Source organism: Shewanella saliphila (genome assembly GCF_014648295.1).
Classification (GTDB): Bacteria; Pseudomonadota; Gammaproteobacteria; order Enterobacterales; family Shewanellaceae; genus Shewanella; species Shewanella saliphila.
Map to the genome: position 1 here is coordinate 1 of NZ_BMQV01000020.1, position 57,671 is coordinate 57,671.

Annotated in this window: 52 protein-coding genes (1 of these 52 running past the window's edge); 31 read left to right on the top strand and 21 right to left on the bottom strand. The window is 43.9% G+C overall.

The genetic code is table 11. The features are described from left to right. Nucleotides 1–170: 170 nt before the first annotated feature. Nucleotides 171–1,106, bottom strand: a complete 936-nt coding sequence (gene mdh, locus IEY48_RS10880; protein ID WP_188920192.1) for a malate dehydrogenase — start codon at nt 1,104–1,106, stop codon at nt 171–173. 462 nt (nt 1,107–1,568) lie between these two features. Here mdh and IEY48_RS10885 point away from each other — a divergent pair, with 462 nt between their 5' ends. After that, nucleotides 1,569–2,018 carry a GNAT family N-acetyltransferase gene (locus IEY48_RS10885; RefSeq protein WP_160052575.1) on the top strand — a complete coding sequence of 150 codons (450 nt, stop codon included), beginning with the start codon at nt 1,569–1,571 and terminating at the stop codon, nt 2,016–2,018. A 96-nt stretch (nt 2,019–2,114) separates the two neighbouring features. Here IEY48_RS10885 and IEY48_RS10890 read toward each other — a convergent pair whose 3' ends face one another. After that, a complete protein-coding gene (locus IEY48_RS10890) occupies nt 2,115–3,251 on the bottom strand; it encodes an endonuclease/exonuclease/phosphatase family protein (RefSeq protein ID WP_188920194.1) in 1,137 nt (378 codons plus the stop codon). A 276-nt stretch (nt 3,252–3,527) separates the two neighbouring features. On the opposite strand from IEY48_RS10890, the gene IEY48_RS10895 reads away from it, so the two are divergent. The 3 genes from IEY48_RS10895 to IEY48_RS10905 are packed head-to-tail and all read left to right on the top strand — an operon-like array spanning nt 3,528 to nt 4,990. Next, complete coding sequence (locus IEY48_RS10895; RefSeq protein ID WP_188920196.1) at nt 3,528–4,109, top strand: CIA30 family protein; 582 nt, start codon at nt 3,528–3,530, stop codon at nt 4,107–4,109. A gap of 31 nt (nt 4,110–4,140) precedes the next feature. Beyond that, on the top strand, nt 4,141–4,728 hold the full coding sequence (locus IEY48_RS10900) for an HAD family hydrolase (protein WP_188920198.1): 588 nt from the start codon (nt 4,141–4,143) through the stop codon (nt 4,726–4,728). 46 nt (nt 4,729–4,774) lie between these two features. After that, a complete protein-coding gene (locus tag IEY48_RS10905; protein ID WP_188920200.1) occupies nt 4,775–4,990 on the top strand; it encodes a TIGR02450 family Trp-rich protein in 216 nt (71 codons plus the stop codon). A gap of 71 nt (nt 4,991–5,061) precedes the next feature. Here IEY48_RS10905 and IEY48_RS10910 read toward each other — a convergent pair whose 3' ends face one another. The 4 genes from IEY48_RS10910 to slyA all read right to left on the bottom strand — a co-directional run bounded on the left by IEY48_RS10910 (nt 5,062) and on the right by slyA (nt 8,817). Continuing rightward, a complete protein-coding gene (locus IEY48_RS10910; protein WP_188920202.1) occupies nt 5,062–5,946 on the bottom strand; it encodes a tetratricopeptide repeat protein in 885 nt (294 codons plus the stop codon). Between the two features lie 170 nt (nt 5,947–6,116). Beyond that, the gene (locus IEY48_RS10915; RefSeq protein WP_188920305.1) at nt 6,117–7,145 is read right to left on the bottom strand and encodes a DUF2955 domain-containing protein; all 1,029 of its coding nucleotides are present in this window, start codon (nt 7,143–7,145) and stop codon (nt 6,117–6,119) included. 115 nt (nt 7,146–7,260) lie between these two features. Beyond that, a complete protein-coding gene (locus tag IEY48_RS10920) occupies nt 7,261–8,319 on the bottom strand; it encodes an HlyD family secretion protein (protein ID WP_188920204.1) in 1,059 nt (352 codons plus the stop codon). A gap of 33 nt (nt 8,320–8,352) precedes the next feature. After that, entirely contained in the window at nt 8,353–8,817 is a 465-nt protein-coding gene (slyA, locus tag IEY48_RS10925; protein WP_188920206.1) for a transcriptional regulator SlyA, read from the bottom strand. A gap of 298 nt (nt 8,818–9,115) precedes the next feature. Between slyA and IEY48_RS10930 the strand changes: the two genes are divergently transcribed. The 3 genes from IEY48_RS10930 to IEY48_RS10940 all read left to right on the top strand — a co-directional run bounded on the left by IEY48_RS10930 (nt 9,116) and on the right by IEY48_RS10940 (nt 14,151). Continuing rightward, complete coding sequence (locus IEY48_RS10930; RefSeq protein WP_188920208.1) at nt 9,116–11,398, top strand: nitric-oxide reductase large subunit; 2,283 nt, start codon at nt 9,116–9,118, stop codon at nt 11,396–11,398. 151 nt (nt 11,399–11,549) lie between these two features. Further along, complete coding sequence (norR, locus tag IEY48_RS10935; protein ID WP_188920210.1) at nt 11,550–13,100, top strand: nitric oxide reductase transcriptional regulator NorR; 1,551 nt, start codon at nt 11,550–11,552, stop codon at nt 13,098–13,100. Between the two features lie 133 nt (nt 13,101–13,233). After that, on the top strand, nt 13,234–14,151 hold the full coding sequence (locus IEY48_RS10940; RefSeq protein ID WP_188920307.1) for a L,D-transpeptidase family protein: 918 nt from the start codon (nt 13,234–13,236) through the stop codon (nt 14,149–14,151). A gap of 57 nt (nt 14,152–14,208) precedes the next feature. On the opposite strand, the gene IEY48_RS10945 is transcribed toward IEY48_RS10940, so the two are convergent. Then, nucleotides 14,209–14,988: a bactofilin family protein gene (locus IEY48_RS10945; RefSeq protein WP_268244300.1), complete on the bottom strand. Its 780-nt coding sequence runs from the start codon at nt 14,986–14,988 to the stop codon at nt 14,209–14,211. 293 nt (nt 14,989–15,281) lie between these two features. Between IEY48_RS10945 and zapE the strand changes: the two genes are divergently transcribed. Next, nucleotides 15,282–16,547, top strand: a complete 1,266-nt coding sequence (zapE, locus tag IEY48_RS10950; RefSeq protein ID WP_188920310.1) for a cell division protein ZapE — start codon at nt 15,282–15,284, stop codon at nt 16,545–16,547. Here the strand turns inward: zapE and IEY48_RS10955 are convergent. Beyond that, entirely contained in the window at nt 16,540–16,848 is a 309-nt protein-coding gene (locus tag IEY48_RS10955) for a DUF3081 domain-containing protein (RefSeq protein ID WP_188920212.1), read from the bottom strand. The genes zapE and IEY48_RS10955 overlap by 8 nt on opposite strands. Nucleotides 16,849–17,010: 162 nt before the next feature. Here IEY48_RS10955 and IEY48_RS10960 point away from each other — a divergent pair, with 162 nt between their 5' ends. After that, entirely contained in the window at nt 17,011–17,964 is a 954-nt protein-coding gene (locus tag IEY48_RS10960) for a sodium-dependent bicarbonate transport family permease (protein ID WP_188920214.1), read from the top strand. Nucleotides 17,965–18,020: 56 nt separating this feature from the next. On the opposite strand, the gene IEY48_RS10965 is transcribed toward IEY48_RS10960, so the two are convergent. Both IEY48_RS10965 and glnE read right to left on the bottom strand, forming a co-directional pair. Next, a complete protein-coding gene (locus IEY48_RS10965; RefSeq protein ID WP_188920217.1) occupies nt 18,021–18,932 on the bottom strand; it encodes a GGDEF domain-containing protein in 912 nt (303 codons plus the stop codon). A 74-nt stretch (nt 18,933–19,006) separates the two neighbouring features. Beyond that, entirely contained in the window at nt 19,007–21,862 is a 2,856-nt protein-coding gene (gene glnE / locus IEY48_RS10970; RefSeq protein WP_188920312.1) for a bifunctional [glutamate--ammonia ligase]-adenylyl-L-tyrosine phosphorylase/[glutamate--ammonia-ligase] adenylyltransferase, read from the bottom strand. 158 nt (nt 21,863–22,020) lie between these two features. On the opposite strand from glnE, the gene IEY48_RS10975 reads away from it, so the two are divergent. The 8 genes from IEY48_RS10975 to IEY48_RS11010 all read left to right on the top strand — a co-directional run bounded on the left by IEY48_RS10975 (nt 22,021) and on the right by IEY48_RS11010 (nt 28,808). Further along, a complete protein-coding gene (locus IEY48_RS10975) occupies nt 22,021–22,989 on the top strand; it encodes a hypothetical protein (protein WP_188920219.1) in 969 nt (322 codons plus the stop codon). Nucleotides 22,990–23,002: 13 nt separating this feature from the next. Continuing rightward, nucleotides 23,003–23,902, top strand: coding sequence for a DUF350 domain-containing protein (locus IEY48_RS10980; RefSeq protein WP_188920221.1), 900 nt, complete (start codon nt 23,003–23,005; stop codon nt 23,900–23,902). A gap of 3 nt (nt 23,903–23,905) precedes the next feature. Next, a complete protein-coding gene (locus IEY48_RS10985) occupies nt 23,906–25,666 on the top strand; it encodes a polyamine aminopropyltransferase (RefSeq protein WP_229786410.1) in 1,761 nt (586 codons plus the stop codon). Between the two features lie 79 nt (nt 25,667–25,745). Beyond that, nucleotides 25,746–26,159, top strand: coding sequence for a YjfI family protein (locus tag IEY48_RS10990; protein WP_188920223.1), 414 nt, complete (start codon nt 25,746–25,748; stop codon nt 26,157–26,159). A gap of 10 nt (nt 26,160–26,169) precedes the next feature. Then, a complete protein-coding gene (locus IEY48_RS10995; RefSeq protein ID WP_188920225.1) occupies nt 26,170–26,859 on the top strand; it encodes a PspA/IM30 family protein in 690 nt (229 codons plus the stop codon). Nucleotides 26,860–26,864: 5 nt separating this feature from the next. Beyond that, a complete protein-coding gene (locus IEY48_RS11000) occupies nt 26,865–27,518 on the top strand; it encodes a hypothetical protein (protein ID WP_188920227.1) in 654 nt (217 codons plus the stop codon). A 23-nt stretch (nt 27,519–27,541) separates the two neighbouring features. After that, nucleotides 27,542–27,877, top strand: coding sequence for a hypothetical protein (locus tag IEY48_RS11005; protein WP_188920229.1), 336 nt, complete (start codon nt 27,542–27,544; stop codon nt 27,875–27,877). Nucleotides 27,878–27,980: 103 nt separating this feature from the next. Next, the gene (locus IEY48_RS11010; RefSeq protein ID WP_188920231.1) at nt 27,981–28,808 is read left to right on the top strand and encodes a potassium channel family protein; all 828 of its coding nucleotides are present in this window, start codon (nt 27,981–27,983) and stop codon (nt 28,806–28,808) included. A 79-nt stretch (nt 28,809–28,887) separates the two neighbouring features. Here the strand turns inward: IEY48_RS11010 and mrcB are convergent, their stop codons facing one another. The 3 genes from mrcB to IEY48_RS11025 form a co-directional block, all read right to left on the bottom strand. Beyond that, a complete protein-coding gene (mrcB, locus tag IEY48_RS11015; protein ID WP_188920233.1) occupies nt 28,888–31,200 on the bottom strand; it encodes a penicillin-binding protein 1B in 2,313 nt (770 codons plus the stop codon). 61 nt (nt 31,201–31,261) lie between these two features. Next, nucleotides 31,262–33,826 carry an ATP-dependent helicase HrpB gene (hrpB, locus tag IEY48_RS11020; RefSeq protein ID WP_229786411.1) on the bottom strand — a complete coding sequence of 855 codons (2,565 nt, stop codon included), beginning with the start codon at nt 33,824–33,826 and terminating at the stop codon, nt 31,262–31,264. A 66-nt stretch (nt 33,827–33,892) separates the two neighbouring features. Next, nucleotides 33,893–36,214: a putative bifunctional diguanylate cyclase/phosphodiesterase gene (locus tag IEY48_RS11025; RefSeq protein WP_188920236.1), complete on the bottom strand. Its 2,322-nt coding sequence runs from the start codon at nt 36,212–36,214 to the stop codon at nt 33,893–33,895. A 185-nt stretch (nt 36,215–36,399) separates the two neighbouring features. On the opposite strand from IEY48_RS11025, the gene IEY48_RS11030 reads away from it, so the two are divergent. Further along, nucleotides 36,400–36,807 carry a 2'-5' RNA ligase family protein gene (locus IEY48_RS11030; RefSeq protein WP_188920238.1) on the top strand — a complete coding sequence of 136 codons (408 nt, stop codon included), beginning with the start codon at nt 36,400–36,402 and terminating at the stop codon, nt 36,805–36,807. 221 nt (nt 36,808–37,028) lie between these two features. On the opposite strand, the gene pepB is transcribed toward IEY48_RS11030, so the two are convergent. Further along, on the bottom strand, nt 37,029–38,303 hold the full coding sequence (pepB, locus tag IEY48_RS11035) for an aminopeptidase PepB (protein ID WP_188920240.1): 1,275 nt from the start codon (nt 38,301–38,303) through the stop codon (nt 37,029–37,031). Nucleotides 38,304–38,461: 158 nt separating this feature from the next. Between pepB and sfsA the strand changes: the two genes are divergently transcribed. The 8 genes from sfsA to IEY48_RS11075 all read left to right on the top strand — a co-directional run bounded on the left by sfsA (nt 38,462) and on the right by IEY48_RS11075 (nt 45,554). After that, nucleotides 38,462–39,166, top strand: coding sequence for a DNA/RNA nuclease SfsA (sfsA, locus tag IEY48_RS11040; RefSeq protein WP_188920242.1), 705 nt, complete (start codon nt 38,462–38,464; stop codon nt 39,164–39,166). A 137-nt stretch (nt 39,167–39,303) separates the two neighbouring features. Continuing rightward, nucleotides 39,304–39,747 carry an RNA polymerase-binding protein DksA gene (dksA, locus tag IEY48_RS11045; RefSeq protein WP_188920244.1) on the top strand — a complete coding sequence of 148 codons (444 nt, stop codon included), beginning with the start codon at nt 39,304–39,306 and terminating at the stop codon, nt 39,745–39,747. 128 nt (nt 39,748–39,875) lie between these two features. Then, a complete protein-coding gene (gluQRS, locus tag IEY48_RS11050; protein ID WP_188920246.1) occupies nt 39,876–40,763 on the top strand; it encodes a tRNA glutamyl-Q(34) synthetase GluQRS in 888 nt (295 codons plus the stop codon). A 235-nt stretch (nt 40,764–40,998) separates the two neighbouring features. Then, nucleotides 40,999–42,309 carry a polynucleotide adenylyltransferase PcnB gene (locus IEY48_RS11055; RefSeq protein WP_229786412.1) on the top strand — a complete coding sequence of 437 codons (1,311 nt, stop codon included), beginning with the start codon at nt 40,999–41,001 and terminating at the stop codon, nt 42,307–42,309. A gap of 2 nt (nt 42,310–42,311) precedes the next feature. After that, a complete protein-coding gene (gene folK / locus IEY48_RS11060; RefSeq protein WP_188920248.1) occupies nt 42,312–42,797 on the top strand; it encodes a 2-amino-4-hydroxy-6-hydroxymethyldihydropteridine diphosphokinase in 486 nt (161 codons plus the stop codon). Nucleotides 42,798–42,862: 65 nt separating this feature from the next. After that, on the top strand, nt 42,863–43,657 hold the full coding sequence (panB, locus tag IEY48_RS11065; RefSeq protein ID WP_188920250.1) for a 3-methyl-2-oxobutanoate hydroxymethyltransferase: 795 nt from the start codon (nt 42,863–42,865) through the stop codon (nt 43,655–43,657). A gap of 75 nt (nt 43,658–43,732) precedes the next feature. After that, nucleotides 43,733–44,587: a pantoate--beta-alanine ligase gene (panC, locus tag IEY48_RS11070; RefSeq protein ID WP_188920252.1), complete on the top strand. Its 855-nt coding sequence runs from the start codon at nt 43,733–43,735 to the stop codon at nt 44,585–44,587. A gap of 448 nt (nt 44,588–45,035) precedes the next feature. Continuing rightward, nucleotides 45,036–45,554, top strand: a complete 519-nt coding sequence (locus IEY48_RS11075; RefSeq protein WP_188920254.1) for a DUF4124 domain-containing protein — start codon at nt 45,036–45,038, stop codon at nt 45,552–45,554. 21 nt (nt 45,555–45,575) lie between these two features. Here IEY48_RS11075 and IEY48_RS11080 read toward each other — a convergent pair whose 3' ends face one another. Beyond that, nucleotides 45,576–45,773, bottom strand: coding sequence for a YheV family putative zinc ribbon protein (locus IEY48_RS11080; RefSeq protein ID WP_188920256.1), 198 nt, complete (start codon nt 45,771–45,773; stop codon nt 45,576–45,578). Between the two features lie 145 nt (nt 45,774–45,918). On the opposite strand from IEY48_RS11080, the gene IEY48_RS11085 reads away from it, so the two are divergent. Together IEY48_RS11085 and IEY48_RS11090 are read left to right on the top strand one after the other, a co-directional pair. Continuing rightward, nucleotides 45,919–47,832 carry an ABC transporter ATP-binding protein gene (locus IEY48_RS11085; RefSeq protein ID WP_188920258.1) on the top strand — a complete coding sequence of 638 codons (1,914 nt, stop codon included), beginning with the start codon at nt 45,919–45,921 and terminating at the stop codon, nt 47,830–47,832. 48 nt (nt 47,833–47,880) lie between these two features. Continuing rightward, nucleotides 47,881–48,342 carry a TIGR02444 family protein gene (locus tag IEY48_RS11090; RefSeq protein ID WP_188920260.1) on the top strand — a complete coding sequence of 154 codons (462 nt, stop codon included), beginning with the start codon at nt 47,881–47,883 and terminating at the stop codon, nt 48,340–48,342. A gap of 83 nt (nt 48,343–48,425) precedes the next feature. On the opposite strand, the gene IEY48_RS11095 is transcribed toward IEY48_RS11090, so the two are convergent. From IEY48_RS11095 to IEY48_RS11115, 5 genes are all read right to left on the bottom strand, one after another. After that, nucleotides 48,426–49,190 carry a hypothetical protein gene (locus IEY48_RS11095; protein WP_188920262.1) on the bottom strand — a complete coding sequence of 255 codons (765 nt, stop codon included), beginning with the start codon at nt 49,188–49,190 and terminating at the stop codon, nt 48,426–48,428. 74 nt (nt 49,191–49,264) lie between these two features. Next, nucleotides 49,265–51,331, bottom strand: coding sequence for an alkyl sulfatase dimerization domain-containing protein (locus IEY48_RS11100; protein WP_188920264.1), 2,067 nt, complete (start codon nt 51,329–51,331; stop codon nt 49,265–49,267). Nucleotides 51,332–51,452: 121 nt separating this feature from the next. Beyond that, nucleotides 51,453–52,349, bottom strand: coding sequence for a LysR family transcriptional regulator (locus tag IEY48_RS11105; RefSeq protein WP_188920266.1), 897 nt, complete (start codon nt 52,347–52,349; stop codon nt 51,453–51,455). 39 nt (nt 52,350–52,388) lie between these two features. Next, nucleotides 52,389–53,978, bottom strand: a complete 1,590-nt coding sequence (locus IEY48_RS11110) for a GMC family oxidoreductase (RefSeq protein ID WP_188920268.1) — start codon at nt 53,976–53,978, stop codon at nt 52,389–52,391. Between the two features lie 26 nt (nt 53,979–54,004). Continuing rightward, nucleotides 54,005–54,517 carry a TAT leader-containing periplasmic protein gene (locus IEY48_RS11115; protein WP_188920270.1) on the bottom strand — a complete coding sequence of 171 codons (513 nt, stop codon included), beginning with the start codon at nt 54,515–54,517 and terminating at the stop codon, nt 54,005–54,007. A gap of 112 nt (nt 54,518–54,629) precedes the next feature. Between IEY48_RS11115 and IEY48_RS11120 the strand changes: the two genes are divergently transcribed. From IEY48_RS11120 to IEY48_RS11130, 3 genes are all read left to right on the top strand, one after another. Continuing rightward, a complete protein-coding gene (locus IEY48_RS11120) occupies nt 54,630–55,640 on the top strand; it encodes a hydrolase (protein WP_188920272.1) in 1,011 nt (336 codons plus the stop codon). A 2-nt stretch (nt 55,641–55,642) separates the two neighbouring features. Next, nucleotides 55,643–55,891: a YheU family protein gene (locus IEY48_RS11125; protein ID WP_188920274.1), complete on the top strand. Its 249-nt coding sequence runs from the start codon at nt 55,643–55,645 to the stop codon at nt 55,889–55,891. 141 nt (nt 55,892–56,032) lie between these two features. Further along, entirely contained in the window at nt 56,033–56,929 is an 897-nt protein-coding gene (locus IEY48_RS11130) for a phosphoribulokinase (protein ID WP_188920275.1), read from the top strand. Between the two features lie 172 nt (nt 56,930–57,101). On the opposite strand, the gene IEY48_RS11135 is transcribed toward IEY48_RS11130, so the two are convergent. Next, a protein-coding gene (locus IEY48_RS11135; RefSeq protein ID WP_188920277.1) for a tetratricopeptide repeat protein crosses the window boundary here: on the bottom strand, nt 57,102–57,671 show its 3' portion. 210 nt of this gene lie beyond the right edge of the window; only the last 570 of its 780 coding nucleotides appear in the window; the start codon falls outside the window, past its right edge; it ends in the stop codon at nt 57,102–57,104.

Here is a 57,671-nt window from a genome sequence, read left to right on the forward strand (position 1 = left end):
CTTCCTTCAGACCCTGCCGTTGGCCAGCAACGCCCTTGCCATTCGGATTATCTTCCCCTCAGTCGGGGTGATTCAGGTTTCTTTCAACCTGACGGGTTTGCCAGCTTCGCTGGGCAAACAAAAAAAACGCGAAGCCATTAGCTTCGCGTTTTAGAGCATCGATTTGTTAATTACTTAACAAATTCAACGCCTAATTTGATGTCACCTTTAAGGGTGTCTAGCATTGCATCGCGAGCGTTAGCTTCAAATGCGCTGATTTCACCGTAAGGTAATACTTTTTCTACGCCGTTTTTGCCAAGTACTACTGGCTGTGCGAAGAATTCAGCGTGCTCACTGCCGCCGTCAACATAGGCACATTCAACCACGTTGGCTTCGCCTTGTAGACCACGTACCAACGATAAACCAAAGCGACATGCTGCTTGGCCCATTGATAATGTTGCGCTACCGCCACCGGCTTTAGCTTCAACAACTTCAGTACCTGCGTTTTGAATGCGAGTTGTCATTGCGGCAACTTCTTCATCAGTGAAAGTTACACCTTCAACCTGAGAAAGTAGTGGCAGAATAGTCACGCCGCTGTGGCCGCCGATAACGTTAACTTTAACGTCAGCAACGTTTAAGCCTTTAAGCTCAGCGATAAAGGTTTCGCTGCGGATAACGTCAAGCGTAGTGATACCGAATAAACGGTTTTTGTCATACACACCAGCATTTTTCAATACTTCAGCAGCAATAGCTACCGTGGTGTTCACTGGGTTAGTAATAATACCCACTAATGCTTTAGGGCAAGTTACAGCCACTTTTTCCATTAGGTTACGGACGATGCCAGCGTTGATGTTGAATAGATCTGAGCGATCCATACCAGGCTTACGCGCGACACCAGCAGACATTAATACGACGTCAGCATCAACTAATGCAGCCGTTGGATCTTCACCCGCAAAACCTTTTACTTCTACGTCTGTTGGGATGTGACTTAAGTCAACAGCAACACCCGGAGTAACAGGAGCGATGTCATATAGAGACAACTTTGAGCCCGCAGGCAGTTGAGTTTTTAACAGTAAAGCTAGCGCCTGGCCGATACCACCAGCAGCACCTAATACAGCAACTTTCATAATTATCTCCATCAATTTATGCAGTTTGTGACATTGATCTAAATTGTCGTGGCGTCACATTACTGCATAGTCACAATAATTTCAATTATACGTTAGTGGACAGTGGTAAATAAGTGAGCGCTAATAAGACTTAAGCTGAAATTTGTGCATGAATTATGCTCAACGTTATCCTCATTATGGAGCGAAATCCCTTATCAATATCACGACTTTTGTTGGCAACTGCGAGTCATTTTATAGGTATAAATATGCACCATCTGTTCGATTTAAGCTTAAAACAAAGGCGCAGACAACCATTAAGCAACACGCTATGTTTACTTTTAACGCCAGTGATACTGAATAACACTTATGAGTATTTATGGAGGGACAGTTACGAATTGATGCGACTTTCGCGTAAACTAACGAATAAATATATTAAGCTGCTGTCGTATCTGCACCTTCAATCCAAATACTTGCGAGAATTTCATGATAATAAGAGCTGGCCAACACGCCGATTTACACGCCTTAGTTAATTTTAATCAAGCCATGGCAATGGAAACCGAAAACCTCACCCTAGATGCCGACAAACTCACTCAAGGGGTTGAAGGGTTGTTAACTCACCCTGAGCGCGGCGTTTATTTAGTCGCTGAAATTGATGGCGAAATTGTCGGTTCGCTGATGGTGACTTACGAGTGGAGCGATTGGCGCGCCAGTAATTATTACTGGATTCAAAGTGTGTATGTTCGTCCGCAAAATCGTCGCCAGGGTATTTATGGCAAGCTCTACCAAGCGGTAAAAGACTTTGCCGCCGCCAATGGTGGCACAGCTAGCTTCAGATTATATGTAGAACATGACAACGCCGTTGCTCAAAAAACCTATGAGTCTCTGGGCATGCAACAAAGCCATTATTTGATGTATGAAGAAAATACCAAGTAAAACGGTTGAAATCCCTACCTAACCACCCGCAAAGTCAGCACTTAGCCGGTGGTTATATTGTATATCTAACCTGAGCTCAGGTTACCTAGATTGAATTTAAGTTCTGACGCTAAAGCGCATCATCACTGGTGCATGGTCGGTACTGTCACTGTCGCGCTCATAATCTGGGCGAACCAGATGTCTGTCGAAGGTTTGATAATCAATAATATGGGCTAAATTTTGCTGTTGAGTCGGGTTAAACTCGCTTGAAACTAAAATGTAATCAAGCACAGATCCAGTGTTGCCATAATAGTGCGTAGCTTGTCTTACAACATGTGGTTCGTCATCAAGCAATGAGGCTGATTCAAACTCATCTTGTGCCAAAGTGGCATTGCATTTAGTTGCCGCAATAAACAACTCATAACTGTCGTACAAGCTGCTTTGGTGTAATTCTGCCATTAATGAGGTTTCGCCGAGTTTGGCTAATTGCGGGTCTTCAATGTCACTGCGAAACACCCGCAGTTGATTATTAAAGGCCGCTAACAACTCGCTGCCCATGGTGTCATTAAAGTCGCCCATTAACATAAACGGTTGCTGGGCTTGCTGGCGCCTCATGAGCATTTGATGGCATAACAATGCTGACTCACTGCCGCGCTGTAAACTTGAGGCCCAACGTCCAAGCACCTGGCGTGCAACAAAATCTGGCCCGCCTTGTAAACCGCTCTCGCTAATATCATCACGGCTTACACCACTGCGTTTTGATTTAAGGTGAATAACATAACAATCGCACGGCCCAAATACCGGTAATTGAATGGTGGCACGAAGCGGTTTGCGGCTAAAGGCAAAAGTATCGGCTAAACCTAATTGCTTAATCCATTGCGGATCGGGGCTGACATTCACTGAATCCACAATCGGATATTTTGAAGCAATGGCCACCACAGGACTGCGATAAACATAATCGCTGATCACTTCAGGCTCATCTAAGGCCACAAAGTACTCATAACCCAATGATTGGGTCAATTTGGCCAAGGCGTCTGGGCTAAACACCTCTTGAAAACCGATAATATCTGGCTGGCTTTGATTAATAAAATCACTTAACCAGGCACACTTTTTTTGCCATTGCTTGTCGCTGTAAATATTTTCAAAATCATAAAACGCATACGGTGGCTCAATAAAATTAAATAAGTTAATACTCACCACATTAAAGCTAAGCTCAGATGCAGTAGGCGATGATGCGTCGTTTACGTTTAACATATGATAATCCTAATAAAACCTAACATTAGGGTACTGACAAGCCTTTGATTTGTCGAATAGCAATCACGTTATTTACATTAAAAGATCGCAATTGATCCTAAACGCTAACCCGTGCGTAATACATTAATAGCAACAGGTTACACAGCTTTTGTATAACATTGCCAACACAATGCAATCATCCTCCGTAAGACCCTTTGGCTTATCTTATCGATAAGCCATTTTTTTACAGTTTATGTTTTGGGTGTTTAATTTTATTTACGAAAGAGGATAATGGTGATGAAACAACAAAAAATAACCACCAGCATTTATACTACCGCCAGTGTATTACTCTTGATGTGCAACCCTGTTTTGAGCGCAAGTGAGGCCAAAATGTTATTACACTTTATCGATTTACATCACTTTCCTCAGTGGAATATCAATAATGACACCGTAATGGGTGGGGTTTCACAAAGCCACATAACCCAGCATCCACAGCAAGCACTACTATTTAGCGGCACAGTGTCATTGGCCAATAATGGCGGTTTTGCATCGACCGAGTCGCGAATTATTAAAGAGATACCTGCTGCATCAGCGATAACTGTCACGCTAAAAGGTGATGGTAAAACTTACCAACTTCGATTAAAAACCCCAGCATTATCTTATGGAGAAGCCTATGTTGCTAACTTCACCACGCAAGCAGATACCATCACTCAGCATCGCTTTACAGCAAGTGATTTTAGCGTGAGTTTTCGTGGTCGTAAGGTCGCTAATGCGCCTGCATTAGCTTTTGTAGATATTGATAGAATGGGTTTTTTAGTTGCACAAAAACAACAAGGTCCATTTGCAATTGAGTTACACTCTGTTGAGTTTGAACGCTAAATTACTCACCAGAGAACATTAAGGCTAGCCATTGAAATTACCCATAAACATTAAAGGCATCATTTTCGACTTAGACGGTACCTTAGTTGAGTCGAGTTTAGACTTTAATTTAATTCGCCAACAAATCGGCTGCCCCGAAGACATCGACCTGCTTAAGTATGTTGATGATCTAAGCTGTCAAAACAGTCAGGCTCATGCCAATGACATTATTATTGAGCATGAATACCAAGATGCAATAACCGCTAAGCCCATCAAAGGTATGGCTGAATTAATTAGTGCCATTGAAGCTGCAAAAATGCCTACGGCGATTGTCACCCGCAACAGTCTTGCCGCCAGCACCATGAAAGTGAAGCAAAATGCCATCGCGATTGATCATGTGCTAACCCGTGAAGACTACCCCGCAAAACCGGCTCCAGATGCATTATTAGCTATCGCTAATCAATGGCAAATAGCCCCTGAGCACATTATGTATGTTGGCGACTATTTATATGACATTCAAGCCGCCAATAATGCCGGAATGGTAGCCTGTCTAATTACCCATGGTGTTGAAAAGCGCTATCAAGACCTTGCCGATGTCGTCATTGATGAGCTCAACCAATTACTGCCATTTATCCAGTAGTTTGGCGCCATTATCCTAGTCTGTAACATTTAAATGTGAGAATTTCATGAATCGAATTCACCCTAAAAAACTACTTCACAGCAAGTGGACCAAAGTTGAGGTGGTTAATAAACTCAAACATTTTAGCGTTATTAAAGTGGAATATGATGAGCAACAAAATGTCATTGAATGCATTATTCGCGCAGAAATGAACGCCGCAGAATTTGCTATTGAATGGCGCGATTTAAAAGACCCGCAGAAGTGGAAAATAGGCTGGCAATAAAAAAGTGACTCGCCATGAGTCACTTTTTTTGCTAAAGCCCAAAAGCCTACTTAGGGATATTTAACTCTAGATTATCTAATATTGAATACCGAACCTTCAATCCTGAAAGGAATCGTCTCTAAACCCCAGTCAGATAGCATAACATCACCTATGCGCAAGCTATCGCCCTCACTGCTACAGCCCCACATTTTAGCGCACGTCTGCCCAGGAATATTTGAACCCGTGCCTTTTGATGTGTCTGGGATCATGTGATTTAATTGGGCAATATGAGAGCCAAACATATCCTCAAAAGTATCCATTGTGACATCCAGGGTTTCCATTTCGCCTTCTGGGAAGGTGACTGCTGCAGTTTGCTCTGCAGAAGCGTTTTGCTCTTGCTTTAAGGTCACAACATCTTGCGCAACCAAGCCATATAATGCCGTCAGTGGTAAGTCTTTCGTGCTCTCATGTAAGTAGAGTGTCTGACCATAATGTCTTGCGGCATAATTATTTTGCTCGTAGGCAAGAGTCAGGTATTTGTCAGCTTTTGCCATGTCTTCATCTACCATACCGCCACCTAAATACAACTTACCAAGTAGGTATGATGATTGAGAATGACCCATTCTTGACGCGTACCCCAAATAGTCAAGGCCTTCTTCAACATCTTTTAAATGGGTATCTTGTAAATACAATACCCCTGCTTTGTATTTAGCATCTAATACGTATTTACCTGCGCGGCGATACCACTTTAACGCCTTGTCTAAGTTTTTATCCGTGCCATATCCTGCATAATAAAGCTCACCTAGCATTGCCATTGCAGATGAGTGACCTCGTTTGGTTAAAATACGATAAGCTTTAAAGTATTCAACACATTCTGATGTTTGACACTCTGGTAGCTGACTTGCTTCACTTTTTGTTGGAGCAAAAATCAAAAAGCTGGCCAAGAGGCTAAAAATAATTATTTTATGTTGCATCATGCTAATTCCATTTAATGAATGTTTTTATACTATTAGCGCTGAAGCTTAACTTGTCTATAGTAAGAATGGATTAAAAAATAAACAGAACAAACGACCGTTTAACATATATTCAACATAATACTAGTACCACTAGGGCCTGCAGATAATTAAGCGATAGTAATTATTTTCAATCACACGCCAAATCGTGTTGCTTCAAAACGATTTAATAGCCGATGCACGAGATAACACAGTAATAAAGTGGCAACGATGGCGACTAAAATGCTGCTTATACGGTATAAGGCACTAAAAACGAGATCATTATTTGGCGTAAGGTACTGGCCAAATAATATGCCTAAGGTGGTCATGGCGCCAAAACCAACCCCTGAGCCGCTGGCCTCTTTAACGTGCACCTGACAAAATAACATCAAACCTATCCACAAAAGTGGCACGACAAAAAGTAGCATACCAGACCAATCATAAAGCACTGCCTGGCCGACTAAGCCAAAAATCACGCCAAATAAGGTCCCTATCGCACGCTTTCTGGCATAGCCAAGCGCGCCGTTCCAATGCATGGGAAATAACAGTAATAACGTGGTGGCTTGGGCAGACATTGAATCTTGTAAATTAAATATCTGAAACACAATAAATGACGCTGTAGTGATAGAGGCACCCAATAATGCTTCATGGCGCATACGATTAGGCGCTTTTACCACACTGGCCATTGGCGGCCTTGGTGTAACGTCTGGCCATAATGCTGTCATCGCATAGGCGATAATCACCGAGGCAAGTGTCGCCCAAAAGTTGCTGAAAATGAGGTTGTTGATGTCCATGCCCGGATAACTGGCAAAATGCAGCATAATGCTTAAACTAATCACGCCATTGGCACCGAATAAAAATAAACTGCCACGTGACATGACGGCAAACCGATACAAAAACAATAAAAAAACGATAGGCAACATGACTCCAGGATGACCGCCAAATAAGCCACCGAGAATACCAACCTCAAGCCCAGCCATGACCGATGAAGCCAACAGTTGTCGCATGGCATGAGCGTTCATTACCGGAACTAATCCAAGTAATAACATCGGCGTGACGGTAAAAAATACCCCATAATTTAGGTCGAATAATTTACAAATCGCAAACCCCAGTGTGGCACCAGTAGCAATCCGCAAACATTGGCGAAAATCATTGGTAGTTAACGGACTATGACGTAATAACATCGGCATACCTTCAGGATACGTCACGACAAACTCTAGGTTTGCCGCGACTTTAGTGGCGCAATAAGGCGAGTAACAACATCGATATTTTGATCGGGATTAATAACTTGGCTCGGGATTAATATATATAGTGCAGCACGCTAATCAGCTTAATCTGTACTTTGGCTAAAAAACCTAGCACCACATTATTAGGGACTAATTGCACAGTAGCGCGCGCACCGGCGGGTAAGGTATTAACCACTTGATGATCCAGAGCCAAATGCAAACGTAAACGCTGAGCATCACGCACCCAGCGCGCCGACGCCTCTGGCGTGGCTAAACGCCCATTCGCATCAAACTGCCCTGCACTCACACCAGCATCGACATTGCTGACTTTAGCTTGATATAAACGCCCTGGTTGACCGTCAAAAGTAATATAAGCGGTAGATTGTGACTCTATTCCTCTTAAACTTTTTTCTCTAAAGTCGGCAATAATATCCACTTTTTCAGATACCACAGCGAGCAATGGCTGACCAACAGTGGCAAAACTGCCGACTTCTAGTTGTAGATTAGTCACAACCCCATTTTGATCGGCGCGCACCTGGGTGTATGACAGATTTAACTCGGCCTGAGCGAGACGATTTTGAGCTTGGCGCATTTTTAGATTTTCTGCACCATCACGCCCACGACTCACCATCAATTGACTTAGACGCGCATTGGCTGCCATTAAGTTAGCTTCTGCTGTTGAGGCGTCACTTTGTGCTTGATCGGCTAATTGCTGCGACACACCACGGCTTGCGTAAAGCGCATCAAGCCGTTTTGCCTCACTGCGTTTTTGCTGGGCACTACTTTGCTTGGCGTTAACATCGGCTTGAGCGGCTAATATCTCAGCATCAAGCTCAGCATTGTCTTGTTTGGCTTGCTCTAAGGCTAAATTGGCTTGCTCAACAGCCAGTTCATATGGCGCGGAGTCGATACTAAATAACACATCACCTTTAGCGACCACTTGATTGTTTGCCACGGCTATCGAGGCAATTTTACCGCTGACTTGCGGGGTGACTTTGGCCACCATACGTGTTGCCATTGCCTGTGGGGTCATTGGCATCATGGCGTCGGCAAACATAAAGTAGCCAAACACTGATATAAACAGAAATATGGATATTTTAACGAGTCGTGCAAATTGTTGATCTGGGGTCATATACTTTCTCATTACTCACTTTTGACTATGCCATTACGCAGAGCTTTTATCTAATGTGGCCAGTGCGTTCTCGCTGATTTGACTCATAATATTTTCAAAGTCATTGAGTTGTTGTTGGCTAATGCCTGCTAATAAATTACGTCGCACTAACATGATTTTACTTTCCATCTGTTTAAGCATCTCAATCCCATCTGGGGTTAAGCTAACAATGCGTGCCCGTTTATCTTTTTCGCAACAACGCCGCTGCACATAGCCCTGATCTTCTAATTGATTAAGGGTGCGCATTAACGATGGCAATTCAATTTCTAACGCATCTGCAAGCACCTTTTGGCTGACGTTGTCGCCTAAGCGCAGTAATTTCCACAATGCTGTCCAGCGCGGATGAGTTAGGCCTAACGGGATTAATTCTGCATCTGCAGCCGTGCGCCATAAACGGTGCAATCGACCTAAATTTTCAGCAAGAGACAGTTCTTTTAATCTTTCTAATTCTGGAGACATGAGTAACACCCACTTAGTTAGCGTGCTAAGCATTATAACTAGTTAGCATGCTAAGTAAATAACGTTTTGAAATAAGTTACATCATCACAAGCTAAGTCATTAACACATAAAGTGGATGTCAATTTGACACCTCACAGTCTATATGACACTCACCAGGACTGTCTTTTAGACAATTAAAATATCAATGATTAAATTGAAAACCTCATAAATTCAATTGCTTGAATTAAACCAAAAAGTTGGCACGTCTTGTGTAATGTCAGGTCATCTGTATAAAAATGACTTTGCGCTAAGAGGACTTATGAGCAAAAACAAACTCACCGGCATTGCACTATTAATCGTGCTTGTGGCTTCTTTCACTGTATTACTTAGTTTAGGCAGCGGTATATACCGAGAAAAACCGCCGATCCCAACGGCGTTTACCGACACCAGTGGTCAGCCTGTATTTACCCAAAATGATATTGAACAAGGTCAACTCGTTTGGCGTTCAATGGGCGGGCATCAGTTAGGATCGATATGGGGTCATGGCTCATACGTGGCACCCGACTGGACTGCAGACTGGTTACACCGTGAAGCACAAGCTTGGTTATCAATAACCGCAAAGCAGCGTTTTAACCGCGATTTTGCCGAACTTGATACTGAGCAACAAGCAGGGTTAGAAAAAGCCCTTAGAAATGACATTCGTCATAACACGGTAATTGAAGGAGCAGAAGACAAGACCTATGTTGCGCTTTCAACGACCCGTATCGCGGCGATAAACGAAGTCACTCAACATTATCTATCATTATTTGGTGACGACCCTGAGTTAAGCTCACTACGTGAACAATACGCCATGAAAGAAGGCACGATAACCGATGTCGGGCATCGTGAATTATTAAATGCTTTCCTCTTTTGGGGCGCATGGGCCGCGGTAACTGAGCGCCCTGGTTATGATTACACCTACACCAACAACTGGCCGTATGATCCGCAGATAGGCAATTTACCAACGTCAGACAATATTGTTTGGTCAGTGTTAAGTGTAGTGACATTGATTCTTGGTATTGCCATGTTGATTTGGCATCACGCCTGTTGCAAAGAAGAAGCATTGCCAGAACCCGCCAAAGAAGATCCGCTATTTCACACTAAACCAACGGCATCGCAAAAGGCAGTAGGCAAATACTTCATTACCGCTATTGGTCTGTTTTTACTGCAAATATTACTGGGCGGCGTGACCGCGCATTACGCAGTAGAAGGCCAAGAGTTTTACGGTATCGCCATCTCAGAAATCTTACCTTATTCGGTTACGCGTACCTGGCACACTCAACTGGCCGTATTTTGGATTGCCACGGCATGGCTAGGCACTGGCCTTTACATTGCGCCAGCATTATCTGGCTATGAGCCTAAATATCAGCGCCTTGGCGTTAACGTATTGTGGGTGGCTCTAGTCGTTGTCGTGCTGGGCTCAATGGCAGGTGAATGGTTAGGCGTACAACAATATTTTGATCTCGACATGAACTTTTTATTTGGTCACCAGGGCTATGAATACATTGATTTAGGCCGGGTGTGGCAAATCCTATTACTGGGTGGTTTATTGATTTGGTTAGCATTAGTGACCGCATCAATGCGCCCAGCGCTAAAAGTCAGTAGCGACATGCAACCGGTTATTTGGGTGCTGTATGCTTCGTGTGTTGCCATTGGTTTGTTTTACGGTGCTGGCCTATTTATGGGCAAACACTCAAACCTTGCGATTGCGGAGTACTGGCGCTGGTGGGTAGTACATTTATGGGTAGAAGGCTTCTTTGAAACCTTTGCCACTTCAGTTATTGCCTTGATGTTAGTCCGCTTAGGCTTAATCCGTGCTCACAGTGCCAACGGTGCGGTATTGTTCTCTACGGTTATCTTTTTAACCGGTGGCTTAATCGGTACCCTACACCACCTGTATTTTACTGGCACTCAAACCTCAGTCATTGCATGGGGCGCAATATTCTCAGCACTTGAAGTTGTCCCATTAGCACTTATTGGTTTTGAAGCCATGGAGACCTATCGCTTACGTAAAGCCAGCCCCTGGATGGAGCGTTATCACTGGGCAATCATGTTCTTTGTCGCCACCTCATTTTGGAATTTAGTGGGCGCTGGGGTATTAGGATTCTTAATCAACCCACCGATTTCGCTTTACTTTATCCAAGGATTAAACACGACGGCAACTCATGCTCACGCAGCATTCATGGGAGTATACGGAATGTTAGGTATGGGGCTGATGCTGTTCTGTTTACGTGGCTTAACCGGCAACATGCAATGGAACCATAAATACCTGAAAGGGGCATTCTGGACCTTAAATATCGGTTTAGCGGGTATGGTATTTATGTCGCTATTGCCTGTGGGTATTGTGCAGTTCTTTGCCGCTATCGATCACGGTTATTGGTATGCTCGCTCACCAGCGGTGATCCACAGTGAGTTGGTTGAAAATCTAGTGTGGATGAGAATGTTCGGCGACATTATCTTTAGTGTAGGCGGATTATTGATGGCAGCGTTCTTATTTGACCTGATCAAAAAAGCCATTAGCAGCAAGAGCGCTAAAGCGAAGCAAACCGTCGCATTGGCATAACACTCGGTTCGAGTAATAGTAAGATAACTCAACTCACAAAGGGGCCGCTATGATCATAGTGGCCCTTTTGTGATCATAATGGCACCTTAACACTTGTTGTTATATTTACACTTGTCATAATGACAGCACCGCAACATCATTGGAGTTTACCATGGCATTAAGTCAAACCGACTTAACCCGTATTGCGCTTGATATCACCGCAAATTTATCAACTCGCGATCGCTTTTCACGTTTACTCACCACGCTCAGAGATACCCTAGACTGCGATGCCGCGGCGTTATTGTCGTTTCAAGGTCATCAATTTACCCCACTCGCAATTGATGGTCTTAGTGCTGATGTATTGGGCAGGCGTTTTATTGTTAATGAGCACCCAAGACTTGAAGCCATAGCGCGAGCCGGTGATGTGGTGCGCTTTCCTGCCGACAGTCAATTGCCCGACCCTTATGACGGCTTAATTCCTAATGTGGATGGCGATTTAAAAGTGCATGCCTGTGTTGGATTACCCTTGTTTGCCAACGAGCAACTGATTGGGGCATTAACCATCGACGCTCTCGATCCCAATAAGTTTGACCAATTCACCAATAATGAATTACGCAGCATTAGCGCCATTACTGCCGCATCACTCAATAATGCTTTATTGATAGATAAACTCGAAAAGCAAGCGAGTAATTTTACCATTAGCAGCAGTAAACCTACTGGGCAGCTCGATACTGCAACAGAGATTATCGGTCAAGATGATGCATTTTTAGCCCTACTTAATGAAGTGAATGTGGTCGCTGCCACAGAATTAAATGTGCTGATTTTAGGTGAAACAGGTACAGGTAAAGAACTCATAGCAAAAGCGGTACATCAGCATTCTCCTCGTGGCGATAAACCGCTAGTGTATTTAAACTGTGCCGCATTGGCTGAGTCGGTTGCTGAAAGTGAATTATTTGGCCATGTAAAAGGGGCGTTTACCGGCGCCATTAGCCACCGCAGTGGTAAATTTGAAGTGGCAGACAAAGGTACATTATTTTTAGATGAAATTGGTGAGTTACCGCTTAATTTACAAGCTAAATTACTGCGGGTGTTGCAATACGGTGATTTGCAAAAAGTGGGCGATGATCGCAGTTTAAAAGTGGATGTGCGGATTATTGCTGCCACCAATAAAGACTTAAAAAGTGAAGTACTAGCGGGGCGTTTTAGGGCCGATTTATATCATCGTTTAAGTGTGTTCCCCATTGTGGTGCCGGCGCTACGAGAGCGACCTAGAGACATTCATTTATTGGCCGGTTTTTTTATTGAACGCTATCGCCAGCAATTGCTGTTGCCTCATTTAGGATTAAGTCACGATGCCCTAGCGTTACTCAACCATTACGATTGGCCCGGTAACATTCGCGAACTTGAACATGCCATTCATCGCGCGGCAGTATTGGCTAAATCGGCTGGGGTTCACGATGGCATGTGCACCATACAACCGCATCATTTTGAGTTTGCTACATCTATAGAACATGTCGCCGCTGACCAAAAAAAAGTAGCCGTTAAACAATCAGTAACATCTTTTGCGCAAATGAGCTTACGTGATGCAACCGACCAGTTCCAAGGTCAGTTTATTCAACAAGTGCTGGGGCAACACGAAGGAAACTGGGCCGCCACAGCACGTAGTTTACAGCTTGATTCTGGCAACTTACATCGCCTAGCAAAACGCTTAAAATTAAAATGAGTCAACAGCAAAAAATCAGTTGAATTATTAGACGTAATAAGTGAGGATGCGCGCTATTCAATGGTCAAGCTTTGAAAGATATTGTAGTCTGACTTTTATAACGTCTATTTTTAGGAATGATATAACCCTTATGATGAATTCGTTACGCACCGCATTCGTTGCCGCGTCTACCATAATGTTAAGTTTTTCAAGTGCTGCTGTTGAATACCGTTTACCCACTGACGGCAGCAAATTAGTCGGTCAAAACCAATATTATGTGGTACCTGAAGAAGGTAAATTAACACTAGAGCAAATTGCGGCGGAATTTCAGCTAGGGCTAACGAACCTTATTGAGGCAAACCCTGGTGTTGACCCATTCTTACCTAAGCCTGGTAGTACCTTAATCATTCCACACCAGTTAATTCTGCCAGACACTAAGCAAGAAGGCATTGTGATTAACTCTGCTGAAATGCGCCTATATTATTATCCAAAGGGTAAAAATATCGTTGAAGTGTTACCGATTGGTATTGGCCAAATAGGCCGTGATACCCCAGAAAACTGGGTGACTAAAGTACATCGCAAACGAGAGAGACCAACCTGGACACCTACAGCCAATACCCGCCGTATTTACGCAGCCAATGGCATTACGTTACCCGCTGTATGGCCAGCAGGCCCAGATAACCCAATGGGGTTATATGCGCTGTATGTTGGTAACTTGTTTGCGGTTCATGGCACAAACGCCACATTCGGTATTGGTTTACGTGTGAGCTCAGGTTGTATCCGTTTACGCGACGAAGACATTAAACACTTATTTGAAACTGTGCCAGTTGGTACTCGTGTTGAGTTTTTAAATAAACCGATTAAAGCCACAGCAGAGCCTGATGGTAGTCGTTATATTGAAGTGCACGAGCCTTTATCGAAAACTCAAGAAGAGTTTGACTCTAAAGAGCCTGTGTCATTAACCTTGGACAAAGAGTTAACCCGTTTTCTGGCTCATCCAGAAACCGACTCCACTGTGTTAAAACGATTATTAGAAAATCGTAGCGGTATGCCTACTCGTATTAACCCGTAAGTACATCGAAGACGAAAAAAATGGCCTGGTTAACTGAGTTGACCAGGCCATTTTTTATCACGGTTTATTGGATGTTGTCGGCAGTGATAACTCGGCCTCACTGTCTTCAAAGTGTTGCTCATCATCGTGTAAGGTGTCGCCGAGCTCTTGACTGGTTTGCTCTAATGCGTGCAAGTCTTCCATTGCGGTGTTGATATCAGATTGGCCTGCGCCGATTAGCTCTTCTTGTTGTTCTATAAACGCACTTTGCTGCTCAACGTCTTGCAATAATAATGCTGCATTTTGCGCAATGTCGCTCTCTGATGCATCAGTATTCACACTCGCTTGTAACGGCAGTTCTTGGTCATTATTTAATACTGAACTGATAGTAGGCTGCAGTAACACGCCGCCAATAATCACCGCCGCAGCAACGGCAGCATAAGCCAACTTACGAGAAGATGTTTTGGTGTGGCTATCCTGCATTGTTGGCATTTTTATTGTTGATGAAGTCGCTGGTGGCAAAACTGATTCATCAGGGCCTTTACTTCGCATACCCACAAATTGACCACCGTCGTATATTTCCATTTGATGGCTAGACACTTCACCGTCGACCACGCCCGAACTGACAATGATCAGTTTGTTGCAATGCAATTTACCTTTAAAGACGCCTGATACACGCATCTCCTGGCAATAGACCTCACCTTCAACCTCACCACCGACTGCGATATTGATTTGGCTGCTTGAACGAATAGTGCCCATTGTCTTGCCAGCAATCATCGCTGGACCTTGAATGGTCATGTCACCTTCGAGTGACATGTCAGCGCCAATGTAGGTTATCCCCTTATTGTTATTATTCACTTGCTGTCCTTATTAGGGTTTAATACCTATCACATTAATTATCTAACCTGCTCAGATAGTTAATATAATTTGTATAAATTGTTACAGGTAGTGACAAATCTTAAAGTAAATGGGCTACACAATAAAGCTTACTATTCATGCTATAGTACCTAGATCAATAAATAGCCCGAACTGTTATGCCAACGACTGATCCCAAGCATAAGCCTACATACGCAGCAAAAGACCCCCTTAAAAAAGTGAAAAATCATTCGCAAAAACAATCACTAAAACCATCAATCAAACAAAGTTTAGCCATGTATTCATCGGTAGATGCTCTCGCGCCATTAGCAAGTCCTAACTCCCCTACTGTTCAGTCGATGTCGCCATTGCAGGCTTACCAACAAGCGATAGGTGCTGATTCACAACACATTGAAAAAAAGGCAATAACAGCTGACCCAGCACAGCAAGAGGCCTTGTTAGCATTAGAGACTCTATACCAGCAATTTATTCATTCATCTCCCATCGATAAAGGTTTATACCTGTGGGGGGATGTGGGTAGGGGTAAAACTTTTTTAATGGATTTGTTTTGTCAGTGCCTGAGCCAACCCCCTAAGCAGGCGCAAAACACTGTGATGCGACTGCATTTTCATCGTTTTATGGCCATGCTCCACCAGCAGCTTAACCAAACCTCTGGGATCCGCGATCCACTCACCCATATTGCTAAGCAAATAGCTGAGCAGTATCAAATCATCTGTTTCGATGAGTTTTTTGTGTCAGACATTGGTGATGCCATTTTGCTGGCAAGGTTATTTGACACTTTGTTCCAATCAGGAGTCACCTTAGTCGCCACCTCTAATATTCCGGTTGTCGACTTATATAAAAACGGTTTACAGAGAGACAGGTTTTTACCCACTATTGACCTGTTACAACAATACACTCATGAGATCCATCTCAGTGGAGATAAAGATCATCGGCTCAGTCATCAGGCTAGGCCGCAAAGCAGCCCTAAGCCAACATGGCTGAAACTACCATCAGCCCAGACGCCCGAAAACATGTTTGCTCAATTATGTAAGCAAGGAGTTGATGAAAACAGCCCAATTGAACAACATCATTTTGCACAAAAATCCAAACACACATTGCGCATTTGTCAGCGTGACATCGCCATACAAGCACAGCACGCAGACTATGCCTGGTTTGAGTTTTCCGCATTGTGCCAAGGGCCAAGATCGGCATTAGATTACATTGAGCTTGCCGGCCAGTTTAGCCATATTTTACTCAGTGATGTGCCGCTGCTGGGTGGACAAGTACGCAGCTGGATTAGGGCGAGAGGTACTGAAGATGGTGCACAGGCGACGGCGACGGGAGAGCGACAATTGGCGTATGCCAGTGAGGACGATCCCGCTCGGCGCTTTATTAGTTTGATTGACGAAATGTATGATCAAAAAGTTATTTTGATCATACACAGTCAATGGGCATTAGAAGACCTTTACCCCACTGGTGCACTGACATTTGAATTTAGGCGCACTTATAGCCGCCTAATAGAAATGCAACAATGGGCATTAAACGCAGCAATCACATAGCTTTAGCGACCTGATAACTTTCTACGTCGGTAAAACGGCGTAAAAAATTGTCTAATGCATCGTGTGTTGGGTATTCGAATTGGTATTTATTGTGAAAAAACACCGTTAAACTCACTTGAGCGTCAGATAATACAATGGTGTAACCATCATGATCAGTTTGGGCGCTGATGCCACACAAATGGTAGCCATCACCATAAATACTTTTACTGCCTTCCTCATGGCTCGTTACGCGTTTTTCACCGTATTGGGTGACTTTGTTAAACACTTTGAGCGCACGTTGAATATCAATTTCATTTTTCATAATAACCATCCTGTGGACAACACACTCTCTACAATACGCCTGCAATATTAATACTGTCCAATATTGTTATAAATAAAGTTAAAACATTTCCCTTTCGCCATACAACAAGGCAGAATCGCCCTACTCTATTAACCTGCAGAATAACAGACAGAAGCCAAGACGATGCCTGATATTGTGATAGCTTTTTTTGCCCTTGGCTTGATTGCTGGGCTGATAAAGTCAGATTTAAAAGTTCCCAAAGCCACCTACGAAACCTTGTCTATTTTACTGATGCTAACCCTTGGCCTTAAAGGCGGTATGGCATTACACGGTGAAACAGCCAATCTAGCAATATCAGAATTACTAGCGGTCATTGCTTTAGGTTTTATCACCCCACTGAGTTTATACCCGCTTTTACGAAAACTCATTAAATTACCGCAAAAAGAAGCCATTAGCATTGCCGCTCATTATGGTTCTGTAAGTGCGGGTACCTTTGCTGTCGTGATGGCGATGGTTGATCAATCACAATGGCCTTTACGCCCTGAAACCACGTTATATTTAGTGCTGCTTGAGCTGCCCGCCATTATTATCATGTTGTGGTTACACCGTTACCTGCAAGCTAAAACGGCTGGTAATGAAGTGCATTCCTCTGCGGTTAGTATTTTGCATGAAGCACTAACAAGCCGCGGCGTAGTATTACTGTGCGGTGGCGTGGCTATCGGTTGGATGTACGGCACTACGGGTATGGCGCCATTAACGCCGATGTTGCTTGCCGGGTTTAAAACCTTATTAGCGTTATTTTTATTAGAAATGGGCATTAGCACGGCTAAAGTGTGCTTTCCCATTCCATACAAACAATGGCGATTATTAATTTTTGCTGCGGTAGTACCGTTTGTATTGGCGTGGGTGGGGATTGGCTTAGGTATGGCTCTGGATTTACCCTCTGGCAGTATTTTGGTATTAGCAGCCCTCAGTGCCAGTGCATCATACATTGCAGCACCTGCGGCGATTAAAGCCGCGATTCCAGATGCCAATATTGGTCTGGCGATGTTGGCGTCATTAGGAATAACCTTCCCCGTTAACGTGCTAATCGGTTTACCGATTTACCAGTTGTGGATTGAGCAATTGATGATGTAATACCAATCTGCATTGAACAAAAGCCAACGCGATAGTGACGTTGGCTTTTTGTTATCTTAGCCTAGCAATGAGTCTCGCTTATGGTGTTTTGCTTTATCAACAAACATTGCTTTGTCGGCCAAGGTTAAATACTCACAAAGATCTAAATCTTGTTTTGCTTTTCGGCTCACAATACCTTGACTGTAGGCCAGTTGATACGGCTTGTTTGATTGTTGATTATGCTGGGCAATTAATTCGCTAAACCGTTTGAGCACAACATCGACACTGGTTTGGTCTCTTTGGCTTAGCAACACCACAAATTCGTCACCGCCAAAGCGAGCGATAACATCAGACTCCCTAAAACATTCAATTAATAATTTTGCAAATGTGGTGAGTGCAACATCGCCTTCTTCATGACCATACTCATCATTGATGGCTTTAAAATAGTCTAAATCAAAGCCACGACGATTGGTGATGCCGGTTAATGGGTCGAGGGTGTTTTGCTGAATCGATATCAACTCAGCTTCTACGAGTTTGCCTAAATCTTCTAATGCCTGAGCGTCTTGTTTATCAAAGGTTCTGGGATTATTGTCAATAATGCATAAGGTACCGACTCGCATACCATTAGGCATGGTCAACGGAAACCCAGCATAAAAACGAATATTGGGCGTGGCGAGCACTAATGGGTTGTCGAAAAAGCGCGAGTCTTGCAGCGCATCGGGCACAACCATAACATCAGACTGATTAATCGCATGGGCGCAAAATGAGATATCGCGGCTGGTTTCACATACATCGAGGCCTTGCACTGATTTAAACCATTGTCGGTCACTGTCAATTAAACTCACCACACTGATCGATACCGAAAACAACTGTCTAGCTAAGCGAGTAATACGATCAAAGCGCTCTTCTGTTTCAGTATCTAACACGTTCAAACCTCGAAGTGTTTCGAGGCGTGTGTGCTCATTTTCGGGTATCGGAGCAAGCAGCATTAACGCAACCTTTTAGTTGATTTACCTGATCTAAATAAAGCAGTAAAGTGCTGCTATTTCAACTTTAAAACAGATTAAGGCTGTAAAATTTCATTATAAATTTCAATCACGGCGTCTGTTTTTTGCTCCACTGTATGGTGGGGCAACTTACCGGGCAATTGTTGCAATGTCAGTTCATGGTTTTCATCGCGAAGCCAACAGTAGGTTTGCGTTAGGTGTTGTGCATGCATCACGGGTAACAACTCTAGGTCGGCAAGTACTTCAAAAATACGTACGTTATCAGACCAAATGGTCAAGTCATGGTGTTGATGGGCATGAGCAAGCACTAAGTATTGGGCAATAAACTCAATGTCGGCAATGCCGCCAGCGCTTTGCTTAAGATCAAACTGCCCAGGTTCAACGTGCAACAAATGATCGCGCATTTTTATCCGCATATCGCGCACCGCTTTGGCAAGGTCGGCTTGATTGCGTGCTTGTTGTAATATTTGCCCGCGCAAGTCACTAAAACGCCCAGCTAAGGTGTAATCACCAAAAACAAAACGCGCCCTAACTAATGCTTGATGCTCCCAAGTCCAGGCTTCAGTTAACTGATATTGACCAAACTGTTCAATTTCGCTCACTAACAAACCAGAGGACCCCGACGGACGCAAACGCATATCAACTTCGTATAGCTCACCCGAGGTTGTACGAGTTGCAAATAAATGCACAATCCGCTGAGCTAATTTTAAATAAAAGTGGCTGTTATCAATTGATCTTGGCCCATTAGTGCTGCCCGCATCGCTATGGCCATGTAAAAAGACTAAATCTAAATCGGAACCATAACCCAGCTCTAGACCGCCCAATTTGCCATAACCAATGACCGCAAAGCCCATATTGCTTGGGCTAGTTCCTTCTGGCACACCATGTCTTGCCGCAACCTGGTGCCAGGCTTGTAGCACCACTTGCTCAATAATCGCTTCAGCTAAAAAGGTTAAATGATCGCTTACTTGCATAACCGGCAATACCCCGGTGACATCTGCAGCAGCAATTTTTAACTGTTGCGACAACTTAAATTGTCGCAGCGCTTCCATTTGCTGCTCCATGTCATCTTCTGGCACGCGCAGTAAATATTGGCGTAACTCGCTTGGGTAATCATCAATAGAGGTGATGTCATATAGCTGCGATGGGTCAATCAGCTCATCAAGCAGCATCGGGAAGTTAGCCAGTTCTCGCGCAATCCAAGGGCTGGCACAACATAAACTCACTAGCTGTTGCCTGGCGCCTGGGTTTTCGCATAGTAATTCAAGGTAAGTCGTGCGGGTTAAAATTTTATCCAACACGTTAGACACTGGCTTAAATGCGGCACTCGGTATAGATTGATTAAACAATTCTTCAAGCAATTTGGGCATGAGTTTGTCTAAGGTTTCTCGGCCACGAGGACCAATAGAGCGCTTAGACACGGTTTGACGCCAATCACTTAACATCGGCCACAGTGCTTCGTCTTCAATCTGCTGCTCTTGCAGTAGGGCTAATGCGTCTTCATCTTGCTGAATATTCCAAACTAGCGATGACCAATGATCGTTATATTCATGGTTATCACTGCCACCCACGGTGGCATTAAAGTGCTCATGAATGGTGGCCATTGCATTATCGATTTGCTCGCGCAGCTGTGTTTCGTCTTCTAGTTCTAGGGGTACGCACAATCGTTGCCAGTCAAGGTCGTTATTAGGCAGTGTTTGCGTTTGTTTATCGTCAATGGCTTGAAGTAAGTTTTCCACTCGGCGAAGTAAAATGTAACTGTGTTTAAGCTCATCAACGGCTAAATATTCTAACTGCCCCAAACTGTATAAGGTATCAATGGCGCCAAATAAGCTTTGTTGACGTAACGCAGGCTCGCGTCCACCGCGAATTAACTGAAAACTTTGCACCACGAATTCCACTTCACGGATCCCGCCTGCACCCAATTTAATATTGTCGGTTAATTGCCTGCGTCTGACTTCTTGGGCAATTAATTGCTTCATTTTACGTAATGACTCAATTGCCGAGAAGTCGATATAACGGCGATACACAAATGGGCGTAATAAGTCATGCAGCTCATCGCAATAACCACTCCAAGGCCCTAATACGCGGGCTTTCACCATGGCATAACGTTCCCAGTCGCGGCCTTGTTCTTGGTAATAATCTTCTAATCCGCTAAAGCTGACCACCAGCGGGCCACTTTCGCCATATGGGCGCAGGCGCATGTCGACACGAAATACAAAACCATCGACCGTCACTTGATCAAGAATATTGACTAGACGCTGACCCATTTTGATAAAAAATTGTTGGTTAGCTTGCGCGCGGCGACCGCCAACCGTTTCGCCATGTTCAGGAAAAGTAAAAATTAAATCGATGTCAGATGAGAAATTGAGCTCACGGCCACCCAACTTGCCCATGCCTAAAATTAATAATGGTTGCGGCTTCCCTTCAGCACTCGTTGGCGTGCCAAATTGCTTGCACATGTCTTGGTAAACCCAATCGCGAGCAGCAATAACGAGGGCTTCTGCCAACGATGATAAGTCCAGTAATGACTCTTCTACTGGGGTGTAATTTAAAAAGTCGCGCCATGCTAAGCGCACCATTTGTAAATTACGATAACGACGTAACACTGATTTAGCCTGGTCTTCTTGGGTTACACCTTCTAATTGAACATGTAACTCGCTGTCAAATTGGCTTCGGTCAATGTCATCTAATAGGCCATCAAACAGTTGCACTATCCATTCAGGACGACGACATAATTGCTCAGCAATATAATCACTTAAAGCAAACACCGACATTAACTCTTGCTGTTGTTCTTTGGACAACTCGGTTGTCGCTTCAGGCCAAACTTCGCAGAGTCTTAACCAGTAACGATCTGCGGTTTCAACTAGCGCTGCAGATAACACCTTGTTACTTTGGTTTTGCATGGCAATTAATATCCCTAAAGAAAATGAATGTTGGACATATTATGTCGTGAATGCTATATCTAATGATCAGTCTATTGATGCAGATTAATATCATTGACATCAAGATTACTATAACCTGTGTCATATTGAATTAGCACATGAAAAATCTACATTTTGGAGAAAACATGGTAGGTCACCTCCCCCGTGTACTCACATTGATAACCGTGATGATTGTCGCGCTAACGCTCAGTGCTTGTGGCGATGAAAGGCCTGAGCAAATTGCCAAGTACCAGCAATTAACGCAACAGCGTCTGGAATTATTATCAACATCGCTCGATGGCGATCAATTACGTAATGCCAATTTATTGAAGCAGTACACCAGTATTTTAGCTAAGCGTCAGCCTGATTTAGCCCCTTTGTTAAATGAATTAGCCAAAGATGCAGGCACCGAAGGGCCTATGTTTCAGTCGCTAACTCGTCGATATAAGGATTTGAGCAATAGCGCAAATTTTGTTGATTTAGACCAACAACTGGCTGAAGCGCAAAATGTATATCAAGCCGCAGATACCAGCTTATACAACGACATGTTATCGGATCCGGTCAACGTGGTTGCTGATATGTCTCAGGGTCAATTAGCCCGAGTCAACGCCATTAGCCGTGAAGCCGAGGCCTTGGCAAACGGCACGGATGGCACAGAACCTGGCAGTCAATTAGTGGGTAACCCGGCTTATGGTAGCTGGCAAACTGGCTCAAATGGCACGTCTTTTTGGGCTTGGTATGGCATGTATGCGATGTTTTCTAACTTTACCCGCCCCATTTATTACGACAATTGGTCAAGCCGTCGTGGTTACAGTTACTACAACGATGTCGGCCGTTATCGCTATACATCGCCAAAACAGGCCACTTCACAAGCCAAAACATTTGAACAAACTAAAAAGCGTTTTGACAGCCAGGGTAAACGATTTGATAGCCCATATGCTAAAACCCGCACAGGCTCGACTACCTTGTCGCGTCAAAGTACCAGTGCACCAAAACCCAGTAGCACGACTCGCACGGCGAGTTCTAGCAGCAAGTTTCGTTCAAATTATTCTAAAGACAGCAGTTTCCGCAACTCAAGCAGCCGCACTAGTCGCGGTGTTAGCCGTGGTAAATAGGTAAGGACTCCCCATGACATTTTTTCAAGAATATGGCTTAACTCAACCTCTGGCGATCATCCTAGTCATCGACTTAAGTATCGCGATTGTGTTGCTGGCATTGATGCGTTACCTGCAAGGTTGGAGCATTAAAGTTAACAGCAGTGCCGAATTGGCTGAGCGTGATAATTTTGCCTTTGGTATTAGTACCGCAGGTGCCGTTGCTGCATTAGGTATTGTGCTAACGGGTGCGATTACCGGCGAAGCTGCTCCTTCGTATTTAACCGAAGCCATTGGCATGTCGGCTTACGGTTTATTTGGTTTAGTACTCATTAAATTTGGGCGTTTTTTACATGACAAAATCGCCTTAAATGAATTTGCCAAAAATGCCGAAATCTTAAAAGGTAATGTGTCAGTTGCTGTTGTTGATGCTTCTGCAGCCATTGCGACGGCCATTATTATTCGTGCCGTATTGATGTGGGCAGAAGACATCACCGTAAACACCTTTATCGCTATTTTTAGCGCGTTTTTAATCTCGCAGTTAATGCTAGTACTGCTGACTCGCCTACGCGAACAGCGTTATGCCAAACGCAACCAAGATGCCTCAATGCAACAGGCGTTAACCCAAGACCAAACCGCTTTAGCACTGCGTCACAGCGGTTATATGATTGCCATGGCATTAAGCTTTAACGCTGCCAGTCACTTTATTATTTATCAACCGACGGGCTACGTTACCAACATCATTGGCTGGTTTGTGTTCTCGTTAATAATGCTAGTGACCTTGTCATTACTCATTGCTTTAGTGAAAAAGCTGGTTTTAGCCGGCATTAACTTAGCAGAAGAAGTTGAAAAGCAGCACAACATTGGTATTGCCGCGGTCGAAATGGCAATCAGCATTGCTGTCGCACTGATTTTAACGGGGTTAATGGCGTAATTTATGACAACCCCTTTGCTTGATCCTAGCCCCCACACTGCAGCGCAAGGGGGCAAAGAGCAAAGCCTTCCGGTATCTCGCAATGTGTCGTGGTTTGATGATGCCCTATTACTGGGCATTATGGCTGCGCTAGCGGGATGCGGCCTGATTTACGAATACCTATTGTCACACTATGCTGGGCGTATTTTAGGCGCGCTAGAAGCCGCCATTTACACCATGATTGGCTTAATGATTGTGTCCATGGGTGTGGGGGCATTTGCTGCCCGTAAAATCAAATGCGCCTTTACCGGCTTTGCGATGCTCGAGCTCACCGTGGCATTGTGTGGCTCGTTTGCCATTATCATTACCGCAGCGGTAATTGGCTTTGGTCAGCAATTACCCCTCACCATTGCCAATACCCTTGGCTTACCACCCGACCATTTACCTAACGGCGGTTTTATTGCCAGCTTGCAAACCTTAAGCGAATACTTACCTTACGTTTGGGGCGTGTTGCTGGGGTTAATGATTGGTATGGAAATCCCATTAATTGCCCGGGTACGGCAATCGTTATCTGACGCCCATTTACTGCACAATGCTGGCACCATTTATGGTGCCGATTACATTGGTGCGGGTGTCGGTGCTGCCATTTGGGTCGGCTTTATGTTGGCAATTGATATTCAATTAGCCGCCGCATTAACCGCCAGCGTAAACCTATTAGCGGGACTGGTTTTTATTTGGCGTTTTTGGACGCAAATTCGTCATGTAAAATTATTATTAGTCGGCCATATTATTGCCAGTGTAGTGATAGGCTTATTGGCAGTAAAAGGCCCAAGTTGGGAGCAACACTTTAATAATTTGTTATACAAAGACAAAGTGGTTTATGCCAAGGCCACTCGTTTTCAGCAACTTAACTTTACTGAACGGCTGCGCGGCGGTGGGCTCCCCCCCGTGTATAACTTGTACATCAATGGCCGTTTACAGTTTTCTAGCAGCGATGAACACATCTACCATAGCTTTTTAGTGCACCCAACATTGGCCGCCAGTGCACGTCACGACAATGTGTTAATTATTGGCGGGGGCGATGGCCTTGGGCTCAAACAAGTACTCAAATGGCAGCCTAAAGCAGTTACCTTAATGGACCTAGATCAGGACTTATTAACGTTATTTACAACACCACCAGCCGACATGCCGACTCATTTAAGTGAAGCATTATTAACGCTCAATGGCGATGCGCTCAACGATCCTCGACTTACTTTAATGGTCGACGATGCGTTTAACGGTGTTGATAAATTATTGCAAAGCGGCCAACTCTTCGATGCCATCATTGTGGACTTGCCCGATCCAAGCCACCCAGACTTAAATAAACTTTACTCTGATTTGTTTTATCGCAAACTCAACGAGCTGCTCAATGCTGACGGTGTGATCACGGTGCAATCAACCTCGCCTTATCATGCACCTAACGCCTTTATCTCGGTAGGTAAAACCTTAAGCTCAGCCGGTTTTAATGTGAAACAATATCATCACAATGTGCCCAGTTTTGGAGAGTGGGGCTGGAGTATTGCCACTAAGATGGGTAAAAACCCACAACAACGATTAGCCGCCATTGATGAAATCCCGGTGCCAGAGGACTGGCTAACACCTGGGCTTATTCAAGCATCATTTGAGTTTCCGAAACATTTTTACGACGATATAGACAAGATTAAGGTAAACGAAATTGGCTCATTGCAGCTGTATCATTACCACTTAGCTGCATGGTCAGAAAATGAAGTAATTAATCTTTTTTAATTGGATCAGATAGTACTTGACATATTATGTCTGGGTGTTATCTTTACTCACAGACATAATATGTCAATTAAGGACGAATATGAACATCCATACTATTGCGAGTCACCTAAACGGACTATGCGACCAAAGCCAAACAGGCTTTCAGTTTGACTGCTATCCCATTGATGGTGATGTTGAAGTGTTACAAGTTAATGTTGTCGGCCGTGAAGAAATTCCGGTGTTTGTATCAGTAACTGACAACCAAATATTGTGTATCAGTTATCTGTGGGGCGAAAACGAAGTTAACCAAGCCCGCCGCGCTGAAATGTTTGAGACCATGTTAGAGCTCAACATTCCAATGCCATTATCTTCATTTGCCAAAATTGATGATAAGTACGTGGTGTATGGTGCGTTATCTGTGCAATCAAGCATGGAAGAAATTGAACAAGAATTAGCAGTACTGTCAGACAACTGTCTGGAAGTCATCGACGAACTCGTCGAATTTTTAAACTAAGGAGCCAACTATGGGCATTCTAAACAAGATTCTTACAGCGTTTCGTGGTGGTGCAACTGAAGTTGGCCAGACTATCGTTGACGCTAACTCAACCCGTATTTTTGAACAAGAAATCCGTGATGCAGAAAAGCACTTAACTAAAGCTAAGCGCGAGCTAACCGACGTGATGGCGAAAGAAATGCAAGCTAGCCGTGAAATTGATCGTCTAAAGCGCAGCGTTGCTGAACACGAAGGTTATGCGACTCAAGCATTAGACAAAGGCAATGAATCATTAGCCATTGAAGTGGCAGAAAAAATCGCTCAGCTAGACCAAGAGCTTGCAGAGCAACAAACGGCCAACGACAGCTTTAGTGCTCACGCGGTACGTTTAAAAGATTTAGTGAAAAAGACCGAGCGTCAATTGTCTGATTATCAACGTCAATTAACCATGGTTAAGACCACTGAAAGCGTACAAAAAGCCACGGCAACCATTACTGACTCGTTTGCATCGAGTAATTCTAAGTTGCTTAATGCTAAAGATTCTTTAGAGCGCATCAAGGCGCGTCAGCAACAGTTTGATGACCGCTTAAAAGCATCTGAAACCTTAGCAGACGAAAACAGCGATAAGTCTTTACACGCTAAATTGGCTGAAGCAGGTATTGGTGAACAAAAGTCGAACGCCAATGCAGTTTTAGACCGCATTAAAGCACGTAAAGGTTAAGGGTTATGGGATTTCTTAGCGGCCTTTTTGGCAAAAAAGAAGCCCCGAAGCGTCAGCTTGACCACCCAAATAAACTGCTCAAGGGTGATATGTTAACCCTTGATGACAGTTTTGCTTTGCCCGCGCAACTGCGCGGGCAACAGCTAAAGGTTGAAGCCATTCATACCTATGAATACCAGCGCTCGCAGGTTTGTGAATTCTTATTACGTGGCCATAGCGGCACCGCAATCTTTCTGTCTTACATTCAAGAAGACGAGTCTTACCTCAGTATTTCAATCAAAATCAACCGCGCCGATGTGGAGCAGATATTTGACCTTGATGCCTTTGCTGAAATCTTTGAAGAACCCGGTAAAGCAACTCTGGTAACAAACACCTTATCTACAGAGCTTGACGCTGAGTTTGGCCAATGGTTAAGTGATGAATACCATCAAGTTGAATTTGCAGGATTTGGTTATTTCCATCGCCAGGATTATCGTGGTTTAACCCCTCCACAAGACGACAATGGCAACCGAGGTGAAGGTTTTGAAGGCTATAGTCTAGTCAATAATCAAGACACTCATGCTGTTGATATTGAAGTATACGAAGGCGGCGACACCGAAGTTATGTTGACCTTATATCGCCCACTATCCGATATTAGAGACTACTGGCCGGCAAGCTGATACAAGTAGGAGATAACCTTGTTATGAGTTCAGGTAAACCGTTACCGGATAAATGGCTTAAAAACCAACAAGCCGCAAAAGCCACGCAAGTGGCTTTTGATCTAGATGAAAAGTTTCAATACTCCATCCGTAAAGCCGCTTTAGATAAAGGCGTAAGTCCGTCTGATCAAATACGCACCATCCTCGGATTATCGGTCTCTAAACGACCTAAACGCCCTAGACTAACCGTATCGTTAAGTGGTGAAGACTACGTGCTATTGGCACAAAAATATGGCTTAGATAGTGATGCTCAGTTAGAGATCAAAAAACGCGTACTTGATGATCTAGTTCACTTTGTTGATAAAACCTCGTCGACTTAACTCTACTTAAAGCTGATTTAAACAACGCACTAGGCTCGCGCCTTGTGCGTTTTTTGTTATGATAACCACTCGTGCTTAACAATTAATTAAACAGGCTTAATTCATGTTTGAATCTAAACGCTGGACACTTAAAAATATAGATGGTCCCAGTCCATTTGAGTTAGCCATGATGGTGTTGTCATTGGTGTCGGTAGTCATCGTACTGACCATTACTTTTGGCCGTTTAGATACCGAAACCAATAAAGTGCTGCTGTATATCGACAGCAGTATTTGTATGATTTTTTTGAGCAAGTTTTTTTATGGCTTATTCAAAGCCCGCAATAAAACCTACTACCTGCGCCACCACTGGATAGATTTTGTTGCCAGTATTCCTGCCATTGAAGCGCTACGGTTTGCACGTATATTTCAAATTTTACGGGTGATCCGTTTAATCCGCATGAGCCGTTCACTGCTTATTCCGTTACTGCGTCAACGCAAACAAACCACATTAGCCAGCTTATTAGTGGCCATGGTATTAATTTTAGCCACGGCTTCTGTACTCATTTTACTGGTGGAAAGCGCTGAACCTAATGCCAATATTCAAACCGCAGAACAAGCCATTTGGTGGGCGTTAGTGACGATTTCGACTGTGGGTTATGGCGACTTTTATCCGGTGAGTACCATAGGCCATGTGATTGGTGGATTAGTGATAATCAGTGGCGTGAGCTTTTTCGGGGTCATCTCAGGTTATATGGCATCGGTATTTGTCGCACCTGATGAAACCGAGCGTCAAGAAGAGCAAGATGCAAAAGAAGCCCACAAAGAACAAATCAATAGCAAACTAGAAGCGGCGCTTGAACAAATGCAGCAGAATCAATTACAGATGGAACAAAATCAGCAAGAGATGCTTACTGAAATTACCAAGCTAAGGCTACAACTCGATAAGCCCTAGCAACCCCCTTACCGCGCAGCAAATATATAAAAAGCCCAACGTCGACAAGACCTTGGGCTTTTAATGGCATAGCAGTTTGCTAGCCACCCACCAGCTTTTGCCACCAGGATAATGGCTCACCGCAATTCTCTGCAGGGCGATAGCTGGCTTCTAATGCTGGTAAACCCACAATATTGTCGCAATTACCTTGTTTTGCCATGCCGGTGGTACGATCAAAGTAGCCATTAATCACCCCATTGACAGGGATCATTCGCAAACTCATCGGTGGACGTTGTTGTAAGAATGCCTGATAGACCGCCATTGCGCCGCTACTGCCATATAAGCCTGTTTTGCTGTTGTCGTCTTGACCAACCCAAATGGCCGCTACATTTCGCTCGTCAAAGCCTGCAAACCAAGAATCGCGACTGTCATTACTGGTTCCGGTTTTACCCGCTAAACGCACACCTGGGAAGGCCGCGCCTAATCGCTTAGCCGTACCAGAGCGCACCACATGATTCATCGCGTACTGAACTAAATAATCGGTGGCAGGGGCAATGGCCTGTGAGCTCGGGGCCCGGCTAACATCTAATGCCTGGTTTTGACTGTCTAACACCGCAGTGATTGAAGTCAACTTACGATAACGCCCCTCATCAGCCAAGGTTTGATAAACCTGCGCCACCATCAAGGGTGAGCCATTGACAGCGCCTAATAGCATTGATGGGTAAGGCGATACTGACTCACTCCACCCCGCCTTTTGTAAGGTGTTAACCACACTATCAACGCCAACGGCCAAACCGACATTCACTGTGGGCACGTTCATTGAGTCTTTAATCGCTGTGAGTAATGGCACTTGCCCACTGAACTTTTTATCGAAGTTTTTAGGCGACCAGGTGTTACCTTGCTCGTTTTTCAAGGTAATCGGTTTATCGTCAATCGGGGTAGCCAATGAAAACTTATCGCTTTGATTTAATGCCGTGGCATACACAAAGGGTTTAATGAGCGAGCCAATAGGACGTCGAATTTCAACGGCGCGGTTAAACCCCTGATAACCCGGTACCTTATCGCCAACCATTGCCGCAATACCGCCACTGTATTTGTCGGTAACCACCATGCCCACTTGGATATTTTTAGCACGCTTATCCAATGACGCCATAGTCGACGACACTGCCTTTTCAGCCGCCTCTTGGGCCATAGGATCAAGGGTGGTATACACTTTTATCCCAGACTGTTGCAGCAGTGAGTCACCATAACGGTCACGTAGCTCTTGTTTTACCACAGCAAAAAACGCCGGTAATTTTTGATGCACTGACTTTTTAGCACTGCGTAAACCCAGTGGAGACTCTGCTGCAGCTTTGTATTGGGCGACGGTCAGTTTGTCGTTTTCCATCAATAAGCGCAGTACTAAGTCACGACGATCCTGAGCCCGCTCCGGGTAACGCCAAGGGTTGTAGTATGACGGCCCTTTAATGACCGCAACTAAAAAGGCTTGTTGCGACAGGGTCAGCTCACCGACAGGACGCCCAAAATAAAACTGCGAGGCTAAGCCCATACCGTGTACACCACGCGCCTTGTCTTGCCCCATGTACACTTCGTTGAGATATGCTTCTAAAATTTCATCTTTGCTGTAGCGAAAATCAATAATCAGCGCCATTAAGGCTTCACGCACTTTACGCACAATAGAGCGCTCGCTGCTTAAAAAGAAGTTTTTAGCTAACTGTTGGGTTAACGTCGAGCCTCCTTGTACGGTACGACCTGCTGATATATTTACCAGCGCAGCACGGGCAATGGCCAACGGGTTAACACCGTAGTGATCATAAAAACTGCGGTCTTCAACCAAAATAAGGGCATCAACAATACTCGAAGGCATTTCGGCTGTTGGCACAAATAATCTGTCTTCGCCATCGCCAGCAATAATCCGGTCAAGCAATACCGGCTCTAAATGAAACACGGCCAATTCGCGTTTGTCAGACATTCGCTTAACCGAGCTCACACCGTTTGAATCAAAGCTTATCATCACCCGTTGTTCAGCTTGATTACCCTCAGGGTGCAAAAACGGACGACGCCATAATTCAATCTTGGTACTTGAGGCAGAAAACTCACCCACCTGGCGCGGATTAGCCACTTTGCGATAGCCTAATAATTTGAGTTCGGCCATTAATTGTGGGTGGTTAACCGCAGCACCAGGATATAACGCCATTGGGCGGCTAAAGACTTGCGCAGGCAAATGCCATTTTTGCCCCTCAAATTTTTGGGCAATAATTTGGTCTAAATAGATCGCATAAAACGTAACGACAGCAAGGCCAACAAGCGACAGTTTCCACGTAAATGACCACAGTGGACGCCACCATGATGTGGTCGATCTTTTAGCTTTTGACTTTTTAGTGTTAGTCTTTTTAGGCGTTTTTTTTGTCATAAATCTTCATTCGTTTAATGTTGCACAGTAATCGATTCGCCTTAACTCATATGCGGTTTGCTTATAAACCGGGCGTTTTCTTTTTAGTAAATTTAGTGGCGACGGTATTCACTGGGTCATCGGGCCATAAATGGCGAGGATAACGACCACGCATTTCTTTTTTAACCTCTACATACGGCCCTTGCCAAAAACTGGCTAAATCAGCAGTTACCGCAAGCGGACGTTGCGCCGGAGACAATAACTCCATGGTCACGATCATTTTGCCGTGCAATATACTTGGGCTTTGCGCTAAACCTAACGCTTCTTGTAAACGCACACTTAAGACCGCTCGGCCTTGGTCTACCTCACTGTTGTAAAAATCGCCATTGGCGTCGAGTGGCATTTGGTATCTTATTGGTGCTCTGGTACCTGTTGCCATAGGCCAATGTGTTGGCACTAATTGATCAAGTAACGTTTGTTGCTGCCAGCTTAAGCGGTTTTTCACTAACCCATACGCATCGACTTTGGCTAATGCGGCCAGCGAGTTAACCTGTTCAACATATGGCCCTAGCCAATCAGTCAAGGTGGCCATTAAATGGGTGTCAGTCAAACACGGCCAATCATGTTCTGGAGCATAAAATCGCGCTAATTCGACTCGGTATTGTAACTGGATTAATGCCGCGTCACGATTAAGGATTGTTAACCCTTTTAAACGAACTTGTGCTAATAATGCCGCGGTAATGTCAGCACGCTGCGGGGCAATACCAGTATCGACTTTAATAATAATCTGGCCGATTTTAGTGTGTTTTTCGGCAAAAAATCGCCCTTTCGCTTCATCCCAACCACCTTGCACCTCGCGTGTCACTAGATAGCTCAACTCATGGTCAAATAAACGCGCATCAAGCCGGGCGGCTAAATACACTTGCCCAGCATTACGGCCTTGAGTTTCTTGAAAGTCAGCAACCACTAACCAAGGCTCGTGTGCCAGGCTGTCATCTGCGGCAATGACCACGCCAGTACCGTTACTGAGTAAAAAACCATCTTGTCCTCGCGCTTTGGCGATACGGTCGGGGTAAGCGAGTGCTAACAAATAACTGATGTCTCGAGTTGATGCTTGGCTTATGGCATCTTGTAACTGGCCCGATATGGCCAACGATTGCTGCCATTGACGCACTTGCTGTTTAATTTGCCCGTGCAAAGCTTCGGTTAAGTAATGATGAATGTCGGCGCCTTTTTTAGATAAACCGCGCGCTTCAATAATACCCGCCAATATACAGGCTAAGACGCACAATTGCGGCTGAGATTGCTCACTGGCAACCTGTTTAGCCTTGAGCAGCATATGTGCCAAACGCGGATGACAACCTAAGGCATAAGCCTGGCGCCCTAGTGCGGTTAACTTTCGCTGTGGGTCAGTTAACGCTAACTGCTGTAATAACTGCCATGCTACTTGTTCATGAATGGCTGGCGGTGCTGTCAGTAATGACAACTCGGTGAATGTTTTTGCGCCCCAGCTGGCACAATCTAATGCCATTGAGGTGAGCTCGCTGAGGCTAATTTCTGGCTCGTCAACTTTGCGTAAACGCCCATGCTCTTCCTGGCTCCATAAACGCACGCAATAACCTGGCGCCAAACGCCCTGCCCGGCCACTTCGCTGCACAGCAGATGCCTGACTAATACGCTTAAGCCCTAAACGCGTCACGCCAGTTTTGGGATTAAAGCTGGCTTCACGCCGATAACCACTGTCGATAACAATTGTTATCCCTTCAATAGTGAGACTGGACTCAGCCACGTTGGTCGCCAGTACAATTTTACGCTTACCAGGTTCGGTTAACCCAATAGCCCGATCTTGCTCTGCTGGGCTTAAATCACCATACAAAGGGCAAATAAGCCATGTTGGATCTAAACGTTCACGAAGCAAGCGGGCCAACTTATTAATTTCACCTTTACCGGGTAAAAACGCTAATACGCTACCGAGTTGATATTCACTTAAACTGGCATCATTAACGGTGTCGTTAATCACCTTTGCCATATGCATTAACCATTGCTGCTGGGCAGGGCAAGGTTGATAGTGATGCTGCACATCAAAGCTACGCCCTTGACTGCTAATTTGCTGCGCCTCGGGCATTAAGTTGCTCAGTGGCAAACCCGATAACGTGGCCGACATAGCCATTATCGTTAAGTCATCACGTAATGATTGCTGTACCTCAAGTGCGAGCGCAAGACCGAGATCGGTAGGTAAATGGCGTTCATGAATTTCATCAAAGATGATCACTGCAACCCCAGCAAGCTCTGGGTCGTGTTGGATCATCCGAGTTAAAATGCCTTCGGTGACGATTTCGAGTCGGGTATTTTTGCTCACTTTCGTATCGCCCCTAACCCGATAACCCACATCCTGTCCGACAGCTTGTCCTAATTGTTTTGCAATAAATTGCGCCACATTACGCGCAGCAACTCGCCGAGGTTCAAGCATGATGATTTTGCCGTTAATTTCTGGCCAGGCTAACATGGCTAACGGCAAGGCTGTCGATTTGCCCGCGCCTGTTGGCGCTTCAAGAATGAGTTGTGATTGCTCATTAAATGCTGTGCGAATGTCGGCTAACACGGCATGGATTGGCAATGTGGCAGATGAAGGGTGTGATGAGGTCAACGGCATTTACTTTTTTATCGCTATTTACGACGTATTTTATACTAATACGTCGCAAGGATACATGCACTAATCGGTAGCACTCAGCCCTAATGCTTGTCTTTCTTCTGAGCTGACAATACTGATCGCGTCTGTTAACCATGGGGTGCGAATACCATTGGTTAATTCGGCAAGTCGGGTCGGTTTATTAATGGCGTAGCCTTGGGCGTAATCAACGCCGATATTTCTTAAATACTCGCCAATGTCGGTATTTTCAACAAATTCGGCAATCACTTCAAAGTTCATGTCTTTACCTAATTGGCAAATGGCCGCCACAATAGCTTTGTCGCTGCGATTACTGCATAAGTTCACCACAAATTGGCCGTCAATTTTAACGTAATCGACATTGAGACATTTTAAATAAGCAAAACTTGAAAAACCTGAGCCAAAATCATCCAGAGCCAATTTACAGCCAAAAGGTTTAAGCAAATCAATTAAGCCTGTGGCTTGATCTAACTGACTAACCGCTGCGGTTTCAGTAATTTCAAAACACAGTTTATCGACTAACTCAGGCTCAACCATCAAACGCATTTCGAGCCAACTCATGAACTTTTGGTCGGCTAATGACATTGCAGATAAGTTAACGGACACCATAGATAATTCTCGCCAAGTGTCGAGATTGTCACTGCCCCATTTGAGTAAATTGTCGATAACCCAGCTATCGACTCGCGAGGCTAAGTTATAACGCTCTGCGGCGGGTAAAAATATCCCAGGAGACACATAGGTACCATCGCTTTGCACCATACGCAGCAGGATTTCCATGTGAATACCGCTTTCTTTTTTATCAAGCGGCTCAATAAGTTGATAAAACAATTCAAATTGATTTAAGGCTAGCGCACCAGTAATGTCTACCGAGGCCAACATTTGGTTATACATGGTGTGCATTTGTGGGTCGTCTGGATTATAAAAATGCCAACGATTTCGGCCTTCCTCTTTTGCTAAGCGGCAGGCGGCATCCGCTTTACTCATCACACCATAAATATCTGGATCGTCATAATCTACCTGAGCAAGACCAATACTGGCACTGACATTGTGCTTAATGCCTTTCCAAGTAAACTCATGACCAAACAACTGCTGGCATATACGTTTTGCCACCAATTGCGCCGAGGTCGCATCTGAATAGTGCATTAACAAACCAAACTCATCGCCGCCTAAACGCGCAACGACATCACCTTTACGTAGCAATTGTTTGAGTCGAGTAGCCACTTGCTGCAATAACAGATCGCCAGCCTGATGGCCGCTAAGATCGTTAACCACTTGAAATTGATCAAGATCGAGAAACGCAATACAGGCAGGCACATGGTCATCGTCTTTTTGCAGGTCATCAAGCATGTTTTCAAACTGCAAACGGTTAGGTAACCCGGTTAGCACATCGTGGTTAGAGTGAAATGACAGTTCATCAGCTAATCGGTACCGTTCACTCACATCTTCAACAATTAACAGTAATTGTTGCTGGCGATTTAATGCATGACAAAAGCTGAATTTGTACCAATGATTTTTAATGCCATTTTTAATCGGGATCTCACACCAGGCCTGACGCAAAATACCTTCCCTAACGATATGCAGTGTATCGTTAAGTAACGGATGGTCCTCTGGGCGTAAAAGGTCAAATAAATTATCATTAACCTTAATTGATAGTGTGCTCTGCCACACATCATTTAGCAGCACCACATTGTTATGTAAATCAACTAACGAAGATGCCATTGGCAATAATTGAAATAACTCTTGGTATTGCTTATCTTTGCTATCAAGCACCACCGCTAAACGGCGTAATTCCAGTGATGACGCTAACTGATAAGCAGTGTCATCAAGGAGCTTATTGATAAATGCGGCGGGGTCAGGTTGTTGCTCTGCAATCGTTGTTTGATCTGCTACACATAAGGTGGCTAATACAACCTTAACATTACCTACACCGGTCACAGGGCTTATCGCAAGCTGCTGACAATCAATTTTCAGTGACGAAAACGTTTGCAGCAAATGCTCAAGAATTATTGGCTCTGTGGTAGCGGCGGGCTTATTATCGGCTGCGGAATAAATGATGGGATGTACATGAGTAAACAAGGCTTCACACAAGCGAAGATTGTTATTGACGCTTTGATTAAATAATACCTGCACATCTGGCGACTGACCAAAATAGCTTACACATTGCTGCTCTGTCGTATCAATAATATCACTGTCTACGGCAAATACTTTATCAAACTGGCTTGTGATCACAAAGGCAGCATTACAATCTAGTCGACTACAGACGAGTTTTAGTGCCCGATTGAGCAGTTCTAATACCGAGGTATTATTCCCTTCAATAGGTCCATTTGTGAACACACTTTTCAATAGTTGCTGGGTGCTATCTGCCATTCATCAACTCAGTCAAGGTTTGCAATTCAATTTGCTCAGGGATAAAAACGTGCGCTATTTTATCGTGAAGTTTCAATTAAGTGTAGTTTAGACATTCAACAATAACGACATTAGTTTTGTATCATACTGTATTAATAATCTATTCGTGTTTGGGTTTCAACTCATTACTAATAAAGGCAACGCTTATGCATATTACTTCACCGCAACGATTATTTGTCGGTTTTAGTTTAGCGAAACCGCAAATAAAACAAATATCCATGATACAGCTTGAGCTTGCGCCATTTTTAAATACTATTGCTAGGCCGGTTAACCTACACAATTTACACATGACTCTCGGCTTTTTGGGTCAAGTAGATCCGACCAGTTACCTCCAATTACTCGATGAAATTGAAGCCATGCCTAAAATCCAGTTTAGCCAAAATTTAACCTCCTGCGCATTTTGGCCACAGGCTAAATTAGTTTGCTTAGCAGGCCAAGCAGCTGAACCCTTAACGACAATGGCACGCACAATAATTGAAATAGCCAAACACAACAACTTTTATATTAGCCAAAAAAAAATATACACCCCATGTGAGTGTATTTCGTCATGTTAACACGCCGCCAATAGCCAAATTGCGATGCACGACAAAATTACAGCTCGAACCCACACATTTACATTTGTATCAATCGAGTAATCATTCGCACCAAGTTAATTATTCAATTTTAGCCTCTTGGCCTTTAACGCAATAAAAAACCACTGATAATGCAGGTTCATTATCAGTGGTCATATTTAACAGCACGATTTTAGCTGTCTTTTGTTAAAAGGCTTGTGTTGCTAATCTTTTAATAACTCAGCAATAGTCAATACGCCGTGAGTGGTTGCACCCGCGGCCCACAATGCCGAAGCTGAAGACTCAAATGCGCCAGCTAAGTCAACATGTAACCAGTTTGCCTCTGGTGACACAAAACGCCATAAGAAACCTGCGGCATTTGATGCTCCACCAGCGCCGCCCCCTTTTGCAGGACGGCTGTTTGCCGTGTCAGCATAAGCCGATGGGCACATATCTTTGTGCCAAGGGTCTAACGGTAAAGGCCATACGTTTTCAGACACAGCAGCAGCACGCTTTTGCGCAAGTTGTAGCGTGGCTGTTTGCGGCGAGAAAATCGCATTGTAGTTAGAACCCACAGCCATAACTGCGGCGCCAGTCAGAGTGGCGGCATCAATAATTAATGGTGCGCCAGTATCTGATGCGGCCTGTAGTCCATCGGCTAACACTAAACGACCTTCGGCGTCAGTATTAACGATTTCAACCGTGGTGCCGTTTTTATAGGTCAAGACATCGCCTAACTTAAATGCACGGCCACTGACTAAGTTTTCTGCGCAACATAAAAACAGTTTTACTCGTTTATTTAAACCAGCTTTCATCGCCAAGCCTAATGCTGCAGTGACAGTGGCAGCGCCGCCCATATCGCACTTCATGGCGAGCATACCTTCAGATGATTTTAAGCTATAACCACCTGAGTCAAAGGTAATCCCTTTACCGACCAATGCCACTGAAACAGGCGCATCTGCAGCTAGTGGGTTGAAATCAAGCTCAAGTAAAGCAGGTGGACGTTCACTGCCACGACCAACAGCATGAATGCCGACCCATTTTTTTTCTAATAATTCCTGGCCTTCAACAATGTTAAAGCTGATTTTGTCGCCACCAATGTCTTTAAGCCAAGCAGCGGCTTGTGTTGCTAAACTCACTGGAGATAAATCTTCTGGGGTGTCGTTAATTAATTTACGAGCAAATTGTGCCGCTTCAGCGCGCTGAGTTAACGTGGCTTGATCAGCATCACTGCCACACCACAGCACTTGATAACCCGCTTTTGCAGTGGCAAAACCTTGTGCAAATGCCCACTGAGTGTGAACACTCCATAAATCTCCGGCTAACTGCACAGCATTGACACCTTGATTGCGTATTTTTCTTGCTGCCATCTGAACCTGGCGTAATTCTTCCGAGCCAGATAAGTGAATCAAAGCTTGAGCACCTTGATACGTCACATCAGCTTTGCCCCAATGGGCAGCAGGAGCTTCAGTGGTGAGCGTTACCGTCATAATATCCATAATGATTCCTTGTTGTGCGCCAAACGGCGCAAATATCTTAACCTACCGAGCAAACGTTTATACGAGCTAATGGCAGTAGTGTAGACAAAACATAATCGATAAACCAAGCTAAAATTTGTTAGCATTGTTGTAAATGAACCTATGGCATATTGATACGCATGCAATTTGAACCCAAATTAGAAACGGGTGTTTTACTCAAACGTTATAAACGCTTTTTAGCCGACGTAGCTTTACCCGATGGACAAGTCATCACGATTCATTGTCCTAACACGGGTTCGATGAAAAACTGCCTATTCCCTGGTGAGCCGGTTTGGTTTTCAACCTCTGATAACCCCAAACGTAAATACCCTCATACATGGGAGCTAATGCAGACGGATCAACAGCATTTAATTGGTATTAATACTGGGCGCGCGAACGCCCTCGCAGAAGAAGCCATAAAGCAAAATGTCATGACTGAACTTCAAGGCTATGACACGTTAAAGCGCGAAGTAAAATATGGCAGTGAAAATAGCAGAATCGATATCTTGCTCACTAGCCAAACCCTACCAGAGTGCTATATTGAAGTGAAAAGTTGTACTTTGCTAGAAGACCAAGTGGGCTATTTTCCTGATGCCGTTACTACGCGGGGACAAAAGCATCTACGCGAACTTATCCATATGGTCACATTGGGCCACCGAGCAGTATTATTGTTTGTGGTACAGCACAGTGGCATATCGACCGTAAAACCCGCGCGTCATATAGACCCACAATACGCAGACTTACTTGAACAAGCCGTTGCTAAGGGTGTTGAAGTGTTAGCTTATAAAACAGAACTTTCACCACTAGGGAGTCAAATAATTGGACCTTGTAATGTGGTGTTGTGATCAAAAAACACTGAAATACTGAATAAAAATTTGCCTAGCTATAGAGTTTCTGCTATAGATAGCGGCCGTAAAAATAAGACATAGCGGCCGATAAGTTAAGACGCCCTTAAAACGCAAATGATTACAGGAGATGCGTTATGCCTGAAGGCACTAAAACACTTGGCGTACTCGCTATTGCTGGTGTAGCTCCTTACCAGGAGTCAGCTGGTGAAGAGTATATGAATACCAAGCAACGTGGTCACTTTAAACTGATCCTCGAAGCATGGCGTAACCAATTGCGTGAAGAAGTCGACCGTACGTTAACTCACATGCAAGATGAAGCAGCAAACTTTCCTGATCCTGTTGACCGTGCAGCACAAGAAGAAGAATTCAGCTTAGAACTTCGCGCTCGTGACAGAGAACGTAAGCTGATCAAGAAGATTGAAAAGACATTACAGAAAATTGAAGAAGACGATTTCGGTTTCTGTGATTCTTGTGGTATCGAAATTGGTATCCGTCGTCTTGAAGCACGCCCTACTGCCGATCAGTGTATCGATTGTAAGACGCTAGCTGAGATTAAAGAAAAACAAATGGCGGGTTAGTCCGTTATTTATTAGGGCGAGATTATCTCGCCCTTTTGATTGCTTTAATCTAAAAATAAACCGCGTAGTAGCGTAACCACACAATGGATTACGCCTATGCGAATTTATCGACCAAAAAATTCATCCTCATGAGCACACCTCAGTACATTGGACGTTTTGCGCCATCCCCTTCTGGGCCGTTACACTTTGGCTCGCTGATTGCTGCTCTAGGCAGTTACCTTCGGGCACACAGTCAACAAGGCCAATGGCTTGTTCGAATTGAAGATATCGATCCCCCTCGTGAAATCATAGGTGCCAGTGACGACATTTTGCGTACGCTCGACGCCTACGGATTACATTGGCATGGCTCAGTGTTGTATCAACATCAACGTTATGATGCTTATCAACAGCAAATAGATGAGTTAATTCGTCATGACCAAGCCTACTTTTGTCAGTGTACTCGTAAAATCATTCAAGCACATGGTGGCATATATGATGGCCGCTGCGGTTTACGCCAGCCACCCTTAACTCAAGGGGCTATTCGCATACGCAATCAGGCTAACGTTGATCATTTCAACGACTTAGTTCAAGGTGATGTGACAGTAGACAAGCGCTTTGCAGCAGAAGACTTTATCATTAAACGCAGTGATGGTTTATACGCCTACCAATTAGCCGTAGTGCTAGATGACGCTTACCAAGGTATTACTGAGGTCGTTAGGGGTTGTGATTTACTCGAAGCCAGCTGCCGGCAAATGAGTTTATTTTCATTATTAGGCTTAGATGCTCCACAATGGTTACATTTACCATTAGCATGCGTCCAAAAAGGCTTTAAATTATCGAAACAAAACCATGCCCCCGCAATCAACACCAAGCAACCACAAGCCAGTATCAATGCTGCGTTGAGCTTTTTAGGCCAGCCAGAGGTCGATGTAGATGCGATCGAGGTGATGCTTCAACAAGCGGTTGCACAATTTAGCCTAGATGGGATCCCAAAACACAAAGAAATCGTATTAGCAGCAACAAACCTGGCAACATAGTGAATAAATGCAGTAGTGGTTGTGCATTAAGCGGTTTTAGCCCCTTTGCACATATACTCATTGCATCACATTTAATGTATTATACCCGCCAGATTTTTAATCAATTTATTCGAGTATCACGAGGTGTATTATTTTTCGCCGTATTAGCCAATTCTGTAAACAGCTATTTGAAGACAACAAAGTAGCTCCAGTACTTGAAGAGCCCGTTCAAGAAGATGGCTTACGTCTGGATGTTATCTCCAGAGATGGCCACTCAATCTCACGTCGCCAAATTAGTGAAAACGCACTAAAGGTACTTTATCGCCTGAACAAATCTGGCTACAAAGCCTATTTGGTCGGCGGAGGCGTGCGCGATATTCTACTCGGTCTGCAACCAAAAGACTTTGACGTAGTGACCAATGCCACCCCAGAAGACATTAAAAAGCTGTTCAGAAATTGCCGATTAGTCGGACGTAGATTCAGGCTGGCTCACATTGTATTCGGTCGTGATGTTATCGAAGTGGCAACGTTTCGTGGCCACCATGGTGAAACTGACGACAAAATATCTAAGTCAAACGCTGAAGGTCGTTTATTGCGTGACAATGTTTACGGCGAAATAGACGAAGATGCAGAACGTCGTGACTTTACCATCAACGCACTTTATTACGATATCAGTGACTATTCTATTCACAGTTATGGTGGTGGTATTAGCGATCTTAACTCGCGTACTATCAAACTGATTGGCGATCCTGAAACCCGTTATCGTGAAGACCCTGTGCGTATGTTACGTGCCGTTCGCTTTGCAACCAAACTGGATATGCAAATCGACGCCACCACGGCTGAGCCAATCAATGCATTAGCGCCATTATTAAGTGACATACCTGCGGCGCGAATGTACGAAGAAGTGCTAAAACTTTTCTTTGCCGGTAAAGCACAAGCCAACTATCAAATGATGCAAGACTTTGGATTATTTGCACCGTTATTCCCGCAAGTGAGCGCATTAATTAGCGAATCGCCAAAAGGCCATACCGCCAAAATGCTTGACGCCGTGATGCGTAATACTGACTTGCGCGTAAGCCAAGACAAGCCTGTCACACCAGCATTCTTTTATGCGGCTATTTTATGGTATCCATTGAAACAGCGTGCTGATGATATCGCCATTGAAAGCGGGTTAACCCATTACGATGCACACGTAGCCGCTATGGGTGATGTCATGGAGCAACAATGTCGCACCATTAGTATTCCGCGCCGCTTTAGCACACCAGCAAAAGATATTTGGCAGTTGCAGTTACGTCTTGAACGCAGCCAAGGCACTCGCGCCTTTAAACTACTGGAAAACCCTAAGTTTAGAGCCGCGTACGACCTACTGCTATTAAGAGGCGAAGCTGAAGCAGGCAACACAGCTAAAATTGCAGCCTGGTGGCAATCCTTTGTCGAAGCAGATGAAGCTGAACGGGGTGATATTGCCAAAAGTGTCAATAAAAGCAGTAACAGCCGCAACCGTAATGCGCCGCAACGCAAACGCCGTCGTAAACCTGCGGCTAAACCTAAGCCAACAGCTGAGTAGCCATGGCAGTACAAGTTTATGTCGCGTTAGGGGCAAATTTAGCCAAGCCAACACAACAATTAGATGATGCCGTTGATGCGCTAAAATCATTAGCAGAAAACGGCTCATTGATTGTGTCGAGTTATTATGGCTCTGCACCGATGGGAGATGTTGTACAACCTGACTACGTTAATGCCGTCGCAGGTTTTATAACATCATTACCGCCCATCGACTTACTCGACGCACTACAACACATAGAACAACAACAAGGACGTGTAAGACTGCAACATTGGGGGCCACGCACTCTCGATTTGGACTTACTCCTTTACGGGCAACAGCAAATATCATTGCCACGACTCACAGTGCCACATTACGGCATGAAGCAACGTAGCTTTGTATTAATACCCTTAGCAGACATTGCGCCTACTCTCACACTACCCTGCAATACCAACCTTGAAAGCCTTATTAGTGTGACAATGCGCGATGAATTGCAAAAGCTTATCGAGTAGAGTTGATCTTAACCGGCAGCACATTAAGCTCAGCTTTTTAGTATTTCAATTTTTAAGAGTCTACTATGTCAAAAGTCACCAGTTCGACCCTAATCAAGTTCAAAAAAGAAGGCAAAAAGTTCACCGCACTCACAGCCTATGACGCCAGTTTCGCCGGCGCATTTGACAGCGAAGGTGTTGATGTATTGCTCGTGGGCGACTCGCTGGGCATGGTGCTACAAGGACATGACGATACCCTTCCGGTGACGATTGCAGACATCGCATATCATACTGCCTGTGTTAAACGCGGTATTTCACGTTCGCTATTAATAGCTGACATGCCATTTATGAGCTACAGCACTCCAGAACAAACCATGGAAAATGCTGCATTACTGATGCAAGCTGGCGCTAACATGGTAAAAGTTGAAGGCGGCCATTGGTTACTGGAAAGCGTAAAAATGCTCACAGAACGGGGGATTCCTGTATGCGCCCATTTAGGCTTAACGCCGCAGTCAGTGCACGTATTTGGTGGTTTTAAAGTACAAGGACGCGATGCAGAAAATGCTCAACGTATTCTTGATGAAGCCAAAGCGCTGCAAGCCGCTGGAGCGCAATTATTAGTGGTTGAATGTATCCCACCGCAATTAGCGAAAGCCATTACCGAAGCCCTGACCATTCCAGTAATTGGCATTGGCGCAGGCGCAGATACCGACGGACAAATTCTAGTGATGCACGATGTATTAGGTATCTCTAGTGGTTATATTCCACGTTTTTCTAAAAACTATCTCAAGCAAACTGGCGAGATCCGTTCAGCCATTCGAGCCTACATCGACGAAGTAGCTAATGGCACTTTCCCTGCTGAAGAACACACATTTAACTAGCCACAAACTCACCTGCTTGTGCTGCCATAATAATGCCGCACAAGCGCGTTAATTTTAGTAAGGTTCGACAAAAACATGATTACCACCGCTGCCATTTCAACCATTCGCGAACAAGTCAAAGCCTGGCGCATCAAAGGCGAAACCGTGGCTTTTGTGCCTACCATGGGTAACTTACATCAAGGTCATATCACCCTTGTTAAGGAAGCCAAAACCCGTGCAGATCATGTGGTGGTGTCTATTTTTGTCAATCCAATGCAATTTGGCCCTAAAGAAGATTTAGACGGTTATCCTCGCACGCTCGAACAAGACAGCGAAAAACTGGTTGCCGCCGGTGCTGAGCTATTATTTACTCCCACGCCAGAGCTTATTTACCCTAAAGGTTTAGCCCAGCAAACCTTTATCGAAGTTCCCCATATTGGCGATGAACTGTGCGGTGCAAGTCGCCCTGGGCATTTTCGTGGCGTAGCTACCATTGTGGCTAAACTGTTTAATATTGTGCAGCCCGACATGGCGTTGTTTGGACGTAAAGATTTTCAGCAATTAATGATTATCAAAACCATGGTTGAAGACTTATCTATGCCAATTGAAGTGATTGGTGTTGATACCATTCGCGAATCATCTGGCTTAGCAATGAGCTCTCGCAACGGCTATCTCACTGCCGATGAAAAACACCGTGCTGCAACCTTAAAGCGAACTATCGACGGCGTTATAACAGCAGTACAACACGGCCAGGATCACCACCAAGCTATCGCCCAAGCAGAGCAACAACTTAAAGCTGCCGGTTTTACCCCTGATTACTTTGAACTCAGAAGCGCAGACACCCTCCGACAAGCCAGTGAAAATGACAACCACCTCGTAGTCATTGCTGCCGCATACTTAGGTAAAGCGCGTTTGATTGATAATGTGTCATTTTCTCGTCACCCTAAATAATAATCATTGTTAAATAGACGCCCCTTTTCGCTAAGTTAATAAAATAAAAAACAAAGATTATTCATTTTTAGAAAAAATCCATTGTCAAAAAACTGGTTTTATCGATAAAATTGAGCCATATTTAATCAATCCAACGGCATAGAAAAACCATTGTCGTTGGGTGATTACGTGAATACGATTGATATGTAGTCAATATCCGGTAGCGCGAATGGCGAATGTCTTACTTTAGTAAAGTAAAACTATGTTAACCTGCTCAATTATTAAGTTGATTAACATTGCTCCCGCAGACAGTTAAAGTATAAAACGATACCGGCATGAGTAAACACGGTTACAGGGTATGTGAGTCGACACGGTAGTCAGCTAACTAAGCCTATGATGGTGGTATCAATATCGTAAGCACCAAACTCAGGTATTAAGTCAAAAGTACAGCAAAAGGATGTGTGGCCGCATGGCGAAAAGACTGTTATTCATTTTGTTGGCTTTGAGTGCATTTAGCGCTCAAGCTAATACTATTTACAAATGCATGAAAGAAGACAAAGTCGTTTTCAGTCAAACTGTATGCCCGCAAGAATTCCGCCAGCACAAAATTGAATACCAATTAGGTATTACTACCGAAATTGACTCTGACAAACGTGAAATTAAAGAAGATCCGCTAAAAGCCCTACTTAATAAGCAAACCATTTCTAAAGAAAAGCTTTTGCAACTACTTGACGGTGAGATTTATCGCTTAAAGCAAGAAAACAGCTATTTTGAAATTTTACGCGCCAGCGAGATTCAAAAACTAGACCGTAAACGTTATTGGCAAACTAAGCCAAAAGAAGACCCAAGTTACGGTTTAGAACTGCAAGAAATTACCGATCGCTTTAATGATTTAACCAAAAATAATATCAATGTCATCAGGGTATTGAATCAGCATAAAATGAAGATATCTGCTGAAACGCCCCCTGATGAATATATGAGTAATTAAGCCTAATGCCTCACGGCTCCATTAATCGGGTTTAAATACACCAATCATACTGCCGCTGGCTTTTTTCGGCACTTCAATATCGGTTTGTAAGGCACGGTAATCACAATCTGTGCATTCTACCGTTTCAATACCATTTTCTTTAAACAACAAAATACTGTCTTGTGCGCCACATTTAGGGCATTTAGCGCCGGCAACAAAGCGTTTTTTGATTTTGGTCATAATTTTTACTCTTAATGATACCTTCTAATTTATACGCCTATTTTGCCTTATTCATCCACATGAGTCCCGCGATTGTGGGAAATAAATTGCAGATGCGATATCATCTACGCCATTATTCTATTGTTAAATATTCAAGTTGTAATTAATGATCAACATTAGCCAAGCTCAATTAGTTCGCGGCAGCAAAACCCTTCTCGATGAAACCTCACTGACTATCTATCCTGGACACAAAGTGGGCTTGGTCGGTGCCAACGGTACCGGTAAATCATCATTGCTTGCACTAATATTGGGCCATTTACACCTTGATAAAGGCGACTTTAGCTTGCCAGCAGGTTGGCAAATTGCCACCGTAGCCCAGGAAACTCCAGCACTTGACGTATCGGCTCTTGAATACGTGCTTGATGGCGATGTTGAATATCGTCAACTCGAAGCTCAACTCAACCAAGCGCAGCATGACAACGACGGAAACGCGATTGCCCTTATCCACGGTAAAATTGATGCCATAGGCGGTTATGCCATTCGCGCACGCGCTGGAGCATTGCTTGCAGGTTTAGGCTTTGGTGAAGCAGAGCAAAGTAACCCAGTTAAAAGTTTCTCGGGTGGCTGGCGTATGCGCCTTAACTTAGCCCAGGCGCTATTGTGTCGTTCCGATTTATTACTCCTCGATGAGCCAACCAACCACTTAGATTTAGACACCATGTACTGGCTAGAAGGTTGGATTAAATCGTATCAGGGCACGTTAATTCTTATCAGCCACGACCGTGACTTTATTGATGGCATTGTTGATGAAATTGTTCATGTTGAAAACCATAAATTAAACTTCTACAAAGGTAATTACAGCGCCTTTGAACGCGTGCGTGCTGAACGTATGGCGCAACAACAGGTTGCCTTTGAACGCCAACAAAAAGAACGATCGCACATGCAATCGTTTGTTGACCGTTTCCGTTACAAAGCCAGTAAAGCAAAACAAGCACAAAGCCGTTTAAAAGCGCTTGAGCGTATGGCAGAGTTATTACCATCACAGGTTGATAACCCTTTTCAAATGGCATTTAGAGAGCCAGAAGCCCTGCCTAATCCACTTGTTGCAATGGAAGATGTGTCGATTGGTTATGGCGACAAAACTATCCTTAAAAAAGTACAGCTTAATCTGGTGCCTGGTGCTCGTATCGGTTTATTAGGCCGTAATGGCGCGGGTAAATCGACCTTAATTAAGTTGTTATCAGGGCAACTCCACGCTAAAACCGGCAAGTACGAGCCTAACCCTGGGCTCAATATTGGTTACTTTGCCCAGCACCAAATCGAGTTTTTAAGCCTAGACGACTCACCGCTACAGCATTTAGTGCGCTTAGCTCCGGCCAGTACGCGCGAGCAAGAATTACGTAATTTTTTAGGGGGTTTTGGCTTTAATGGCGATATGGCATTAGCCCCAGTAAGACCCTTTTCTGGTGGTGAGAAAGCACGTTTAGTATTGGCATTATTGGTGTGGCAACGCCCTAACCTGCTACTACTCGATGAACCGACCAACCACTTAGACTTAGAGATGCGTCATGCATTAACCATGGCACTACAAAACTTTGAGGGCGCAATGGTCATTGTATCGCATGACCGTCACCTGCTTCGTCTAAGTTGCAGTGATTACTACTTGGTTGACCAAGGTGTAGTGAAGTCATTTGAGGGTGATTTAGACGATTACCATCAATGGTTACTCGATGCAGCCAAAGCCGCTCAAACCAATAATAAGAGCGAGGCTCACGCTGCGGGTGGCGATCAAATTGATAAAAAGCAACAAAAGCGCATTGAAGCAGAGCTAAGGCAAAAAACCTCACCGCTTAAAAAGCAACAAGCCAAATTAGAAACTCAACAACAAAAGATTTCACAACGATTAGCTGAATTAGAGACAGAACTGGCAGATGGCAGCTTATACGAAGCCGAGAACAAAGCCAAAATGACTCAAGTGCTTAACGAGCGTACCAGCCTAACCCAGGAAATGGACGAAAGTGAAATGAACTGGTTAGAGCTACAAGAACAAATTGAAGAAATAGAACAAACGATTCAATAACAGAATGTTGACTGTGGCGTTTATTCGTAAACGCCTTAGGAAAAACCAATGCCAACACCAATAAATCGTCCCACATTTACGCCCAATTTATGGCGCGAGTGCGAACAAGCTTATGCTCAAAATCCTCGCGCTTATATCCTATTACAAGACAGTCACAAGATTAATGTTAACTTATTATTGTTAGCCCAATATCTTGATGAAAAAGCGTATTTGTTAACTCAATCGCAATGGGAAATACTCATCAGTACCACCGCGCAGTGGGAAGAAAGCGTATTGCAGCCATATCGAAAGTTACGTCGTATTGCCAAACAACACTTAGCAGAAGATGAATATCAAAAAATGCTCGATGTTGAATTAATCATGGAGCGCAAGTCGCAACATTTATTATTACAAAGGCTCAATAACTTGGTTGGTGAGACATTCAATTTAAAACATGCTGATAACTCAAATAAACAACATTATTTAAGTTTATTGGGTTTAGACGAGAGTGTTATGGCAACGGTAAACTAAACGCTATACATCGTTTATTACAAGCGAAAACTGCACCCACTACATTGTTTCAAGTGAGTGCAGTTTTTAACCTTATTGAGTACTTAAAATTGATAGTTAAACTCTATTCGGTGGTCACCACTTTTAAAGCTATCGTGTTCAGTCCAATTCGCGTAATAACGAATATTTGATCTTGGTGCCAACTGGTAAGACACAATAAACTCATGGGCAAAGGCAGAAGACTCCCCAGAAAACCCATGATCTTTATAGGTATCTGACCCAGACAAACTCGACATCCACATTGGATTGTAATTCAACCAAATGTTATCTGTAATATCGAGTTTACTGTAAAGACCCACCATACCGAATGTGCCAGGGACCGAATAACCACTGGTCATTTGATCGTCATCTCCAACAACATTATTCCCAAAAGCGGCTCCCACACCAACAAGCGGGTACAACTGCAAAGGACCATATGCAGGAAGCGCTTGGATCAAGCTATATGAAATGGCCCCACTCTCATTGTTAAAGTCATAATTAACATCGAGTTGCGAGCCTCTCCCGTTAGTTAAATCAACGCCAAAATTACGAAAGCGCATACTATCAACACTATTGTTAGCCTCATCTCGCCAACCGAAAGTCTCTCCCATTAAGCCTTTAAACTCGAAAACATTCATGCCCATGGTGGTGTCGCTTCCAGTATCAAAAGACTGACCCAATTTAATATTGACGCCTTTATCGGTTGTCCCGACGCCCATTTGTGTGTAAACCGCCAAAGGATCTGACATATCTTGGATTTCGCTGTTTTCATCAGCTACAACCTGACTCGAAAAAAGCACTGCGATTGCTAAGTAAATATTTTTTTGCATGACTTAATCTCCAACACTAACTGAATAAGAGCACCCACTCCAAACAAGCTGGGTGCTACCTCAAATGACATAAATTACCTTGTGACTATCGGTACTTGCTTGCCATACGGCGATTCGATGTGCTCGATAAGTACCTTAAGAACAGGCTCTTCTGTTGTTAGTGTGTTAAAGAAAAATAAGTCGTAGAACGCTTTACGGGATATGACCTTCGGCAAATTACCCGCGCTATGACCAAGCTCATGCACCATTACCCCAGAGCGAATGCCAAACGTATAATCAACACCATCGAGAATTACGTTAGTCAACAGGGTATCTTCTGGCGTACTACTGAGTTTTTCAGAGTTAAGCCTAGTGCGAAGAATTTTAAATAAGTCGTCCATCTCCATCTCGTCCATGGTATTTTCGGACAGATTTATCATCATATCTGACATCACAAATGCACCATTTTCCAGCTCCATTGCACCAGTGAGTGCCCAGTTTCTCCAACCTGGGGTTGATTGCGAATAGCCCCACTGTTTCATTGCATCTGCTTTAAGCTGTTTCATTTGTTGATCTTCAGGGTTAGCCCGCACAGCCCAGGTCGTAATATCCATCGTCCAGCCGTAATTACCGGCTTTAAATGCTTTTTCAGCAGTCTCATAGATATTGTCTCGCCCGCCTAACGCCTCAACATACAGCTCAGCTCGGTCTTCAAAATTAGGTTTTGCAAACTCCGTTGGGTCGCCCTGATACCAGCCCATATAACCGTTGTAAATATTGCGAACATTTTGCTCTACAGAGCCCCGTAATGGTCGGTGATATTCATGATCGCTGATGTGTTCAGGTAATGTGATATGCAGTTCTATCTCATCACGAGTCATGCCTTTATTCATCAAACGGATCGTTTCATCATATTGATACTGTAAAGAGTCACGCCATACGCTGAACACAGATTCAACATAGTCTTCGCCAGTCACGGGGCGTCCATGATGATTAGTGAAGCTTTTAGCATGATATGAGCGCATACGATCGACACTGTCTTTCCACTCTTCCATATCACGGTATTGCGCCCCTCGAATGGTATAAACATTAGGGATCGTTTCTCCCTGGATAGAATCCCCTAATAACATTTCACCGTTTTCAGGCATGTAGATTGCGATATGATCGCTAGACTCACCCGGCACATGGAAAAGCTCCATTTCAACTCCATCGATGACCATAATTTGTTGGTCATCAAGTGTGATATTGGGCTTTGCCGTAAACGTGGTTCTTGGGTCATAGACTTCTTTTGGCACATAACCAATGCCTTGGCCGACATAACCTTCAGCTCCCACTTCTAATGGAGCACCAAAAGCATACATACCGCGATGAGACATCAATGGCGATAAAAAGCCAGATTCTAAGGCAAACATTTCAAACAGCTTTTCATGTGCAATCACATTGATTTCACCAGCAGTAACTTGCTCTGGCGTGACGTAAGCGCCGGTACCAGACAATTGATCAGGGTGGTGATGAGAGTAAATAATGGTATGGAACGGTAGATCTATCCTCGTTGCTTCACGAAATTTCTCAATGGCGACTTCTGCAATTTCGTTAGAGTAATGAGTGTCAAATGCGATTAAGCCTGTGTCACCCACGACAATGGTTGAATTGGTCATTTCAAAACCGTAGATCTGATATACCCGATCAGAGAGTTTATAAATGGTGGGTTTCATGATGCCATGCATACGCTTTAACTCAGGATGGACTGAATCACTGGCTTGGATATTGCTATTGCGCAGCTTTGCTTCGTCTTTTGATTCAAATATGTTGTAGTCAGCACTCCATATCACTTCAGGCAGATTAACGGTGCTTTTTAAATCATTCAGCACCTTGTAGTTATCTTTAGCATGCGTGCCAGATTTAAAATCAACTTCAACTAAGGCATTTTGTGGTGAGCCAGCAATAAAGACGTCGAGATCTTTTGGGTAGCCTCGAGTGTCATGATTATGCACTTGAGTTGCCGCAATATAACCGGCAATAGAATCATCGTCATGTTTAACTTCTACATGGGAATGACCATTAACCTGGAGTGTTTCACCTAATGTAAAATGATTATGCTGCTGCGCGTTGGCGGTTAAGCTAACCAGACCTATTGCTACGGCTAGTAAATTCTTTTTCATGTTGTTACCTCTACAATTTAATAAACGACTATTCGTTTATTTGTTGAGGCAATAATAAGAATTAGAGGTGATTAAATATATTAATGATAACTAATGTCGATCATTCAATTTTATTATCACGCTAAGGTGAAGTAAGCACTTCTTTAAATAGGCTAATAAGCCACATTGTGAGGGGATCTTTATCATTTTTATAATGATAATAACTACATATATTAGGCGTTAAGGTGGGTATTTTCTCTTCAAGCGTGAAGGATCGATATACATCGGGGTCCATAAATCGATAGAGCATCGAGCAAGGAAAAATCATATCGGTATTTTGTACCACATCCAAAATGCCTTCCGGTAATTCTGAACGATAACGTACATCGACGTCCAAACCTAAAGCATCAAACGCTTGTTCTGCATACGATATTTTCGAGTTCCAATCGCTCGAAATAATCGTAGTAAAAGGGTATTTTGCCGCTTCAGCCATACTCACTACATTGGCTTTTATGGGGTGATCTTTTCTGATTAAACAGCGAAAACTGTCTTTTGCAATACTCACTTCTCTTATCTGTTTGTCCTGACTGGTTATTTGATAATGAACACCTATTTGGATTTGATCTGACCTAATCAGTTCTAAGGTATGTTGAGACCATTGGTGAATATGTATGGTTAAATTAGGCGCTTCGTCTGTGATTTTTTTTAAAAAGCGATGCCCTAATAATGGTGCAAGTAAAGGCGATACCGCTAATGAAATGGTTTGATTAATATGTTGAGGATTAAAGTCGCTTGTCTGAGTGACAGACTGCTCAAGATGATGAAAGGTTTCATATGAATTTTGATACAGTTTATCGGCAAACGACGTTGGCTCAAGCCCCTGTGGTACTTTGACAAACAGTTCATCATTAAACTGATGCCTTAACTTTGATAACTGCTGACTTAAAGACGGTTGCGAGCTGTGCAATCGCTCTGCAGCACGGCGCATGTTCTTTTCTTGGTATAAAACGAAGAATATTTTTAGTCTATTTAAATCCATGTAGACCTCAGCACTCGTGTTGCAGAACAGAAACAGACCCTAGCTACTTTGCGTCAGCTTTTGCGCTAACGCAGTCGCATTACGGGCCACAATGCCATAAATAGACAGTTGTGGGTTAGCCCCAAGACTGGTTGGAAACACAGAGCCATCCATCACAGACAAGTTTTCTAAATAATGTGAATGCCCGTAACTGTTGACCATCGCTTGGGTTTTATCTTCACCCATGGCACAGCCCCCCATCACATGCGCCGAGGCGACAATGGTTTTGATTAACCCTAAATCAAGTTGATTAATACCTTGTTTAGCATCATTCCAAGAGTCAAAGAAATTCAATCCATCATGCATGGGCAGCACTTTTTTGGCACCAGCGGCAAACTGTAATTCTGCCATCGATAAGAAGGCGCGTTTTGCCCCACGCCAAAAACCTTCTGTTAACGGGTAATCAAGCGCAAAACTGTCATCGGTTAAGCGAACTTGCCCACCCGGACTTTGCTCATTAAAGCCGTCACGAATAAGCGCTATGGTCACCTGCATTTGATTAAAGTTTGCCATTAATTGCGCGTGACTTACCCCATAACCAATCGTTTTAGAGGCAATCAATACCGGATGCACCGGCGCGACTTCTAGCTTATAGCCTAATTCACCTGCGGCACCGTCTTGCCAGACAAACTCATCTGAATAGATTGATTGCGGCGCACCGCTATGGCCATTAATTTGCTCAGAAAACATCGCGCCAGATAGTAATGAAGGGTGTAAAAAGGTTTTGCCTAATTGCTTGTGAGGATCTGGCGTATTTGAACGCATTAAAATGGTTGGTGTGTGAATGGCGCCAGCACTCAAAATATAGTGTTTGGCACTGAAAGTAATGGTTAATGCCGTCGGTTTAACCCCCTCCGTCATCGCCTGGGCGGTAAGCCCAACAACCTTGTCACCTTTGTGCTCAAGCTTAACGACTTTGGCCCGTGAAATTAACGTTGCACCATTATCTAACGCACTGGGGATCGTTGTTAGCAACATAGATTGCTTGGCATTAACCGGACACCCCATGCCACAATAGCCGGTATTCCAACAGCCTTTTACGTTGCGTTTAATCACGGTATATTCCCAACCGAGCTTCTCACAACCTTGGCGCAGTGCAGCGTTATTACGGTTGGCTTCATATTGCCATTGTTCGATATTGAGCCGCTGCTCCATTTTTTCAAACCACGGTTGTAATTCAGTGGCCGACAACCCTTGAACGGATTTAGCTTGTTGCCAAAAATTTAATGTTGGTTCGGGGGTGCGAATAGAGGTTGTCCAATTGATGGTTGTTGAACCACCCACTGTACGCCCCTGAAAAATACCAATGCCTTTATCCGCCGTTTTTAATGCTGCAGCCTGTTGATATAAATTAGGATAGGCATGGCGCTCTTCCATATCAAAGTGCGTTGACGATTTAAGCGCCCCGCCTTCAATCATAATAACCTTAAGGCCCGCTTGCGATAAAATCTCAGCCGCAGTGCCGCCACCAGCACCCGTGCCGACAATAACGACATCGGCCTCAAAATGACGGTCTTTTTCTAAAGCACTAGCATCAATATGCTGCCAACCTGAACTTAACCCATTGATAATAGGATCAATAATAGCCACGAGAATACTCCTTTACACCCAGGGGATTAGTTTGAATGACTCACTAAAAAAGTCGGTTTGGCATAACGCAAGTTACCCCAATGTTCGGGGCAAGCATAATAACTCGCCATAATTAGCTCACGCAGACCTGTATAAGCAGTATTGAGCATATCGAGAAAACTATTACGCCAAAATTCAAGCATATCAATAAGCTGTTTTGGCTCACGCCCTAATAAAGGTGTCATGCTACCGCTCAGTAACAACAAACCAAAGCGCCCTTCAAGTAAATCCAATAACTCCATTAGCTCAGCTTGCTGGGCTTGAGGTAAATGATCGATCGACTGCACGATGGCATCTAAAGTGCGATTAATGGCCATTTCTCGGTGGTTGGCGACCTCAGGTAAGCTACCATCGAGAAAAATAGGAATAAATACACTAAAAAGCACGCGGTGATGAACATCATCGGAAGCGGTGGTTAATGTAGGCGAATACAGATTTACGCCTAATGCCAGTGCAGCGGTTCCTGCAAAAGCACCGGTAATAAAGGTACGTCGCTTCATTTACTTCCCCTTTGAGTTATTGTTGTCGGTAATTTTTATATGTTAAAGTGGCACTAGTAACATTTAAACACACGTTTAAATATTCACAAACTATTGCAGAAAAAATCCCTTTATGAAAACGTTATTCTCTCCGCCATGGTGGGCTGCAAGCCCGCACGTACAAACGATTTTACCGTTTATTTTTAAAGTGGCCAAACCAACAACTTTTAGGCAAAGACAAGAGCTGCCTGACGGTGATTTCATTGATTTAGATTGGTTAGGGCAAGCTCAAAACGGCGAGCCTATTCTAGTCATTATTCATGGTCTTGAAGGTAACACAGAATCACATTACGCCCGCAGAATGCTTATCGAAGCCAAAAAAGTCAAAATTGCAGCGGTAGTGCATCATCACCGAGGATGCTCTGGTGAACCTAATCGTCTAGCTCGTAGTTATCATAGTGGCGATGTTGACGACTTAGCGTATACCTTATCTCAGTTAAAACAGTATTATCCTGACTCGCCACTTTATGCGGTAGGTTACAGCTTAGGTGGCAACGTGTTGGCTAAATACCAAGGTAGCCAGCAACAACATAGTTTACTTGAACGTGCAGTAGTGGTGTCGGCGCCGCTAACATTAGGCGCATGCGCCAAACGCTTAGAAAGTGGATTTTCAACGGTTTATCAGCGTTTTTTAATTAAACGTTTACAGCGAAAAATGCTCGATAAAATCAATACGGCAGATCTCACAGAGCAAATGCCCATCACCAAAAAACAACTTAACATGCTCAATACATTTTACTTGTTTGACGACAAAGTGACAGCGCCTTTACACGGGTTTGCTGGAGCCGATGATTATTATCAAAAATCGAGTGGAATTAACTATTTACAACATATCACCAAGCCGACGTTAATCATTCATGCTCAAGATGATCCTTTTATGACTGACGATGTGATCCCCAGCAAAGATCAATTATCGCCCATGGTAGAATATGAACTACATCGATTTGGTGGACATGTAGGTTTTGTCGCAGGTGGCTGGCCTTGGAAACCGAAATTCTATTTGGAAGATCGGATAATCAACTTCTTACTATCCAGTAACAATAATCCAACTCAACACACTACCGAAGAAACACACAAGGAATAACCATGCTGGTGCCATACGACGCGTTATTGTCATTACCCCAGGAAACGCTGCAAGCCATAATAAAAGAATATTTACTGTCGCAGCTTGAAGATGGCAGCTTTAGTGACGTGGATGAGCAGCAACTAGCTAATGCAACAGAACGCTGCAAGCTCGCATTAAAAAAAGGCGAGTTAGTGGTAGAGTATAGCGAGGACGATGAATCGATTGCGATCCGTCAACGAGAGCATATTTCAGCGAGAGCCGATGATTAGAATGCATGATTAAGCATTCTTTTTATATAAATATTAATATTACGCGTATTATCAGCTGTGAAGAATTGACCCACAGGTCATGATTACCGTATAACTAGTGACTCGATTTTCTTTGGTGAATCACAAACGTAGGCAAACAATATGTCAGCAAAACACCCTATTATTGCTGTAACCGGTTCATCTGGTGCTGGCACAACCACTACAACCACAGCCTTTACTCACATATTTAGGCAATTAGGTGTTAACGCAGCATTTGTTGAGGGCGATAGCTTTCATCATTTCACCCGCGCAGAAATGGAAGTATTAATCCGTAAGTCGCAGGCAGAAAATCGTAATATCAGTTATTTTGGCCCTGAAGCCAACAATTTCAAAAAGCTTGAAGAATGCTTTATTAGCTACGGCGAAACCGGTAATGGCCAAACCCGTAGCTACCTACACACCTTTGATGAAGCCGTACCGTTTAACCAAATGCCAGGTACCTTTACTCAATGGCGTGATCTCCCAGAAAACACCGACATGTTGTATTACGAAGGACTACATGGTGGCGTAGTGACTGACGAGGCCAATGTTGCCAAGCATGTCGATCTATTGATTGGTATGGTGCCGATTGTTAACTTGGAATGGATTCAAAAAATTATTCGTGACACGACTGAACGTGGACATAGCCGTGAAAAAGTCATGGGGTCGATTGTACGCAGCATGGATGATTATATTAATCATATGACGCCGCAGTTCTCACGCACTCACATCAACTTCCAACGAGTCCCTACCGTTGATACTTCAAACCCATTTAGCGCCAAAGACATTCCAAGCCTAGATGAAAGCTTTGTGGTAATTCGTTTTCGTGGCATTAACAATGTCGACTTTCCATATTATCTTAATATGATACAAGGCTCGTTTATGTCGCGGGTCAATACCTTAGTGGTGCCAGGCGGCAAAATGTCATTGGCAATGGAATTAATCCTGACGCCATTAATTAGAGACTTGTTAGATAAACGGATAAGACTGCAAAATATCAATGATATCAAGCCTGATTAAGCTTGTTTTAAGTGAGTCGCACTAAAATAGTGCTTATCGTTGATTTCAAACGAAATAACGGCAGTTGATGTGCTTGGGCGCTAATTCCCCCTTTTCTGTTAGCGTGTTAAGCACATCAGCGAATTGACATTAGCCCTTGTAATACTCTCCAACTTCACTGTAATCCACTGCACTACATCAACGGAATGATTTCTCGATAAGCTTGGTTATTTTGATATTGCTTTAAGCGAAAAATAAATTCATCGCTGCGGGCAATTTCAGGGTTATGTTTAAGCGCATCAATGGCTTTTTTCTGAGTGTCTATGGCTGCATTAAAGTCGCCGATTTCGGCATATCCTGCCGCTAGATTATCTAATACCGTAGGGTCATTTTGATTTTTCTCTAGCAGTTTTAACGACATAGATATCGCTCGTGAACCGTCACGATACTCAGCTTCAGGGCATGTGGCCAAAATCCAAGCCACATTACCTAGCGATATTGCATCACCGGCGGCATTAAATTGCCCCATCGCCTTACCACAATTGCGTACTACGCCATCACCGCCAGCCGAATAAATAAACCCTAAGCGGAAATGCGCCCATTTATCACCTTGTTCAGCCATCGATAAATACCACTTTTCAGCCAAAGCTAAGTCCCGCGGAAATAATTTACCTTCAAACGCTAAATCTGCCACCGTTTGCTGAGCTTTAATGTGATTTTGCGCTGCAGCTAGGGTAACCCAGGTTAATCCGGCTTCGGTATC

Bases quoted from the DNA above. Each gene is read 5' to 3' on its own strand.
- IEY48_RS10910 (WP_188920202.1), bottom strand. From the start codon at position 5,946: ATGATGCAACATAAAATAATTATTTTTAGCCTCTTGGCCAGCTTTTTG.
- IEY48_RS10965 (WP_188920217.1), bottom strand. From the start codon at position 18,932: ATGCTGCTTGCTCCGATACCCGAAAATGAGCACACACGCCTCGAAACA.
- IEY48_RS11025 (WP_188920236.1), bottom strand. From the start codon at position 36,214: ATGGCAGATAGCACCCAGCAACTATTGAAAAGTGTGTTCACAAATGGA.
- IEY48_RS11080 (WP_188920256.1), bottom strand. From the start codon at position 45,773: ATGACCAAAATCAAAAAACGCTTTGTTGCCGGCGCTAAATGCCCTAAA.
- IEY48_RS10890 (WP_188920194.1), bottom strand. From the start codon at position 3,251: ATGTTAAACGTAAACGACGCATCATCGCCTACTGCATCTGAGCTTAGC.
- IEY48_RS10955 (WP_188920212.1), bottom strand. From the start codon at position 16,848: ATGAAAAATGAAATTGATATTCAACGTGCGCTCAAAGTGTTTAACAAA.
- IEY48_RS11105 (WP_188920266.1), bottom strand. From the start codon at position 52,349: ATGGATTTAAATAGACTAAAAATATTCTTCGTTTTATACCAAGAAAAG.
- IEY48_RS10995 (WP_188920225.1), top strand. From the start codon at position 26,170: ATGGGCATTCTAAACAAGATTCTTACAGCGTTTCGTGGTGGTGCAACT.
- IEY48_RS11100 (WP_188920264.1), bottom strand. From the start codon at position 51,331: ATGAAAAAGAATTTACTAGCCGTAGCAATAGGTCTGGTTAGCTTAACC.
- IEY48_RS10980 (WP_188920221.1), top strand. From the start codon at position 23,003: ATGACATTTTTTCAAGAATATGGCTTAACTCAACCTCTGGCGATCATC.
- panC (WP_188920252.1), top strand. From the start codon at position 43,733: ATGATTACCACCGCTGCCATTTCAACCATTCGCGAACAAGTCAAAGCC.
- IEY48_RS11005 (WP_188920229.1), top strand. From the start codon at position 27,542: ATGAGTTCAGGTAAACCGTTACCGGATAAATGGCTTAAAAACCAACAA.
- IEY48_RS11090 (WP_188920260.1), top strand. From the start codon at position 47,881: ATGCCAACACCAATAAATCGTCCCACATTTACGCCCAATTTATGGCGC.
- mdh (WP_188920192.1), bottom strand. From the start codon at position 1,106: ATGAAAGTTGCTGTATTAGGTGCTGCTGGTGGTATCGGCCAGGCGCTA.
- IEY48_RS10885 (WP_160052575.1), top strand. From the start codon at position 1,569: ATGATAATAAGAGCTGGCCAACACGCCGATTTACACGCCTTAGTTAAT.
- slyA (WP_188920206.1), bottom strand. From the start codon at position 8,817: ATGTCTCCAGAATTAGAAAGATTAAAAGAACTGTCTCTTGCTGAAAAT.
- mrcB (WP_188920233.1), bottom strand. From the start codon at position 31,200: ATGACAAAAAAAACGCCTAAAAAGACTAACACTAAAAAGTCAAAAGCT.
- sfsA (WP_188920242.1), top strand. From the start codon at position 38,462: ATGCAATTTGAACCCAAATTAGAAACGGGTGTTTTACTCAAACGTTAT.
- IEY48_RS11000 (WP_188920227.1), top strand. From the start codon at position 26,865: ATGGGATTTCTTAGCGGCCTTTTTGGCAAAAAAGAAGCCCCGAAGCGT.
- IEY48_RS10990 (WP_188920223.1), top strand. From the start codon at position 25,746: ATGAACATCCATACTATTGCGAGTCACCTAAACGGACTATGCGACCAA.
- IEY48_RS11010 (WP_188920231.1), top strand. From the start codon at position 27,981: ATGTTTGAATCTAAACGCTGGACACTTAAAAATATAGATGGTCCCAGT.
- IEY48_RS11030 (WP_188920238.1), top strand. From the start codon at position 36,400: ATGCATATTACTTCACCGCAACGATTATTTGTCGGTTTTAGTTTAGCG.
- IEY48_RS11125 (WP_188920274.1), top strand. From the start codon at position 55,643: ATGCTGGTGCCATACGACGCGTTATTGTCATTACCCCAGGAAACGCTG.
- IEY48_RS10940 (WP_188920307.1), top strand. From the start codon at position 13,234: ATGAATTCGTTACGCACCGCATTCGTTGCCGCGTCTACCATAATGTTA.
- IEY48_RS10915 (WP_188920305.1), bottom strand. From the start codon at position 7,145: ATGTTATTACGTCATAGTCCGTTAACTACCAATGATTTTCGCCAATGT.
- IEY48_RS10975 (WP_188920219.1), top strand. From the start codon at position 22,021: ATGGTAGGTCACCTCCCCCGTGTACTCACATTGATAACCGTGATGATT.
- IEY48_RS10960 (WP_188920214.1), top strand. From the start codon at position 17,011: ATGCCTGATATTGTGATAGCTTTTTTTGCCCTTGGCTTGATTGCTGGG.
- IEY48_RS10985 (WP_229786410.1), top strand. From the start codon at position 23,906: ATGACAACCCCTTTGCTTGATCCTAGCCCCCACACTGCAGCGCAAGGG.
- pepB (WP_188920240.1), bottom strand. From the start codon at position 38,303: ATGGATATTATGACGGTAACGCTCACCACTGAAGCTCCTGCTGCCCAT.
- IEY48_RS11095 (WP_188920262.1), bottom strand. From the start codon at position 49,190: ATGCAAAAAAATATTTACTTAGCAATCGCAGTGCTTTTTTCGAGTCAG.
- IEY48_RS11115 (WP_188920270.1), bottom strand. From the start codon at position 54,517: ATGAAGCGACGTACCTTTATTACCGGTGCTTTTGCAGGAACCGCTGCA.
- dksA (WP_188920244.1), top strand. From the start codon at position 39,304: ATGCCTGAAGGCACTAAAACACTTGGCGTACTCGCTATTGCTGGTGTA.
- IEY48_RS11130 (WP_188920275.1), top strand. From the start codon at position 56,033: ATGTCAGCAAAACACCCTATTATTGCTGTAACCGGTTCATCTGGTGCT.
- panB (WP_188920250.1), top strand. From the start codon at position 42,863: ATGTCAAAAGTCACCAGTTCGACCCTAATCAAGTTCAAAAAAGAAGGC.
- IEY48_RS10920 (WP_188920204.1), bottom strand. From the start codon at position 8,319: ATGACCCCAGATCAACAATTTGCACGACTCGTTAAAATATCCATATTT.
- IEY48_RS10895 (WP_188920196.1), top strand. From the start codon at position 3,528: ATGAAACAACAAAAAATAACCACCAGCATTTATACTACCGCCAGTGTA.
- IEY48_RS11075 (WP_188920254.1), top strand. From the start codon at position 45,036: ATGGCGAAAAGACTGTTATTCATTTTGTTGGCTTTGAGTGCATTTAGC.
- IEY48_RS10905 (WP_188920200.1), top strand. From the start codon at position 4,775: ATGAATCGAATTCACCCTAAAAAACTACTTCACAGCAAGTGGACCAAA.
- norR (WP_188920210.1), top strand. From the start codon at position 11,550: ATGGCATTAAGTCAAACCGACTTAACCCGTATTGCGCTTGATATCACC.
- zapE (WP_188920310.1), top strand. From the start codon at position 15,282: ATGTATTCATCGGTAGATGCTCTCGCGCCATTAGCAAGTCCTAACTCC.
- gluQRS (WP_188920246.1), top strand. From the start codon at position 39,876: ATGAGCACACCTCAGTACATTGGACGTTTTGCGCCATCCCCTTCTGGG.
- IEY48_RS11120 (WP_188920272.1), top strand. From the start codon at position 54,630: ATGAAAACGTTATTCTCTCCGCCATGGTGGGCTGCAAGCCCGCACGTA.
- IEY48_RS11085 (WP_188920258.1), top strand. From the start codon at position 45,919: ATGATCAACATTAGCCAAGCTCAATTAGTTCGCGGCAGCAAAACCCTT.
- IEY48_RS10930 (WP_188920208.1), top strand. From the start codon at position 9,116: ATGAGCAAAAACAAACTCACCGGCATTGCACTATTAATCGTGCTTGTG.
- folK (WP_188920248.1), top strand. From the start codon at position 42,312: ATGGCAGTACAAGTTTATGTCGCGTTAGGGGCAAATTTAGCCAAGCCA.